Annotated in this window: 63 protein-coding genes, 1 tRNA gene and 1 pseudogene (2 of these 65 running past the window's edge); 26 read left to right on the top strand and 39 right to left on the bottom strand. The window is 65.0% G+C overall.

Annotation, left to right across the window (positions count from 1 at the left end):
* Positions 1 to 325: the 3' portion of an Lrp/AsnC family transcriptional regulator gene (locus IC232_RS16365; RefSeq protein WP_190846053.1), read on the top strand. The gene continues 170 nt to the left of window position 1, outside the view; 325 of the gene's 495 nt are visible here — the last part of the coding sequence; the start codon falls outside the window, past its left edge; it ends in the stop codon at positions 323 to 325.
* Between the two features lie 70 nt (positions 326 to 395).
* On the opposite strand, the gene IC232_RS16360 is transcribed toward IC232_RS16365, so the two are convergent.
* Positions 396 to 470 (bottom strand) — tRNA-Gly (locus IC232_RS16360).
* A 150-nt stretch (positions 471 to 620) separates the two neighbouring features.
* On the opposite strand from IC232_RS16360, the gene IC232_RS16355 reads away from it, so the two are divergent.
* Genes IC232_RS16355 through IC232_RS16340 form a run of 4 tightly spaced genes read left to right on the top strand, consistent with a single transcriptional unit; the run spans position 621 to position 3,021 of the window.
* Positions 621 to 1,148: a prolyl-tRNA synthetase associated domain-containing protein gene (locus IC232_RS16355; protein ID WP_190846052.1), complete on the top strand. Its 528-nt coding sequence runs from the start codon at positions 621 to 623 to the stop codon at positions 1,146 to 1,148.
* A 52-nt stretch (positions 1,149 to 1,200) separates the two neighbouring features.
* Positions 1,201 to 2,097 carry a thioredoxin gene (gene trxA, locus IC232_RS16350; protein ID WP_190846051.1) on the top strand — a complete coding sequence of 299 codons (897 nt, stop codon included), beginning with the start codon at positions 1,201 to 1,203 and terminating at the stop codon, positions 2,095 to 2,097.
* Positions 2,098 to 2,122: 25 nt separating this feature from the next.
* Positions 2,123 to 2,794 (top strand): LON peptidase substrate-binding domain-containing protein, encoded by a 672-nt coding sequence (locus IC232_RS16345; protein ID WP_190846050.1) that lies wholly within the window; start codon positions 2,123 to 2,125, stop codon positions 2,792 to 2,794.
* A gap of 11 nt (positions 2,795 to 2,805) precedes the next feature.
* Positions 2,806 to 3,021, top strand: a complete 216-nt coding sequence (locus tag IC232_RS16340; RefSeq protein ID WP_190846049.1) for a Trm112 family protein — start codon at positions 2,806 to 2,808, stop codon at positions 3,019 to 3,021.
* Between the two features lie 239 nt (positions 3,022 to 3,260).
* On the opposite strand, the gene IC232_RS16335 is transcribed toward IC232_RS16340, so the two are convergent.
* The gene (locus IC232_RS16335; RefSeq protein ID WP_190846048.1) at positions 3,261 to 4,142 is read right to left on the bottom strand and encodes an HpcH/HpaI aldolase/citrate lyase family protein; all 882 of its coding nucleotides are present in this window, start codon (positions 4,140 to 4,142) and stop codon (positions 3,261 to 3,263) included.
* A gap of 172 nt (positions 4,143 to 4,314) precedes the next feature.
* Between IC232_RS16335 and IC232_RS16330 the strand changes: the two genes are divergently transcribed.
* From IC232_RS16330 to IC232_RS16305, 6 genes are all read left to right on the top strand, one after another.
* The gene (locus tag IC232_RS16330; RefSeq protein ID WP_190846047.1) at positions 4,315 to 5,055 is read left to right on the top strand and encodes a DUF429 domain-containing protein; all 741 of its coding nucleotides are present in this window, start codon (positions 4,315 to 4,317) and stop codon (positions 5,053 to 5,055) included.
* Positions 5,052 to 5,990 (top strand): threonine/serine dehydratase, encoded by a 939-nt coding sequence (locus tag IC232_RS16325; RefSeq protein WP_190846046.1) that lies wholly within the window; start codon positions 5,052 to 5,054, stop codon positions 5,988 to 5,990. The genes IC232_RS16330 and IC232_RS16325 overlap by 4 nt, the downstream gene beginning before the upstream one ends.
* 54 nt (positions 5,991 to 6,044) lie before the next feature.
* A complete protein-coding gene (locus tag IC232_RS16320; RefSeq protein ID WP_312895181.1) occupies positions 6,045 to 7,025 on the top strand; it encodes a sodium-dependent bicarbonate transport family permease in 981 nt (326 codons plus the stop codon).
* Between the two features lie 22 nt (positions 7,026 to 7,047).
* Positions 7,048 to 7,359, top strand: a complete 312-nt coding sequence (locus tag IC232_RS16315; RefSeq protein WP_190846045.1) for a DUF190 domain-containing protein — start codon at positions 7,048 to 7,050, stop codon at positions 7,357 to 7,359.
* Between the two features lie 66 nt (positions 7,360 to 7,425).
* Positions 7,426 to 8,103, top strand: coding sequence for a carbonic anhydrase (locus IC232_RS16310; protein WP_190846044.1), 678 nt, complete (start codon positions 7,426 to 7,428; stop codon positions 8,101 to 8,103).
* A 57-nt stretch (positions 8,104 to 8,160) separates the two neighbouring features.
* Positions 8,161 to 9,768: a glycoside hydrolase family 43 protein gene (locus tag IC232_RS16305; protein ID WP_190846043.1), complete on the top strand. Its 1,608-nt coding sequence runs from the start codon at positions 8,161 to 8,163 to the stop codon at positions 9,766 to 9,768.
* A gap of 68 nt (positions 9,769 to 9,836) precedes the next feature.
* Here the strand turns inward: IC232_RS16305 and IC232_RS16300 are convergent, their stop codons facing one another.
* Positions 9,837 to 10,868: an aspartate-semialdehyde dehydrogenase gene (locus IC232_RS16300; RefSeq protein ID WP_190846042.1), complete on the bottom strand. Its 1,032-nt coding sequence runs from the start codon at positions 10,866 to 10,868 to the stop codon at positions 9,837 to 9,839.
* Positions 10,869 to 11,129: 261 nt separating this feature from the next.
* Positions 11,130 to 11,612, bottom strand: a complete 483-nt coding sequence (locus IC232_RS16295; protein ID WP_190846041.1) for a GNAT family N-acetyltransferase — start codon at positions 11,610 to 11,612, stop codon at positions 11,130 to 11,132.
* A 116-nt stretch (positions 11,613 to 11,728) separates the two neighbouring features.
* Between IC232_RS16295 and IC232_RS16290 the strand changes: the two genes are divergently transcribed.
* Entirely contained in the window at positions 11,729 to 12,523 is a 795-nt protein-coding gene (locus tag IC232_RS16290; protein ID WP_190846040.1) for a hypothetical protein, read from the top strand.
* Here IC232_RS16290 and IC232_RS16285 read toward each other — a convergent pair.
* Positions 12,501 to 13,625: a sulfite oxidase gene (locus IC232_RS16285; RefSeq protein WP_190846039.1), complete on the bottom strand. Its 1,125-nt coding sequence runs from the start codon at positions 13,623 to 13,625 to the stop codon at positions 12,501 to 12,503. The genes IC232_RS16290 and IC232_RS16285 overlap by 23 nt on opposite strands.
* A 140-nt stretch (positions 13,626 to 13,765) precedes the next feature.
* Here IC232_RS16285 and IC232_RS16280 point away from each other — a divergent pair, with 140 nt between their 5' ends.
* Complete coding sequence (locus IC232_RS16280) at positions 13,766 to 14,086, top strand: hypothetical protein (RefSeq protein ID WP_190846038.1); 321 nt, start codon at positions 13,766 to 13,768, stop codon at positions 14,084 to 14,086.
* Between the two features lie 46 nt (positions 14,087 to 14,132).
* Here the strand turns inward: IC232_RS16280 and leuB are convergent, their stop codons facing one another.
* The 10 genes from leuB to IC232_RS16230 all read right to left on the bottom strand — a co-directional run bounded on the left by leuB (position 14,133) and on the right by IC232_RS16230 (position 21,928).
* Positions 14,133 to 15,239: a 3-isopropylmalate dehydrogenase gene (gene leuB, locus IC232_RS16275; protein WP_190846037.1), complete on the bottom strand. Its 1,107-nt coding sequence runs from the start codon at positions 15,237 to 15,239 to the stop codon at positions 14,133 to 14,135.
* Positions 15,240 to 15,325: 86 nt separating this feature from the next.
* The gene (locus IC232_RS16270) at positions 15,326 to 15,715 is read right to left on the bottom strand and encodes a RidA family protein (RefSeq protein ID WP_190846036.1); all 390 of its coding nucleotides are present in this window, start codon (positions 15,713 to 15,715) and stop codon (positions 15,326 to 15,328) included.
* 87 nt (positions 15,716 to 15,802) lie between these two features.
* Positions 15,803 to 17,212: a serine/threonine protein kinase gene (locus IC232_RS16265; RefSeq protein ID WP_190846035.1), complete on the bottom strand. Its 1,410-nt coding sequence runs from the start codon at positions 17,210 to 17,212 to the stop codon at positions 15,803 to 15,805.
* Between the two features lie 3 nt (positions 17,213 to 17,215).
* Positions 17,216 to 17,956 carry a metallophosphoesterase family protein gene (locus tag IC232_RS16260; protein WP_190846034.1) on the bottom strand — a complete coding sequence of 247 codons (741 nt, stop codon included), beginning with the start codon at positions 17,954 to 17,956 and terminating at the stop codon, positions 17,216 to 17,218.
* A gap of 58 nt (positions 17,957 to 18,014) precedes the next feature.
* Positions 18,015 to 19,205 (bottom strand): lytic murein transglycosylase, encoded by a 1,191-nt coding sequence (locus IC232_RS16255; protein ID WP_190846033.1) that lies wholly within the window; start codon positions 19,203 to 19,205, stop codon positions 18,015 to 18,017.
* An 81-nt stretch (positions 19,206 to 19,286) separates the two neighbouring features.
* A complete protein-coding gene (locus tag IC232_RS16250) occupies positions 19,287 to 19,667 on the bottom strand; it encodes a cupin domain-containing protein (protein ID WP_190846032.1) in 381 nt (126 codons plus the stop codon).
* 30 nt (positions 19,668 to 19,697) lie between these two features.
* The gene (gene leuD / locus IC232_RS16245; protein WP_190846031.1) at positions 19,698 to 20,300 is read right to left on the bottom strand and encodes a 3-isopropylmalate dehydratase small subunit; all 603 of its coding nucleotides are present in this window, start codon (positions 20,298 to 20,300) and stop codon (positions 19,698 to 19,700) included.
* A gap of 97 nt (positions 20,301 to 20,397) precedes the next feature.
* Entirely contained in the window at positions 20,398 to 21,210 is an 813-nt protein-coding gene (locus IC232_RS16240; protein ID WP_190846030.1) for a YdcF family protein, read from the bottom strand.
* Positions 21,211 to 21,246: 36 nt separating this feature from the next.
* Positions 21,247 to 21,654, bottom strand: coding sequence for a metallopeptidase family protein (locus IC232_RS16235; RefSeq protein ID WP_190846029.1), 408 nt, complete (start codon positions 21,652 to 21,654; stop codon positions 21,247 to 21,249).
* 4 nt (positions 21,655 to 21,658) lie between these two features.
* Positions 21,659 to 21,928: a hypothetical protein gene (locus tag IC232_RS16230; RefSeq protein WP_190846028.1), complete on the bottom strand. Its 270-nt coding sequence runs from the start codon at positions 21,926 to 21,928 to the stop codon at positions 21,659 to 21,661.
* Between the two features lie 120 nt (positions 21,929 to 22,048).
* Between IC232_RS16230 and IC232_RS16225 the strand changes: the two genes are divergently transcribed.
* A complete protein-coding gene (locus IC232_RS16225; protein WP_190846027.1) occupies positions 22,049 to 22,342 on the top strand; it encodes a hypothetical protein in 294 nt (97 codons plus the stop codon).
* A 76-nt stretch (positions 22,343 to 22,418) separates the two neighbouring features.
* Here IC232_RS16225 and leuC read toward each other — a convergent pair whose 3' ends face one another.
* The 3 genes from leuC to IC232_RS16210 form a co-directional block, all read right to left on the bottom strand.
* Positions 22,419 to 23,825 carry a 3-isopropylmalate dehydratase large subunit gene (leuC, locus tag IC232_RS16220; RefSeq protein WP_190846026.1) on the bottom strand — a complete coding sequence of 469 codons (1,407 nt, stop codon included), beginning with the start codon at positions 23,823 to 23,825 and terminating at the stop codon, positions 22,419 to 22,421.
* Between the two features lie 229 nt (positions 23,826 to 24,054).
* Positions 24,055 to 24,432, bottom strand: coding sequence for a 50S ribosomal protein L19 (gene rplS / locus IC232_RS16215; RefSeq protein ID WP_190846025.1), 378 nt, complete (start codon positions 24,430 to 24,432; stop codon positions 24,055 to 24,057).
* Positions 24,433 to 24,788: 356 nt separating this feature from the next.
* The gene (locus IC232_RS16210) at positions 24,789 to 25,460 is read right to left on the bottom strand and encodes a winged helix-turn-helix transcriptional regulator (RefSeq protein WP_190846024.1); all 672 of its coding nucleotides are present in this window, start codon (positions 25,458 to 25,460) and stop codon (positions 24,789 to 24,791) included.
* Positions 25,461 to 25,564: 104 nt separating this feature from the next.
* On the opposite strand from IC232_RS16210, the gene IC232_RS16205 reads away from it, so the two are divergent.
* Entirely contained in the window at positions 25,565 to 26,518 is a 954-nt protein-coding gene (locus IC232_RS16205) for a PLP-dependent cysteine synthase family protein (RefSeq protein ID WP_190846023.1), read from the top strand.
* 13 nt (positions 26,519 to 26,531) lie between these two features.
* Here the strand turns inward: IC232_RS16205 and IC232_RS16200 are convergent, their stop codons facing one another.
* Positions 26,532 to 27,008, bottom strand: a complete 477-nt coding sequence (locus tag IC232_RS16200) for an Lrp/AsnC family transcriptional regulator (RefSeq protein ID WP_190846022.1) — start codon at positions 27,006 to 27,008, stop codon at positions 26,532 to 26,534.
* 97 nt (positions 27,009 to 27,105) lie between these two features.
* On the opposite strand from IC232_RS16200, the gene IC232_RS16195 reads away from it, so the two are divergent.
* Positions 27,106 to 28,026 carry a DMT family transporter gene (locus IC232_RS16195; protein ID WP_190846021.1) on the top strand — a complete coding sequence of 307 codons (921 nt, stop codon included), beginning with the start codon at positions 27,106 to 27,108 and terminating at the stop codon, positions 28,024 to 28,026.
* A gap of 80 nt (positions 28,027 to 28,106) precedes the next feature.
* Here IC232_RS16195 and IC232_RS16190 read toward each other — a convergent pair whose 3' ends face one another.
* From IC232_RS16190 to IC232_RS16160, 7 genes are all read right to left on the bottom strand, one after another.
* On the bottom strand, positions 28,107 to 28,451 hold the full coding sequence (locus IC232_RS16190; RefSeq protein WP_190846020.1) for a hypothetical protein: 345 nt from the start codon (positions 28,449 to 28,451) through the stop codon (positions 28,107 to 28,109).
* 75 nt (positions 28,452 to 28,526) lie between these two features.
* Entirely contained in the window at positions 28,527 to 29,210 is a 684-nt protein-coding gene (trmD, locus tag IC232_RS16185) for a tRNA (guanosine(37)-N1)-methyltransferase TrmD (protein WP_190846019.1), read from the bottom strand.
* Positions 29,207 to 29,935 (bottom strand): ribosome maturation factor RimM, encoded by a 729-nt coding sequence (gene rimM / locus IC232_RS16180; RefSeq protein ID WP_409564934.1) that lies wholly within the window; start codon positions 29,933 to 29,935, stop codon positions 29,207 to 29,209. The genes trmD and rimM overlap by 4 nt, the downstream gene beginning before the upstream one ends.
* Positions 29,936 to 29,943: 8 nt before the next feature.
* Positions 29,944 to 30,309 (bottom strand): 30S ribosomal protein S16, encoded by a 366-nt coding sequence (rpsP, locus tag IC232_RS16175; RefSeq protein WP_190846017.1) that lies wholly within the window; start codon positions 30,307 to 30,309, stop codon positions 29,944 to 29,946.
* Between the two features lies 1 nt (position 30,310).
* Complete coding sequence (locus IC232_RS16170) at positions 30,311 to 30,649, bottom strand: chorismate mutase (protein ID WP_190846083.1); 339 nt, start codon at positions 30,647 to 30,649, stop codon at positions 30,311 to 30,313.
* A gap of 6 nt (positions 30,650 to 30,655) precedes the next feature.
* On the bottom strand, positions 30,656 to 32,212 hold the full coding sequence (ffh, locus tag IC232_RS16165) for a signal recognition particle protein (RefSeq protein WP_190846082.1): 1,557 nt from the start codon (positions 32,210 to 32,212) through the stop codon (positions 30,656 to 30,658).
* 2 nt (positions 32,213 to 32,214) lie between these two features.
* Positions 32,215 to 32,430, bottom strand: coding sequence for a glutathione S-transferase (locus tag IC232_RS16160; protein ID WP_190846016.1), 216 nt, complete (start codon positions 32,428 to 32,430; stop codon positions 32,215 to 32,217).
* Positions 32,431 to 33,090: 660 nt separating this feature from the next.
* On the opposite strand from IC232_RS16160, the gene IC232_RS16155 reads away from it, so the two are divergent.
* Positions 33,091 to 34,155, top strand: a complete 1,065-nt coding sequence (locus tag IC232_RS16155; RefSeq protein ID WP_190846015.1) for an MBL fold metallo-hydrolase — start codon at positions 33,091 to 33,093, stop codon at positions 34,153 to 34,155.
* Here the strand turns inward: IC232_RS16155 and IC232_RS16150 are convergent.
* The 4 genes from IC232_RS16150 to IC232_RS16135 all read right to left on the bottom strand — a co-directional run bounded on the left by IC232_RS16150 (position 34,112) and on the right by IC232_RS16135 (position 37,311).
* Entirely contained in the window at positions 34,112 to 34,555 is a 444-nt protein-coding gene (locus tag IC232_RS16150) for an HAD hydrolase-like protein (RefSeq protein WP_190846081.1), read from the bottom strand. The two genes, IC232_RS16155 and IC232_RS16150, sit on opposite strands and share 44 nt — an antisense overlap.
* 292 nt (positions 34,556 to 34,847) lie before the next feature.
* Positions 34,848 to 36,191: a hypothetical protein gene (locus tag IC232_RS16145; RefSeq protein ID WP_190846014.1), complete on the bottom strand. Its 1,344-nt coding sequence runs from the start codon at positions 36,189 to 36,191 to the stop codon at positions 34,848 to 34,850.
* A gap of 110 nt (positions 36,192 to 36,301) precedes the next feature.
* The gene (locus IC232_RS16140; RefSeq protein WP_190846013.1) at positions 36,302 to 36,562 is read right to left on the bottom strand and encodes an HAD hydrolase-like protein; all 261 of its coding nucleotides are present in this window, start codon (positions 36,560 to 36,562) and stop codon (positions 36,302 to 36,304) included.
* The gene (locus IC232_RS16135) at positions 36,559 to 37,311 is read right to left on the bottom strand and encodes a GyrI-like domain-containing protein (protein WP_190846012.1); all 753 of its coding nucleotides are present in this window, start codon (positions 37,309 to 37,311) and stop codon (positions 36,559 to 36,561) included. Before IC232_RS16135 ends, IC232_RS16140 begins: the two co-directional genes overlap by 4 nt.
* Positions 37,312 to 37,526: 215 nt before the next feature.
* On the opposite strand from IC232_RS16135, the gene IC232_RS16130 reads away from it, so the two are divergent.
* The 3 genes from IC232_RS16130 (at position 37,527) to mtaB (ending at position 40,472) form a co-directional block, all read left to right on the top strand.
* Positions 37,527 to 38,267 (top strand): sulfite exporter TauE/SafE family protein, encoded by a 741-nt coding sequence (locus IC232_RS16130; protein WP_190846011.1) that lies wholly within the window; start codon positions 37,527 to 37,529, stop codon positions 38,265 to 38,267.
* A 67-nt stretch (positions 38,268 to 38,334) separates the two neighbouring features.
* Entirely contained in the window at positions 38,335 to 39,219 is an 885-nt protein-coding gene (gene dapF / locus IC232_RS16125) for a diaminopimelate epimerase (protein ID WP_190846010.1), read from the top strand.
* The gene (gene mtaB, locus IC232_RS16120) at positions 39,219 to 40,472 is read left to right on the top strand and encodes a tRNA (N(6)-L-threonylcarbamoyladenosine(37)-C(2))-methylthiotransferase MtaB (protein WP_190846009.1); all 1,254 of its coding nucleotides are present in this window, start codon (positions 39,219 to 39,221) and stop codon (positions 40,470 to 40,472) included. Before dapF ends, mtaB begins: the two co-directional genes overlap by 1 nt.
* Positions 40,473 to 40,659: 187 nt before the next feature.
* On the opposite strand, the gene IC232_RS16115 is transcribed toward mtaB, so the two are convergent.
* The gene (locus tag IC232_RS16115) at positions 40,660 to 41,544 is read right to left on the bottom strand and encodes an RNA pseudouridine synthase (protein WP_312895180.1); all 885 of its coding nucleotides are present in this window, start codon (positions 41,542 to 41,544) and stop codon (positions 40,660 to 40,662) included.
* Between the two features lie 93 nt (positions 41,545 to 41,637).
* Between IC232_RS16115 and ftsY the strand changes: the two genes are divergently transcribed.
* Positions 41,638 to 42,969 (top strand): signal recognition particle-docking protein FtsY, encoded by a 1,332-nt coding sequence (ftsY, locus tag IC232_RS16110; RefSeq protein WP_190846007.1) that lies wholly within the window; start codon positions 41,638 to 41,640, stop codon positions 42,967 to 42,969.
* A 41-nt stretch (positions 42,970 to 43,010) separates the two neighbouring features.
* Entirely contained in the window at positions 43,011 to 43,607 is a 597-nt protein-coding gene (locus IC232_RS16105; RefSeq protein ID WP_190846006.1) for a septation protein A, read from the top strand.
* Positions 43,608 to 43,777: 170 nt separating this feature from the next.
* On the opposite strand, the gene IC232_RS33090 is transcribed toward IC232_RS16105, so the two are convergent.
* On the bottom strand, positions 43,778 to 45,121 hold the full coding sequence (locus tag IC232_RS33090) for an adenylate/guanylate cyclase domain-containing protein (RefSeq protein WP_190846005.1): 1,344 nt from the start codon (positions 45,119 to 45,121) through the stop codon (positions 43,778 to 43,780).
* A 138-nt stretch (positions 45,122 to 45,259) separates the two neighbouring features.
* On the opposite strand from IC232_RS33090, the gene IC232_RS16095 reads away from it, so the two are divergent.
* Complete coding sequence (locus tag IC232_RS16095) at positions 45,260 to 45,739, top strand: YaiI/YqxD family protein (protein ID WP_190846004.1); 480 nt, start codon at positions 45,260 to 45,262, stop codon at positions 45,737 to 45,739.
* Between the two features lie 591 nt (positions 45,740 to 46,330).
* Here IC232_RS16095 and IC232_RS16090 read toward each other — a convergent pair.
* The 3 genes from IC232_RS16090 to IC232_RS16080 are packed head-to-tail and all read right to left on the bottom strand — an operon-like array spanning position 46,331 to position 47,803.
* Positions 46,331 to 46,909, bottom strand: coding sequence for a DsbE family thiol:disulfide interchange protein (locus tag IC232_RS16090; RefSeq protein WP_190846003.1), 579 nt, complete (start codon positions 46,907 to 46,909; stop codon positions 46,331 to 46,333).
* Positions 46,902 to 47,057, bottom strand: a complete 156-nt coding sequence (ccmD, locus tag IC232_RS16085; RefSeq protein WP_190846002.1) for a heme exporter protein CcmD — start codon at positions 47,055 to 47,057, stop codon at positions 46,902 to 46,904. Before ccmD ends, IC232_RS16090 begins: the two co-directional genes overlap by 8 nt.
* A gap of 5 nt (positions 47,058 to 47,062) precedes the next feature.
* Entirely contained in the window at positions 47,063 to 47,803 is a 741-nt protein-coding gene (locus tag IC232_RS16080) for a heme ABC transporter permease (RefSeq protein ID WP_190846001.1), read from the bottom strand.
* A 435-nt stretch (positions 47,804 to 48,238) separates the two neighbouring features.
* Here IC232_RS16080 and IC232_RS16075 point away from each other — a divergent pair, with 435 nt between their 5' ends.
* Positions 48,239 to 49,228, top strand: coding sequence for a M23 family metallopeptidase (locus tag IC232_RS16075; protein ID WP_190846000.1), 990 nt, complete (start codon positions 48,239 to 48,241; stop codon positions 49,226 to 49,228).
* Here IC232_RS16075 and IC232_RS16070 read toward each other — a convergent pair.
* A complete protein-coding gene (locus IC232_RS16070) occupies positions 49,212 to 49,577 on the bottom strand; it encodes an antibiotic biosynthesis monooxygenase family protein (RefSeq protein ID WP_190845999.1) in 366 nt (121 codons plus the stop codon). The two genes, IC232_RS16075 and IC232_RS16070, sit on opposite strands and share 17 nt — an antisense overlap.
* Positions 49,574 to 49,903 (bottom strand): NIPSNAP family protein, encoded by a 330-nt coding sequence (locus IC232_RS16065; protein ID WP_190845998.1) that lies wholly within the window; start codon positions 49,901 to 49,903, stop codon positions 49,574 to 49,576. The genes IC232_RS16070 and IC232_RS16065 overlap by 4 nt, the downstream gene beginning before the upstream one ends.
* A gap of 76 nt (positions 49,904 to 49,979) precedes the next feature.
* On the opposite strand from IC232_RS16065, the gene IC232_RS16060 reads away from it, so the two are divergent.
* Positions 49,980 to 50,681 carry an ArsR/SmtB family transcription factor gene (locus tag IC232_RS16060; RefSeq protein WP_190845997.1) on the top strand — a complete coding sequence of 234 codons (702 nt, stop codon included), beginning with the start codon at positions 49,980 to 49,982 and terminating at the stop codon, positions 50,679 to 50,681.
* Between the two features lie 13 nt (positions 50,682 to 50,694).
* Here IC232_RS16060 and ccmB read toward each other — a convergent pair whose 3' ends face one another.
* Positions 50,695 to 51,363: a heme exporter protein CcmB gene (gene ccmB, locus IC232_RS16055; RefSeq protein ID WP_190845996.1), complete on the bottom strand. Its 669-nt coding sequence runs from the start codon at positions 51,361 to 51,363 to the stop codon at positions 50,695 to 50,697.
* A 203-nt stretch (positions 51,364 to 51,566) separates the two neighbouring features.
* A pseudogene (ccmA, locus tag IC232_RS16050) lies at positions 51,567 to 52,172 on the bottom strand (heme ABC exporter ATP-binding protein CcmA); the annotation flags it as partial.
* 219 nt (positions 52,173 to 52,391) lie between these two features.
* Here ccmA and acnA point away from each other — a divergent pair.
* Positions 52,392 to 52,697, top strand: the 5' end (the start) of a protein-coding gene (gene acnA, locus IC232_RS16045; RefSeq protein WP_190845995.1) for an aconitate hydratase AcnA. 2,400 nt of this gene lie beyond the right edge of the window; 306 of the gene's 2,706 nt are visible here — the first part of the coding sequence; its start codon is at positions 52,392 to 52,394; its stop codon lies beyond the right edge, outside the window.

Here is a 52,697-nt window from a genome sequence, read left to right as displayed (position 1 = left end):
GGTGATCGACCAAGCCAAGGTCGGGCTGCCGATCAGCGTCTTCGCCTCGGTGAAGCTGGAGCGGCAACGGGAGGACGATCTCGACCGCTTCTCGCAGGCGGTTGCCCGCTGGCCCGAGGTGGTCGATTGCTACCTGATGACCGGGCAGCGGGATTATCTGCTGCGGATCGTGGTGAGCGATCTCGAATCCTACGAGCGCTTTCTCAAGGACAAGCTGACGCGCCTGGACGGCGTGGCGTCGATCGAATCGAGCTTCGCCCTGGGTCAGGTGAAGCGGTCCCATGCGCTGCCGATTTCTCTGCCCCTGTCGAAACGGACGGATTGAGCAAGTCTCGATCAGGCAACAAAAAACCGCCCGAAGGCGGTTCTTGTGGTTCCGGTGGGTTTCCGGAAATTGGAGCGGGCGAAGGGATTCGAACCCTCGACCCCAACCTTGGCAAGGTTGTGCTCTACCCCTGAGCTACACCCGCGCTCCGCGATGCGTGAGGCATCGTTGCGAGGCCGTTGATGTGCCCCAAAACGAGGCGCATTGCAAGAGGGTCTTGGCGATCTTTTCGGACGAGCCCTTGAGCCTGCTTCATCCGGTCGCTAGAAGCGCAGCAGGTTTTCGGAGAACTGCCTTGGTCCATCTCTCCCCGCAAGAACTCTTGGAGCGCCTTCAGGAACTCGGCATCCAGGCCGAGACGACGGAGCATGAGCCCGTGTTCACGGTGGCCGAGTCGGCTTCCGTCAAGGAACGCATTCCGGGAGCCCACTCCAAGAACCTGTTCGTGAAGGACAAGAAGGGGCGGTTCTTCCTGATCTCCGCCAAGCACGACACGGCCATCGACCTCAAGCGCACCCACGAGGTTCTCGGCGCCTCCGGCCGCCTGTCCTTCGGCTCCGCCGAGCAGCTGCGCGCTCTGCTCGGGGTGGAGCCCGGCTCCGTCACGGCCTTCGCGGTGGTGAACGACACAGACGGCAAGGTCACCATGGTGCTCGACGCCAACCTCATGGAGCACGAGCGGGTGAACTTCCATCCGCTCATCAATTCCATGACCACCGGGGTGTCGCGGGAGGATCTGGTCGCGTTCCTGCGCGCCACGGGACATGACCCCCTCATTCTCCGCCTGCCGGAGCCGCCGGCGGAATTGCCAGACAACGCTTAAGCTCCCATCTAAGGCCATCTAAGGGAAGTTCTTCTCTCGATTCGAGGATCGCATGCTCTCCGACAACCCCGCCCCCTCCGATGATCTGGTGAAGGACACCACCACGGCGGCATTCCGCCAGGACGTGCTAGCCGAGTCCATGCAGCAGCCGGTGCTGGTGGATTTCTGGGCGCCCTGGTGCGGCCCCTGCAAGCAGCTGACGCCGATCCTGGAAAAGGCCGTGCGCGCCGCCGGCGGCAAAGTGAAGCTCGTGAAGATGAACATCGACGAGCATCCGCAGATCGCCGGCCAGCTCGGCGTGCAATCGATTCCCGCGGTCTTCGCCTTCCAGCGCGGCCAGCCGGTGGACGGCTTCATGGGCGCCCTGCCGGAAAGCCAGATCAAGGGCTTCATCGAGCGCCTGGTGGGCCCGCTCGGCCCCAGCGCCGTTGAGGAGATCCTGGCCGAGGCCGACCAGCTGGCGGCCGCCGGCGACATGGGTGGAGCCGCCGAGCTCTACGCTGCCGTGCTCTCGCAGGATCCCGAGAATGTCGCGGCGCTCGCCGCCCTCGTGAAGCTTCATGTGGAGGTGGGCGATCTCGAAGGCGCCAAGCGCTTCCTCGCCATGGCGCCTCAGGCGAAGGCGGGCGACCCGGCCATCGCCGGCGCCCGCGCGGCCATCGAACTCGCCGAGCAGGCAGGCTCGCTCGGCGATCTCGCGGATCTCCAGCGCCAAGTCGAGACCGATCCCAGCGACCATCAGGCGCGGTTCGATCTCGCCATCGGGTTGAACGGCCGCGGGCGGCGTGGAGAAGCTGTCGATCACCTCCTTGAAATCGTCCGGCGCGACCGCAATTGGAACGAGGACGGCGCGCGCAAGCAGCTCGTTCAGTTCTTCGAGGCCTGGGGCCCGATGGACGAGATGACGCTGGCAGGGCGGCGGAGGCTCTCCTCGCTCCTGTTCTCCTGACGCGCCCAAGTTTGGGGAGATCGGAATGGGAATGAACGCGGTATACCGAGGGCCGGAGGATTGCCCGTCGGTCATCCCGGTCTTTCCCCTTCCCGGCGCGCTTCTTCTTCCGCGCGGGCAGATGCCGCTCAACATCTTCGAGCCGCGCTATCTCGCGATGGTGGATGAGGCGCTGAAAACCGATCGCATCATCGGCATGGTCCAGCCCGACGCGGACAATGACCCCAACGCGACGGCGCCGAAGCTCTACAAGGTCGGCTGCGCCGGCCGCATCACCCAATTCGCTGAGACCGGCGACGGACGCTATCTGATCACGCTGATCGGCGTCGCGCGCTTCCGCATCGAGGAGGAGCTGCCGCCGATCGATCTCTTCCGCCGCTGCCGCGTGAGTTTCGAGCCCTTCACGCCCGACTTCACGGCCCGTGCCGGCGAGACCGAGGTCGACCGCGCCGGCGTGGTGAAGGCTCTGCGCGACTTCGTCGACGCCGTGCATGTGAAGGTCGATTGGCGCGGCATCGAGGAGGCGCCCAACGAGGCTCTCGTGAACGCGCTGTGCATGATGAGCCCGTTCGGGATCCGCGAGAAGCAGGCGCTGCTGGAAGCGCCCGATCTCAAGTCACGGGCGGAGGTGCTCATCGCCCTCACCGAGATCGAGCTGGCCCGCAGCAGCGCCGGCTCCGACTCGACCCTGCAATAGGAATTTCGACGATGGTTCCCGATACACCCGAGACGCCCCAGGCCGTGGAGGCGACGCGGATCGACCCCAAGCTCCTGGAGCTGCTCGTCTGCCCGCTCACCAAGGAAACGCTGGAATACGATGCGGCCCGCCAGGAGCTGATCAGCCGCCGCGCCAAGCTCGCCTACCCGATCCGCGACGGCATCCCGATCATGCTGCCGGAAGAGGCGCGGCCGCTGGGGGATTAGTCTCTTCATGAAGTGTCATCCCGGACGGCGTAGCCGATCCGGGATCGGGTGCAGGATAGAGCGCGTATTTTCCCTCCCCCTTGTGGGGAGGGCCAAGGTGGGGGTGTGAGCGCCAAGATGTCAGAACGTGGCGCCGGCACCCCCACCTCCAACTCCTCCCCAAAAGGGGGAGGAGGGCTAGTAGTGCCACACTCGTCCAACGATCCCGGATCTACGCTGCGCTTCGTCCGGGATGACGCTTAAGTGCGTTCCGCTATCACCTGCGCCAATGCCAGCACGCGCCGCGCCATCTCCGCATGCAGCCGCTCGACCATGCGACCGTTGAGATTGATTGCGCCCTTGCCTGCATTCTCCGGCTGGTCGAAGGCCGCCACGATGGCGCGGGCGCTCTCCACCTCCTCCGTTGACGGCGCGAAAATCTCGTTGGCGGCGGCGATCTGATCCGGGTGGATCAGCGTCTTGCCGTCGAAGCCGCCATCGCGGCCCTGCTCGCACTCGGTGCGGAAGCCCTCCGCATCGGAGAGATTGTTGTAGACCCCGTCGAGAATGTCGATGCCATGGGCGCGTGCGGCGGCAAGCGCCGTCATGAGCCAGGGCAGCATCGCGGCCCGTCCCGGCAGCAGCCGTGTGCGGGTGTCCTTGGCGAGATCGTTCGTGCCCATCACAAGGCAGTCGAGCCGCGTGTCCACATCGCGGGCTGCACTGGCAATCGATTCCGCATTCAGGATCGCAAGCGGCGTCTCGATCATGGCCCAGACCCGGGTGCGCTCCGCGCCACCTAAGCGGCGCAGGCGCAGGCCCACAGCCGCGAGCGTCTCCGCCGCCGACACCTTCGGCACAAGGATCGCGTCGGGCGCCGCCGCCACGGCCGCCGCGAGATCCGCCTCGCCCCAGGGTGTCTCAAGGGCGTTGATGCGAATCACCAGCTCGCGTCTCCCGTAGCCGCCGGCCTGCACCGCCGCGCAGACCTGCTCGCGCGCTACAGCCTTCACGTCCGGCGCCACCGCGTCCTCGAGGTCGAAGATCACAACATCCGTGGGCAGCGTCTTCGCCTTCTCGATGGCTCTGGCGTTGGAGCCCGGCATGTAGAGCGCGCTGCGGCGCGGGCGGATGGCGGTCATGGCTTTTCCTTAAAACGGCAGACTGGTTTTAATCGTGGCCGAGGTTGAAGAACAGTGTCATTCCCGGCCGGAGCGTCAGCGGAGGGGAAGGGAATCCGTAGCGCTAAGCGTGCGGGTGGATCCCCTTCCCTCGCCTGCGGCTCGCCGGGGATGACAGGTGGAGGAGACACGAATGTGGGTTGCAGGAGTCGATGGCTGCCGGGCCGGGTGGATCGCGGTGCTGATGCGTGTGGACGATCCGCACACCCACCGCATCATGACGGCTCCGGCGTTTGCCGCCATCGCGGATGCCCCGGAGCAGCCCGCCGTCATCGCCGTCGACATGCCCATCGGCCTGCCCGAGACAACCCAAGGCTCGGGGCGGTTGCCGGAGCAGCTGATCCGTCCGCTCCTCGGGCAGCGGCAATCCTCCGTCTTCGCCATTCCCTCGCGCCGCGCCGTGGAGGCAGAGGATTATGGGGACGCCTGCGCAATCGCAGCCGCCACCTCCGAGCCGCCCCGGAAAGTCTCGCGCCAGGGCTTTGCGATCTTTCCCAAGATCCGCGAGATCGACGCCCTGCTGCGCGCCCGGCCCGACCTGACGACGCGCGTCTACGAAGTGCATCCGGAACTCGCGTTCTGGGCGCTGAACGGCCGTCAGGCTCTCGAACAGCCGAAGAAGGTCAAGGGCACGCCCTATGGGCCGGGGATGGCCCTGCGGCGCGGGCTTCTCAGCCGGTCCGGTCTCCTGCCCGAGGGCTTGATCCACGCATCGCCGCCGCGCGGAGCGGCGCAGGACGATCTGCTCGATGCGCTCGCGGGGTTGACCGTGGCGCTGGATATCGCGAGAGGTGGAGGACAACCCTTTCCCGACCCGCTCGGCCGCGACGCCCAAGGCCTGCCGGTCGCCATCTGGACGCTGCGCAGCTCATGACCATCACCCGCGCCGAGATCGAAACCGCCCATGCCCGCATCGCCCCGTACGTGCGCCGCACCCCGGTCCTGCACTTGGGAAATGCCTTCGGCCATGACGGGCCGGTGAGCCTGAAGCTCGAGTTCCTGCAGCACGCCGGCTCGTTTAAGACGCGCGGCGCCTTCAACGCTCTCCTGTCGCAGGAGGTGCCGTCCGCCGGCGTGGCGGCAGCCTCCGGCGGAAACCATGGAGCCGCTGTGGCCTATGCGGCGAGCCGGCTCGGCGTGAAGGCCCGCATCTTCGTGCCGGAGATCTCGAGCCCCGCGAAGATCGCGGTCATCCGCTCGCACGGCGCCGAGGTGGTGATCGGCGGCGCACGCTACGCCGACGCCCAGGAAGCCTGCGACCGCTTCGTTGCGGAATCGGGCGCCCTGCGCATCCATCCTTTTGCTGCGGAAAGCACCATGATCGGCCAGGGCACGGCGGCGCTGGAATGGGAGCAGGACGGCCCTGCCCTCGACACGGTGCTCATCGCGGTGGGCGGCGGCGGCCTCATCAGCGGTGTCGCGAGCTGGTGGGCCGGCCGCGTGAAGGTGGTGGGCGTGGAGCCGGAAGGCTCGCGGGCGCTCCATGCAGCGCTTGAAGCCGGCGGCCCGGTCGACGTGGAGATCGATTCGGTGGCGGCCGATTCGCTCGGCGCCAAGAACACCGGCGATCTGGTCTACGAGGTCTGCCGTGAGAGCGTCGATCACGTGGCGCTGGTCACCGATGCGGCCATCCGCGACGCGCAAAGGCTGCTCTGGCGCGACTACCGCATCGCGTCCGAGCCCGGCGGCGCGGCGGCGCTGGCCGCGCTGATGTCAGGTGCCTACACGCCCCAGCCGGGTGAGCGCGTCGGCGTGCTGCTCTGCGGGGCCAATGTGGAGCTCGTGCGCCTGGCGGAACTGACGGCATGATGCCAGAGGCTTCTCTGTCCTAATCCCTCTCTCCGCACATACGGGTTTGTTGCCGTGAGTCTTGTCAACCTCGCCGCCCAAAATCTGCTGTCGCCCATGGTGCTGTTCTTCGCCCTGGGATTGGCCGCAGCGCTCGCACGCTCGGACCTCACGGTGCCCGAGGCGGTGGCCAAGACGCTCGCGCTCTACCTGATGCTCTCCATCGGCTTCAAGGGCGGGGTGGAGGTGGCGGCCAACGGCATCACCCTTCGCATGATCGGCGTGATGGGAGTGGGAATCGCCCTGTCCTTCGCCCTGCCGGTCATCGGCTTCATGATCCTGCGTGCGGTCTCCGGCCTCTCCACGATGGATGCGGCCGCGGTGGCGGCCCATTACGGCTCGATCTCCATCGTCACCTTCATTGCCGCGACCGAGATCGTGCGCGGGCAGAACCTGCCCTTCGAGGGCTACATCGTCGCCGTGGCGGCCGTGATGGAAACACCCGCCATTCTCTCCGCGCTGCTGCTCGCCCGCAGTAGACAGCCGACGAGGAACGGAAACGAGGGGCTTGGGCCTCTTCTGCATGAGGTCGGCCTCAACGGCTCGGTGGTGATGCTGGTGGGCTCATTCCTCATCGGCTGGGCCACCGGTCCCAAGGGCCTAGGGATGATTGCACCCTTCATCGTCGATCCGTTCCGCGGCGTGCTGTGCCTGTTCCTGCTCGACATGGGCCTCGTGGCGGGGCGCGGCATGCGCGAGGGCGCGCGCCATCTCTCGGCGCCGGTGCTGGGCTTCGGCATCGTCATGCCGCTGATCAGCGCAGCGCTCGCCACCCTCGCCATCTGGCCGCTGGGGCTCTCCTTAGGGGGAGCTGCCCTGTTCGTGACGCTCGCAGCTTCGGCTTCCTACATCGCAGTTCCGGCCGCCATGCGTCTCGCCTTGCCGGAGGCGAAGCCCGCCATCTATCTCACCCTCTCGCTCGGGGTGACTTTTCCGTTCAATCTGTCCCTTGGGATCCCCCTCTATCTGGCCCTGGCCGGTCTCGTGGCAGAGTAGCGCTCTCGCGGAGGAAACGATCATGCAGACCCATCCGAAGAAGCGCATCGAGATCGTCGTCGAATATCCGGCTCTCCGGCGGCTCCTGGATCGTCTCGACCGCGCCCAGGTGACGGGCTACACGGTGGTGCCCGCCCTCGCCGGCCGCGGCCATGACGGCCTCTGGAGCAGCGAAGGGCTCGCGGGCGATGCGGGCCGCATGATGATGGTGATCTGCATCACCGACCCGGCCCGGCTCGATCCCGTTCTCGACGAGGTCTATGCGGTGGTGGCCCGTCATATCGGCATCGTCACCATCTCCGACGTGCAGGTCATCCGCTCCGACCACTTTTGACCGCCTCGACCCCGTTGAGGCTTGCGGACCGGCGACCTATAAGTCCCTGACGATAGGAGTGACCCCATGTTCCCAGTTCGCCTGACCGACGGCTATCGCGCGTTTCTCGACGAGCGCTTCCCGCGCGAGAAGAACCGCTTCGAGGCGCTTGCGGAAAAAGGCCAGTCGCCGGAGGTGATGGTGATCGGCTGCTGCGACAGCCGCGTGTCGCCCGAAGTCATCTTCGACGCGAGCCCCGGCGAGCTGTTCGTGGTGCGCAACGTGGCGAACCTCGTGCCGCCCTACGAGACCGGCGGCGATTATCACGGCACCTCCGCGGCCCTCGAATTCGCCGTGCAGGCGCTGCGCGTGAAGCACATCGTGGTGCTGGGCCATGCCCGCTGCGGCGGCGTGCGCGCCTTTGCCGACGAGACCGCCCCGCTCTCCCCGGGCGATTTCATCGGCCGCTGGATGAACCTGATCAAGCCCGCCGGCGAGCGGCTGGGGCCCCATGACGGCAACCTGGAAGAATATCTGCCGCGGCTGGAGCTCGCCGCCATCGAGAACAGCCTGAAAAACCTGATGACGTTCCCGTGCGTGCGTATCCTGGTGGAGCGCGGCAAGCTGCAGCTCCACGGCGCTTATTTCGGCGTCGCCAGCGGCGTGCTGATGGTGCGCGATCCCGAGACCGGCGAGTTCAGGCCAGCCGTGGAAGACATGCCGGAACGCGTGTCGATGTTTTCCGCCCGCGAGGTCAAAGGCTAGGATCTCTCGGCCGCTCACACGGTTTCTCGCCCTTCCGTTGGTTCCCCGGAAAGATCCATGGCCATCATTCGCAACCCCATCCTGCCGGGCTTCAACCCGGACCCGGCCTTCTGCCGGGTCGGCGACGATTACTACATCGCAACCTCGACCTTCGAATGGTATCCGGGCGTGCAGATCCACCACTCGCGCGATCTGGTGAACTGGCGACTGGCTGGCCGTCCGCTGAACCGCCAATCCCAGCTCGACATGCGGGGCAACCCGGACAGCTGCGGCGTCTGGGCGCCGGCGCTCACCTATGCGGATGGCCTGTTCTGGCTGATCTACACCGACGTGAAGCGGCGCCTCGGCAACTTCAAGGACACGCACAATTATCTGGTCACCGCACCGTCCATCGAGGGTCCGTGGTCCGACCCCAGCTATATGAATTCCTCGGGCTTCGACCCGTCGCTGTTCCACGACGATGACGGCCGCAAGTGGTTCGTCAATATGGTGTGGGATCATCGCCGCCGCCGCAGCTCCTTCGACGGCATCCTGCTGCAGGAGTACTCGCCGACGGAGCAGCGCCTCGTCGGCCCGATCAAGAACATCTTCAAGGGCTCTCCGCTCGGTCTCGTCGAAGGGCCGCATCTCTGGAAGCGCAACGGCTGGTATTACCTGACCGTGGCCGAAGGCGGCACCGCCTACAACCATGCGGTCACGATGGCGCGCTCAAAAACCATCGACGGACCTTACGAGCTTCACCCCAACACCCATCTCATCACCAGCAAGGACGCGCCGGACGCGCCGCTCCAGCGCGCAGGCCACGGCTTCTATGTGGAGACGTCCACCGGGGAGGTGTTCCACACCCATCTGTGCAGCCGCCCCCTGCTGGGAACTCGGCGCTCGCCTCTGGGCCGCGAGACGGCCATCCAGCGGGTGGTCTGGGGCGAGGACGGCTGGCTCCACCTAGCCCATGGCGGGCAGGTGCCCGCGCTCCAGATCGAAGGGCCGGATCTTCCGCCGCATCCGTTCCCGCCGGAGCCCGAGCGCCACGATTTCGACGAGGCCGAACTGCCCTCCCCGTTCCAGTGGCTGCGGACGCCGGAGCCGGGGCGGATCTTCTCGCTCTCGGCGCGCCCGGGCTTTTTGCGCCTCTATGGACGCGAGTCGATCGGCAGCTGGTTCGAGCAGGCCCTGGTGGCCCGCCGCCAGACCTCCTGGGTCTACTCGGCCGAAACATCGCTGGAGTTCCAGCCTGAAACCTACCAGCAGCTGGCAGGCCTGATCTGCTACTACGACCGCGCCCGCTTCCATTACCTGGCAGTGTCCGCCGATGACGACGGACGGCGCGTGCTGCAGGTCATCTCATGCCTCGGGGATCATCCCGACGCGTTGATGACCTATGCCCTGGAGAGCGACCTGCTCCTGCCGGAGGGTCCGATTCATCTCGGCGTCGATGTGCGCCTGGCGGAGCTGCAATTCCGCTGGTCCAAGGACGGCGTAACCTGGAATCCGGTCGGCCCGGTTCTCGATGCCAGCATCCTGTCCGACGAGGCGGGACCAGGCGCCCACGGTTCCTTCACGGGAGCCTTCGTGGGCATGGCCGCGCACGACATGACCGGGCGCGCATTCCCGGCGGATTTCGACTTCTTCAGCTATCGCGAAGCCTTGTCCGGGACCGCTTGACCGCCATCTGATGCTGGAAGCAAAAAGGCCGCCCGGAGGCGGCCTTTTCATTGTGATGAGTGAGCTGCTTACGCCGCCTGCTTCTTCGGCTTCAGCAGGCCACGATTGACCATGGACTCTGCAATCTGAATCGCGTTGAGCGCCGCGCCCTTGCGTAGGTTGTCGGACACGCACCAGAACGACAGGCCGTTCTCCACCGTAATGTCCTCGCGGATGCGGGAGATGTAGGTGGCGTCTTCGCCGGCGGCCTCGTGCGGGGTGATGTAGCCGCCGGGCTCGCGCTTATCGACAACCATGACACCGGGCGACGACCGCAGGATGTCGCGGGCCTCGTCGGCGGAGATCGGGTTCTCGAACTCCACGTTCACGGCTTCCGAGTGGCTGATGAAGACCGGCACGCGCACGCAGGTGGCGGTGAGCTTGATTTTCGGGTCGAGAATCTTCTTTGTCTCGACCATCATCTTCCACTCTTCCTTCGTGTACCCGTCCTCCATGAACGTGTCGATGTGCGGGATCAGGTTGAAGGCGATGCGCTTGGGGAACTTCTTCTCCTGCACGTCCTGCAGCGAATAGAGCGCCTTGGTCTGGCGGTCGAGCTCGTCCATGCCGTCCTTGCCGGCGCCGGAAACGGACTGGTAGGTAGCCACCACCACGCGCTTGATGGTGGCGCGGTCATGGAGCGGCTTGAGGGCCACCACGAGCTGCGCCGTCGAGCAGTTCGGGTTGGCGATGATGCCCTTCTTCATGTCGCGCAGGGCCTCGGCATTCACCTCGGGCACCACGAGCGGCACGTCCTGGTCGTAACGCCACGCGGAGGAGTTGTCGATCACGACGGCGCCCTGGGCTGCGATCTTCGGCGACCATTCCTTGGAGACCTCGCCGCCGGCGGACATGAGGCAGATATCGACGTCGGAGAAGTCATAGGTGTCGAGGGTCTTTGTCTTGAGCGTCCGGTCGCCGAAGGAGACTTCCGACCCCTGGCTGCGGCGGGAGGCCAGCGCCACCACCTCATCGGCCGGGAAGGCCCGCTCGGCAAGGATGCTCAGCATCTCGCGGCCCACATTGCCGGTCGCACCGACGACGGCGATCTTGAAACCCATATGACTTCTCCTATTGTGGCTCTCCCCGGAGATCTTGAAAACCCTGCTCGGGTGCTGCCTCTCGCCCCGTGGGAGAGAGGACCGGGGACGACGAGGCTTATTCGGCTGTTTTCACAGCCGTCGTGGCGGTTTTCGTTTTGCTCGTCGTGTGGGTGAGCAGCGCCATTGCCATCGTCCATCCAAAGCCTGGTTGCGGCTTTGATCCCGCCACAAACACACCAAAGACACGCTTTCGTCAAGCGTTTCCTTGGGCTCGCGCGGTCAATCGCCCGTCAGCACATCGGTCGAGAGATTGAAGCGGTAGAAGACCTTGTTCATTCGCTCGGCCCCGAGGCGCTCGTAGAACGCCTGAGCGCCCGTGTTGGTGCCATCCGTGGTGAGGTCGATGCGGGTGAGGCCCTGCGCCCGGGCATGATCCGCCAGCCAGCGCATCAGCACCAGCCCCACCGCCTGGCCCCGGACCTCCCTCTCGACGAAGAGTTCCTTGACGAAGAGAAGCCCCGACAGCTTGAAGCCGGGCCGCAGCACGGCGAAGCAGGCGAGGCCCACCGGGCGCCCATCCCGGTAGGCAAGGGCATAGCGGGTGCCCTCCTGTTCGCGCATCGAACGCTCGACCATGACCAGCGTAGGCTCAAGGGGCTGCGCGACCTCAGGGCCGACATAGTGCAGATCCAAGGCGCGGATCAGCGCCGCGATATCGGCCGCGTCTTCGAAATTGGCAAGGCGGACAGCAGTCTCGGGCATCGGAGCTCAGCGCTTCAAGCTTTGGTTTACCTTGCTTAGCAAAACCTTTCGAACCCTGGCCAGTGTCACGGTAGAACATGGTGATGACGTGATCCGTCGACGTGAGTGGTGGCGCGATGCCGAGGGCAGGCTATGCCGAATGGGACGAGGATGATCTCGCCGACTGGGTCGAGGAGCGCCCGGCCCGTCGCCTGAGGCGTAAGGGGCCATCCTGGCTGCGGGTGATCCTGATGTCCGTCTGCAGTATCGCAGGGCTTGCCTATCTGGCCCTGCAGCTGGAGCCGGCCCGCCGCCCGACCGAGCGCGAGAAGACGGTGCCCTCTTCCGTCCTGGTCGCGCCCGCACCGGCCTGGAAACCGGTCCCGGCCGCCCCGGCTCCCTATGCTCTTACGGGCGCTCCGGGTCCCGTCACCACGGAGGCGCGCCAGCACACGAACGGCGCGCGGGAGGATACCCTCGTCCTCGGTCGCTTCGGCGACTTCCGTTACGCCCAGGTCTCCCTCGTGCAGGGTGCGCCTGAGACGGCGGGCAGCTTCTACATCGACATCGTGCGCCGGGCCGCCCGTGCGGGCCTGGCCGTGGCGCATCAGGGCCAGGGCCGGTCGGTGGCGACGAAGTTCGGCACCCTCGAGGCCGCTCCCCTGACTCTTGCGGCCAAGGGCGAGCAGGCCTGTCAGGCCTTCCGGTTTGCGGATGCGGAGACAGAATTCAGCTTCCAGGGCTGGCTCTGCGGATCTTCCACGCCCGACGATGCGCAGCTGGCGTGCTTCATCGACGGGATGACACTGGCCGGCGGCTCAAGCCCATCCCTCAAGGCGGTCTTCGCCAAGGCCGAACGCAGCCGGACCGAGGCTTGCGGCCCTGTTGCCCGCACGGCCTCCGTCTCCGTCAAACCTCCGGCCCGACCGTAACCGCCACCCGGTGCATGACGTTGCAGCCATAGCCGTTCGGATTCCAGTTCGCGGCGCGGAAGGGCTGCGCCCGCCCTGTCGAGTCTGTGGCACGGGCAAAGATCTCGTAAAATCCATCCTCAGGCAGGGCGAGTGACACCTGCCAGCGTGTCCAGTCGTAGCGGTTGCGCGGCGGCGTCATCGCGGCCTCGGTCCAGGTCGCGCCGCCGTCGAGGGTCACCTCGACCCGCGCCACCGCGTCGTCTCCCGCCCAGGCCGCGCCGCGAATGGCGAGACTGCGTGTGCCCGCCGGATAACGGCTGCCATCGGCCGGTGCCGTGACGATGCTGCGCACCGGCATCGATTCGATGATGCGGTTCTCCACGTCCCTGCCGTCCGAGCCCGGCGCCAGGGGGCGGACCGGCAGGCGATAGGACAAGCCTGTCATACCCGGCCCGTCATGCTCCCGGTCGCGAACCCAGATGCGCTTGAGCCATTTCTGGCTCAACGATCCGGGCCACCCCGGCACGACGAGGCGCAAGGGACCGCCATGGATGAAGGGCAGCGGCTCGCCGTTCATGCCCCAGACCAGAAGCGTGTGCTCCTCCAGGGCCTTGGCGATGGGCACGCCGCGGGACATGGCCTGATGCTCGCGGCTACCATGCTTGTCGGGATCGGCACCGAAATGGCCGGTGAAGAGTGCGCTCTCCTTCAGACCCGCCTCGCGCAGCACGTCGGCCAGGGACACGCCCGTCCATTCCGCGCAGCCGACGCCGCCGTTGGTCCAGGGATTGCCTTCGGCCTTCGGCTCGAAGAACGAGCGGCCATTGCCGCCGCATTCGAGCACCATGCGGAAGGTTTTGTGCGGGAAGCGGCTCTTGAGATCCGCGAGCGACAGACTCAGCGGGTGCTCCACCTCGCCGTCAACCGTGAAGGTCCAGCCGTCCGCATCCATCACCGGCTCCGGCAGCAGGCCGTTGTTGCGCACGAAGAAACGCGCGATCGGCGTCGTCTCATCATCGAGAAGCTCCTCGGGCGTCTCGGCCACGAGGGGCACATCGCCCAGCAGGCTTAAGCCGTCCTTGCCTTCAAGGCCTTCCCGCTCTTCGCGCTTGTGCTCCATCGCACGCTGTCCTTCTCACCTTGCAGTGAACACCATGACCTCACGGAACCATTTAAGCGAGGCTGGCTTGTTCTGACAGTCTTCACACGTATCGACGGCGCCCGGCCCATCAAGCCGGCGTCACCCCTGGAGGTTTACCCATGCGCCGCTTCGCCCTTCTGGGTCTGGCTTCCCTGGCTGCGCTCACGACCGTCTCGATGGTGGCGGACGCGCAGGCTCAGGACCGTCCCCTCGTTCTTCGCGTGCAGCCCCGCAGCTTCCTCGATCCCGGTCCCGTGGCCCAGCCGGGCACGCTCAACCGCTACGTCACGGCGCCGATGATCTCGTCCGTGGCGAACCCGCCCTGGAGCCATCAGCGCGACCGCTTCGGCGAGGGCTCCCTGCCCGATCCGATCGGCGGGCCATTCGTGGGCGCGCGCAACCCGTTCTCGGACATCGATTCGACCGGGTCGATTCGCTAAGGCCTCTGAGTAAAAAAGCCCCGGAGCAATCCGGGCTTTTGTCATTTTACGCGAGAGCTTCCAGTTCCTTGACGATGGCATCGCCCACATCCTGCGTGCCCACTGCGTTCATGCCGGGGCCGGCGATGTCCTTGGTGCGGGTGCCGGAGGCCAGCACGTTGGCGATGGCCTTGTCGAGACGATCCGCCTCGTCGAGAAGACCGAAGGAATAGCGCAGCGCCATGCCGAAGGAGCCGATCATCGCGATCGGATTAGCCAATCCCTTGCCGGCGATATCCGGCGCCGAGCCGTGGACCGGTTCGTAAAGCGCCTTGCGCTGGCCGGTGGCCGGATCCTCGGCACCGAGCGATGCGGAGGGCAGCATGCCGAGCGAGCCGGTGAGCATCGCCGCAATATCCGACAGGATATCGCCAAAGAGGTTGTCGGTGACGATCACGTCGAACTGCTTGGGATAGCGCACGAGCTGCATGGCGCAGTTGTCGGCGAGCACATGCTCGAGTTCGACGTCGGAGAACTCCGCCTTGTGGACGCGCGTGACCACCTGGCGCCAGAACACGCCGGTCTTCATCACATTGAATTTTTCCGCCGACGAGACCTTGTTGCGGCGCTTCTTGGCAAGATCGAAGGCGACACGCGTGATGCGCTCCACCTCATGGGTGTGATAGATCTGGGTGTCGACGGCACGCTGGGAGCCGTCCTCCAGGGTCACGATCTCCTTCGGCTCGCCGAAATAGACGCCGCCGGTGAGCTCGCGCACGATCATGATGTCGAGGCCTTCCACCACCTCGCGCTTGAGCGAGGAGGCATCGGCCAGCGCCGGGTAGCAGATCGCCGGGCGAAGATTCGCGAACAGGCCGAGATCCTTGCGCAGGCGCAGCAGGCCCGCCTCGGGGCGCACCGCGTAAGGCACGCTGTCCCATTTCGCGCCGCCGACCGCGCCGAAAAGCACCGCATCGGCCGCTTGAGCCAGCTTCATGGCATCTTCCGAGATCGCCGCTCCATGAGCGTCATAGGCCGAGCCGCCGACGAGATCGGTCTCGGTCTCGAACCCCACGCCGCGCTTGCGGAACCAGCCTACAATCTTCTCGACCTCGCGCATGACCTCCGGGCCGATGCCGTCGCCGGGGAGAAGGAGAAGCTTGTGCGTTGCCATGGGAAGACCCCTGTTCTGCTGTGATCGGATGCAGGGTTCTTAAAATGCCGAACAGGCCGCTTGGCAAGCTTTCATCGCGTTGATCGTTAGGCGGAGCCCTTCAAAGCCGTGACCTCGATCTCGATTTTCATCTCGGGGAGGAAAAGCGATTTGACGACCAGGAAGGACGTTGCCGGACGGATATCGCGCAGGACCTCCCCGCAGATTGCGAGAATGGCCTCGGCATCGTCCGTCTCGGTCGCATAATAGGTCACGCGAACGATATCCTTGAGGCTGGACCCTGCCTCCTTGAGGAAGCGCTCGATCGTCCGCCAGCAGTTGCGCGTCTGCTGCACCACGTCGTCCGGGATCTGCATGGTCTCATAGTCATACCCGGTCGTGCCTGCCATGAAGACCCAGGGATCCTGCACAACCGCGCGCGAATATCCGTAAGCCTTCTCCATGGGAGAACCGGAGGAAAGAAGCTGGCGCATCATGAAAGATCCCTTGATGTCGCCGCAAGCGTAGCAACGGATTTCCATGGCCTGCAAGCCTCCGCCGCCCCGAGCGGACAGAAAAGCCGGTCAGCCGTTCTGCGCGCGCCGGTCCTTGGGTGTCCGCACCACCGTCACCGAGCACGGCGCCTCCGCGACCACCTGGGACGAGACGCTCCCGAGGTAGCGCCGGAGCGCCGAGGACGCTCGCGCGCCGATCACGATGTGGTCCACATTGTTGTGGCGGGCGTAATCCACGAGCGCCGCCGCCGGATCGGGGGCCTCCAGCACGCTGTAGGAGATCCGCTCCTCCGGAACTCCCAAGGACGAGCCCCAGTGCTTGAGCTGCACGAGGCGCTGAACGTGGAGGCTGTTGCCCTCCGCATCCTCCAGGATGTCGACGGCGATGCGCGAGGTCTTCAGGATGTTGACGCAGGCGATGCGCGCCTCGGTCTCGAGCGACAGGATGCGCTGGACCATCAGGCGTAAGGCTTCGGCCAGATCCTCGCTGCCGGGGGAGAGATCGACGGCGGCAAGCACGATGGGCGCTCGGGAGAGCTGCCCGACGATGTTCGGCGTCTCGAGCGGCTGCGCTTTCCTTGCCTTGAGCCAGCGTCGGAAGGTCTTCATCCCGCTGTCCCGGGCCAGCCGATCGGCTCGCTCGGTGAGCTTCACCTGGTCGGGGTTGTCCAGGTCCAGCGCCAGCTGGGCAGCCGTCGCATAACGGTCCTGCGGGTGAACCTCCAGGCAGCGCAGGATGATCTCCTGCAGCCAGGGCGGGCAATCGGGGTTGAGCGCCCGCGGCGGCACCGGATCGCGCCACAGGCGCTTGCGAATCTGTCCGCCGCGCGGGTTGCCGAAGGGGCGCTCGCCGGTGACGAAAAAATACAGCATCACGCCGAGCGCGAAGAGGTCGCTGCGCGGATCGGCTCGGTCCTGCAGCACCTGCTCGGGGGCCATGTAGGGCGTGGTGCCGAAGGGCTCACGGAACTCCTCGGCCAGAAGATCGGGCAATTGCTCGTGCCGGGCGAACCCGTAATCGATGAGCACGATCTCGCCCGTCTCGCGGATCATCACGTTGCTTGGCTTGATGTCGAGATGGATGACCTTCTGCAGATGCAGGTCGTGCAGTGCCTTGGCCACCTTCGCGCCGATCGCCACCACCTCAGCCCAGGGCAAAGGCACCTCGTCGAGGCGGCTTTTGAGGGACTCGCCCGGAATCCGCTCCATGACGATATAGGGCATGGGATCGAGGGGCCCGGCCGCCACGAAACGCGGCACATGCGGCCCGGTGAGGCGCGGCATGATCATCTGCTCGGTCTCGAAACAGACGATGGGGAGAGGATCGTCGCTGTCGAGGAGCAGCGGGATCTTCATGATCAGTGGTGTCGCATCATCCTCGCGGGTCACCGTCCAGACCAGCGCCATGCCGCCGGTGCTGATGTGCTCCTGCAGCGTGAAACCATTGATCACCATGCCGGGCTCAAGACGCCAACGCATGCGTCAGCGGCCCTGTTCGAGACGAACCGCGAGCTTTTCAGGCAAGCCCGCCTCCCGCACCTTGCGGGCGGCCGTCGCCGTGTCATAGGGCACGCGCAGATAGCGCAGGGTCTGGCGGGCCGTGTCGAAGACCGCGTAGTTCGCCGCCGCCACCCCGTCCCGCGGCTGCCCGACGGCGCCGATGACGGCAAGCCATGTGCGGGTCGGCAGCAGCGGGATGTCGTTGTCGGCCACCGGCGAGAAGCTGCCCACCTTCGCGGTGGTGCTCATGTGGTAGAGCATGGGCACATGCACATGGCCGCAGAAGGTGATGTGCGCCTCGACCCGGGAGAAGTGGCGGATGGCCTCCATGGGTCCGTCCATGTAGTCCCAGTTGCGCGGGGCATAGCCGTTGGCATGGACGTAGAGGACGTTGCCGTCCTCATGGATGAGCGGAAGATCGGCCAGGAACCGGCGCTGCTCGGGCCCGAGCTGGCCGCGGGTCCACTGGATCGCCTGCCGGGCCGTGCTGTTCATGTCCTCGTCAGGGCCATCGATGGCCGCATCGTGGTTGCCCAGCAGCGCGACGGCGCCTTGGTCCACCATGGTCCTGATCGTATCCACGACCCAGGCCGGATCGGCCCCATAGCCCACATAATCGCCGAGGAAGACGAAGCGGTCGACCTTGAGCAGGCGCGCGTGGGCGAGGCAGGCGGAGAGCGCTTCGCGGTTGCCGTGGATGTCGGTGAGGATGGCGATGAGCATGGGAGCAGTTCAACTCCAAACGCATCGCCACCGCAACCAGCGAATGGCTGGCAGAGCCTTAGCCTCTCAAGGCCTGCAGCACCTTGCCGCCGGGCCGGCCGCGCGGCTCGAGGCCGATGCGGCGCTCCACGTCCTTGATGGCCTCGCGGGTCTTGGAGCCGATCTTGCCGTCCGGCTCGCCCACATCGTAGCCGCGGGCGGTGAGGAGGGTCTGCAGCTCGCGGCGCTGGGCGCGCGACAGCGGCGGATCGTCCGTGGGCCAGGCGGTCTGGATGCCGGGCAGGCCTTTCATGCGGTCGCCGAGCAGCGCGATGGCGAGCCCATAGGACTCGGCGGCGTTGTAGGAATAGACCGCATCAAAATTCTTGGTGACGATGAAGGCCGGGCCGTTCGCGCCCGCCGGGATGATGATGCCGGCAGCATAACCACCCTCGAGCGGACGCCCATCGACGCGGCGCACGCCCATGGCGGCCCAGGTGCTCAGCGGCTTCTTGTTCTTGCGTCCGGCAAGGCCAGCGTTGAAGTTTGCGGGCAGGCGTACCTCGTAGCCCCAGGGCAACCCATTCACCCAGCCGGCTTTTTTGAGGAAGTTGGCCGTGGAATGCACCGCATCCGGCACGGAGGCCATGATGTCGCGCCGCCCGTCGCCGTCGCCGTCGACGGCGAGGCGCTGGAACGTGGAGGGCATGAACTGGGTGTGGCCGAAGGCGCCGGCCCAGGAGCCGCGCAAGGCTGCCGGGTTGATGTCCCCGTCCTGCACGATCTTGAGCGTCGCCATCAGCTCGCCCTTGAAATAATCATTGCGGCGGGGCGCATAGCAGACCAGCGTCGAGAGCGACTGCACGAGCGGCCGGCCGCCGATATCCTTGCCGAAATTCGACTCCACGCCCCAGACGCCGGCAATCGCGTGGCGGTCGACGCCGAAGCGGGCCTCCGCCGAGGCCAGGGCCTGGCCCCATTGCCGCATGGCCGTGCGGCCGTCCTGCACCCGCTCTTCGTCGACGAGGGCCGCGAGGTAGTCCCAGATCGGCGTCTTGAACTCCGGCTGGTTGCTCATGAGGTCAAGGATGGTCAGATCCGGGGTGACGCCGCGGGTCGCGACATCGAAAGCCTGGCCGGAAATGCCCTTGGCGGCGGCCTGGGATCTCAGGCCGGCAAGGCATGAGCCGAAATCGGCCTGGGCCATGGCTGGGGTGGCAAGGCCAAGGCCTGCGAGAACGAACAGAGTGGGGGCAAGGAGATTCTTCATGCGCCGCACCTTGCAGGGAATTTGGTTAATCTTGTGAAAACGGAGCCGCACCTCACGCTTTCGTCATAAGGCATCCTCGGCTCAGCCGGCCTCGATCTCCGGATCGGGCAGATTGCACTGGATCCAGCGGTCGCTCACATGAACGTCGGTGGTCTCCAGCCGCCCTGGGCCGAGGTTGACGAACTTATGCGGAACATGGGCCGGGCCGAAAACCACCTGACCCTTTTCGCATTCGAAGCGCTCGTCGCCCACGGTGAAAAGCGCCCGCCCCTCACGGATGATGAAGATCTCGTCGTAGGGATGGACGTGCCATTTGGGCCCGCCGCCGACTTCTTCCGTGGAATAGAAGAGCACGGTCGCGCCGGTGCCGAGGGCGTGGCCCTCGACATGGCCTTTCCAGAAAAGGTCGGGGTGAGTCGCCCAATCGGCACGGCTGAGGACCTTAGGCTTGGCTTTCGTCATCGGTCATCCCCTGTCACTGAGGATGATATCTTAAGCCCAGGCGCGTTCCGAGAGCTTCTTCTCGAAGGTGTCGATGGCGGAGGCCTTTTCCATAGTCAGGCCGATGCCGTCGAGGCCGTTGAGCATGCAGTGCTTCTTGAACGGGTCGATGTCGAAGGTGATGGAGCCGCCGTCAGGGCCGCGGATTTCCTGCTTTTCCAGGTCGACGGTGAGCGTCGCGTTGGCCCCGCGGCTGGCATCGTCGAAGAGCTTCTCCAGGTCTTCCGGCGACACCTTGATCGGCAGGATGCCGTTCTGGAAGCAGTTGTTGTAGAAAATGTCGGCGAAGCTCGTGGAGATCACGCAGCGGATGCCGAAATCGAGCAGCGCCCAGGGAGCATGCTCGCGGGACGAGCCGCAGCCGAAATTGTCGCCCGCCACCAGGATCTTGGCATTGCGGTAGGCCGGCTGGTTGAGGACGAAATCCGGGTTCTCCGAGCCGTCCTCGCGGTAGCGCATTTCCGAGAACAGGCCGGTGCCGAGCCCCGTGCGCTTGATCGTCTTCAGGTACTGCTTGGGGATGATCATATCGGTGTCGATATTGATGATCCGCAGCGGCGCCGCGACGCTTTCCAGCACGGTGAACTTGTCCATGGTCCTCAATCCTTCAGGCGGCGCCTGAGCCGCTTTTCAGGTGCCTCATACCAAAGGGTTCCTAGATCGGCTAGGGCAACGATAGCCGCATGATGACTTAGTGTCTTACAGAATGGCTGGCCAAGCTGTTCTCCAATTGCGCATAGGCTGCTTCGATGGGTTCAGGAATGTCCACATGCGCAATGAAGCCCTTGCCTTTGGGGCCATAGCCGTGAGGGGCGTCGCGCAAACGGGGGATCTCTCCCATGACGAGGGCCAGGAAGCGGTCCATCGACCACAATCCGGCAATCCCATTCAGGTCGAATTGAAGCTCCTCTTTGGCCAGGCGAACGCGAGGGGTGAATGTCGGCCAGTTGAGGACCGTCAGGTCAGCGCGATTGCTCCAGACGTGACGGAATGTGGCATCGGCCCGCCTTTGCATGGTCGGGTCCTGGATGAGCAGGATCGTTCTCACCGGCAGGCCGGCATTCTCCAGAACCTTAAGCGAGAGCCGGGCGTTCTCGCCGCTGTTGGTGGAATCCGGCTCGATGAGAATGCTTGAGCGGTCAATGCTCCAGAACCGCTCGGCGATGTCTGCAAGAATGTGAGCCTCAGTTCGTGCCTCCGTGACCACGGCTCGATAGGCCGGATGCCTTGCAACCTTCCGGCGCAGAACCTCCGTTGCGTGACCGATGCCGCCCGTGATCAAGAGTTTGGGGCTGACACCGCCCTTCATGGCACGAAACGCACCCTCGGCTGTCTCGAGAACGCAATTGCCTGCCAGGATGACGCAATCGACGGATCCAGGTGCCATATTCTCCGGCAAACCGTCAGATCCCTTGGGACCGAAATCGTCCAAAGCCAGGAATGCAGCCACTTCGTTGAGGGCCGCTACACTCTGCGGAGTGAGCCGAACGGCGTTCTGATCCATGCGTGAGCTTCACAGGTAGGAGGTTGCGGCAGGGGATTAGCCAGCCGCCGCCTCGATGGCTTCCATGTCCTCGTCGGAGAGGCCGAAATGGTGGCCGATCTCGTGGACCAGCACGTGGGTGACGATGGATCCTAAGGTTTCTTCGTGCTCGGCCCAGTAATCGAGGATCGGGCGGCGGTAGAGCCAGACCATGTTTGGAAATTGCCCCGTCTGCATCATGGCGCCGCCCTGAGCGAGGCCGATGCCGCGAAAGAGGCCTAAAAGATCGAAGGGCGTTTCGCAGCCCATCTCACGCATGGTCTCGTCATCGGGAAAATCCTCGACCCGGATCACCACGCCCTCGCACAGGGCGCGAAACGCCTCCGGCAGGCGGGCATAGGCGTCCTGCGCCAGGGCTTCCATGTCGTCGAGGGAGGGGGCCTGAAGGGCGGCGAGATCGGTCATGGTCTTACAGAATGTCGAGCTGAACGAGGAGCCAGAAGCCGAGGACCACGACGCCGATCAGGGACAGGATGCGCCCGATGCGCCGGCCCCAGAGCTCGATCGGGTCCGTGCCGCCCTCCGGATCCATGGCGTCCTTGGCGCCGAAATGATCGCCCGCCCGCCGGCCCATGCGGGCAAGCGCCGAGGAGCCCAGGGTTTCCGTATCCCGCTGTACGCGCTCCAGCGCCTCACGGGCCTCGGAGGCTTCGCGATTCTCGCGCTCCCGGTCGTTCATTGGTCCCCTCCCGGCTTAACATTGGCTTCACCATGGCGTCTGGTGAATGGCTTCGCAACGGAACGCCTCCGAGGCTCAGCCGTTAACTGCCCCGGATAACCAATTCTTGAAGAGGCAACAATGCGTACGATTCTCGGTGTCCTGGCTGTGGCCGGGCTGACTTTCCTCGGCACCGGCACGGCGTCCGCCCAGGGCGTTGACGTGCGGATCGGTCCGAACGGCGTTCGCCTGGAGCAGAACCGCCCGGCCTATCGCGAGCGCATCATCGAGCGCCGCGTGGTGCGTCCCGCCCGCACCCGCACGGTGTGCCGCACGGTGGTCGAGGAGCGCGTCCGCCGGAACGGCGTCGTCGTCCGTCGTCCCGTCGAGCGCTGCCGCCAGGTGGTGGCCGGCCGCCGGGTTTATGTCGACTAGGCTCTAAAGCTTCCTTTGTAAAAAAGGCCGTGGCTCACCCGAGCCACGGCCTTTTCTTTTGTTTTGACGCTGTGGATCAGCCGAAGGTACGGATGTCCACGAAGCGGCCCGCGATCGCCGCCGCCGCCGCCATGGCGGGCGAGACGAGGTGGGTGCGGCCCTTGAAGCCTTGACGGCCTTCGAAGTTGCGGTTCGAGGTCGAGGCGCAGCGCTCGCCCGGAGCGAGGCGATCCGCGTTCATGGCCAGGCACATGGAGCAGCCGGGCTCACGCCAGTCGAAGCCGGCGGCCTTGAAGATCTTGTCCAGACCTTCGGCCTCGGCCTGCATCTTCACGATGCCGGAGCCGGGCACGATCATGGCGCTGACGGTCTCGGCCACGCGCTTGCCTTCGACCACCTTGGCCACCTCCCGCAGGTCCTCGATGCGCCCGTTGGTGCAGGAGCCGATGAACACGCGGTCGAGCGCGATGTCGGTGATCTTCGTGCCGGGGGTGAGGCCCATATATTCCAGGGCGCGCCACTTGGAGCGACGCTTGTTCTCGTCCTGGATGTCGTCCGGGTTCGGCACCACGCCGGCCACCGAGATCACGTCCTCAGGAGACGTGCCCCAGGTGACGATGGGCGGCAGGCTTGCGGCATCGAGGCGGATCTCGGAGTCGAAGAACGCGCCCTCGTCGGTGCGAAGGCTGTCCCAATAGCGTACGGCCGCATCCCAGGCCTCGCCCTTGGGAGCCTTGGGGCGGTCTTTCAGATAGGCATAGGTCTTCTCGTCGGGCGCCACCATGCCGGCACGGGCGCCGCCCTCGATGGCCATGTTGCAGACCGTCATGCGGCCTTCCATCGACAGGGACCGGATGGCCTCGCCCGCATATTCGATCACGTGGCCGGTGCCGCCGGCGGTGCCGATCTCGCCGATGATGGCCAGGATGATGTCCTTGGCGGTGACGCCGGCGGGCAGCTGCCCGTCCACGGTCACGCGCATGTTCTTGGCCTTCTTCTGGATCAGTGTCTGCGTGGCGAGCACGTGCTCCACCTCGGACGTGCCGATGCCGTGGGCGAGCGAGCCGAAGGCACCGTGGGTCGAGGTGTGGCTGTCGCCGCACACGATGGTCATGCCCGGCAGCGTGAAGCCCTGCTCGGGGCCGACCACGTGGACGATGCCCTGGCGGGTGTCGAGCTCATTAAAGTACTCGACGCCGAAATCCTTGGCGTTCTGGGCCAGAGCCGCCACCTGGGTGGCGGCTTCGGGATCCTCGATGCCGTGCGAGCGGTCGGAGGTCGGCACGTTGTGATCGACCACAGCGAGCGTCTTGTGCGGCTGGCGCACCTGACGGCCGGTCAGGCGCAGGCCCTCGAAGGCCTGGGGGCTGGTCACCTCATGGACGAGGTGGCGGTCGATGTAGAGAAGGCACGTCCCGTCATCCTGCTGATCGACGACGTGATCGTCCCAGATCTTGTCATAGAGGGTGCGGGCTTTGGCCATGGTTCTCTTCCAACGGTCTCAACAATGGTGATTTCAGCGTGTTTAACGGGTTCGCACTCTCGGGAGAAGATGCTCTGAGCGCACACCGCCTTGAAACGATCGCATAGCAGAGATGATAAAACGCGCAATTATATTTTTGTCGCGCCGGCTTTGCGCAAAGCTTCGTCCATCAGCAAAAAAGCGCGGTTTGCACCGCGCTTTTGCAAAACTTTGCCGGAAAAGGCGTGCCTTACTCGGCTGCAGCCTGGGGCTTCTTCTCGACGCGCTCGGTGATACGGGCCGACTTACCGCGACGGTCACGCAGGTAGTACAGCTTGGCGCGGCGAACGGCACCGCGGCGCACGACCTTGATCGAGTCGACGTTGGGCGAATAGATCGGGAACACGCGCTCGACGCCTTCGCCGTAGGAGATCTTGCGAACCGTGAAGCTCTCCTGGAGGCCGCCACCCGAACGGGCGATGCAGACGCCCTCGTAGGCCTGGATACGCGAGCGCTCGCCTTCCTTCACCTTCACGTTGACGATGACGGTGTCGCCGGGCTGGAAATCGGGAATGGTCTTGGCGAGCTTGGCGATCTGCTCTTGCTCGAGCTGCTGAATGAGGTTCATGGTCTTAACTCCTGCCGTTGCGTGGCCTCAGGGCAAGCCCCGGACCCGCTGGATTTCGGCGTCCTGTTTTAAGTTGAGGCCGCGCCTATACAGGAGTTCAGGGGGGTTGTCGAGCCTATCCACCTCCCGTCATCCCGGACGAAGCGCAGCGTAGATCCGGGATCGCGTGTAGGATTGGCCTCTGATCTCCCTCTCCCTGAGGGAGAGGGTTGGGGTGAGGGGTTACTGTCCTGTCCGGATAAACCTGTAACCCCTCACCCAGACCTGTGGTCCGACCTCTCCCACCGGGAGAGGTGAAAGGAGCCACACTCGTCTTGCGATCCCGGATCGGCTGCGCCGTCCGGGATGACCGGCCTTTAAGTCTTCGCCGCAGGCCCGACCTCCGCAAACAGATACCGCTCGAACCAGTCCGGAAACGCCTTTGCGAAATCTCGCGGCCCTTCCACCGTCAGCCCCATCCTTTGCGCCTCGGCAAAGCTCACTTCGCCGCGCCACCAGGCGACCAGCGCCGGCAGGCGGGCGCGGACGCGGAGCGGCTCAGGAAAGCCGGGGTTCTGGGTGCAGAGCGAGACCTCAGCCTCCTTCAGCAGCAGGAAGCGTGGCTGGCGCTGCCCCTCGATTTCGAAGCGGACGACAAGCGGCTCCTTTGGCAGGGCCTCCACGCGCACCCGCCGCTGCATGTCGACCAAAACAGGCTCAAGATCGAGGTCTTCGTCCTCAGCATTGCGCGGCATCCAGCGCTGGCCCCAGGTGCCGAGCGCGCCGACGATGCCCATCAACTCCTGGCCGGCTTCCGTGAGCGCATATTCGGGGCCATGCTCGCCCTCGATGCGCAGCACGACGCCTGTCTGCACCAGCGCCTGCAGGCGCTCGGACAGCATGGTGCGGGAGATGCGCGGGATGCCGCGGCGGATGTCGTTGAAGCGGCGGCTGCCGCAGAGAAGCTCGCGCACCACGAGAAGGGTCCAGCGCCCGCCGATGGCTTCATGAGCGCGGGCCACGGAACAGAACTGACCGTAATCTGCCATGGGCCAAGCGCTACCATGGCGGCCAAGGGCCGGGAAGTCCGGATTCCGGACCTGACAGGCCAGCGGCCTCGGCTTAACGAAGTCAGAGTTCTTGGAGCGAAGCCATGACCGCACAGCCCCGCAGCATTCTCGACCGCATCGGCAGCACCTCTCTGATCGCCCTGCGCCACATCGTACCGAGCAACGGCGCGTGCATTCTGCTGAAACTCGAGAACGAGAACCCCACCGGCAGCATGAAGGACCGCATGGCGCTCGCCATGATCGAGGCGGCAGAAGCGGATGGAGGCCTCAAACCCGGCGGCTCGGTCGTGGAATATACCGGCGGCAGCACCGGGGTGTCGCTGGCGCTTGTCTGCGCCGTGAAGGGATATCCGCTCGACGTGGTGACGTCGGACGCGTTCGCTCAGGAAAAGCTCGATCACATGCGGCTGCTCGGGGCGACGCTCCATATCGTGGAGAGCGACGGCGGGCGCATGACGGAAAAGCTCACCAAGGACATGATCGAGCAGGCCCGCATCATCGCGGAGGCGAAAGGCTCGTTCTGGACCGACCAGATGAAGAACCGGGACCAGCTCGCCGCCTACCATCGGATGGCGGACGAGATCTGGGAGCAGACGGGCGGTCGCATCGACGGCTTCGTGCAGAGCGTCGGCACCGCGGCTTCGTTGCGCGGCATTGCCGAGGGGTTGCGCGGCCGTCGCGACGACATTCGGATCGTCGCCGTGGAGCCTGCCGAGTCGGCGGTCCTCTCCGGCGGCCTATCCGGCGCGCACAAGATCGACGGCATCGGGGCAGGCTACGTGGTGCCGCTCTGGCAGCCAGCGATGACCGATGCAATTGAACGCGTTTCGACCGAGGAAGCCATGGCGATGGCGTTCCGCCTCGCCCGCGAGGAAGGCCTGTTCGCCGGCACGTCCACGGGCGCCAACGTCGTCGCAGCCCTGCGGCTCGCCGAACGGCTGGGGCCGGAAGCCACTGTCGTGACGGTCATGTGCGACACGGGCATGAAATACCTGAAGACCTTCGGGGCAAGGCTGGCAGCCAACGCCCACCCCTGACGCCGAAGCCGCGTCAAGGAACGGGCGGCAGCCGGCGCTTGACCGGGGAAGCCTTGACGATGGAGGTGCTGGTCTGGGCGCGTTGCGCAATGCGCTCCAGGATCGGGTCGAGCTCGTCGATGGAGCGCAGGAGATAGCGCGCCACGAAGCAATCGTCCCCGGTCACCTTATCGCACTCGATGACCTCGGGACTCTCGATCAGGAGTTTCTCCACGTGGTGCAGCTGTCCCGGCAGGGGCCTGATGCGCACGATGGCCGTGAGGGTGTAGCCCAGGGCCTTCGGGTCGAGTTCGACGGTATAGGCACTGACCACGCCGTCCTCCTCTAGCCGCCGCAGCCGTTCCGCGACGCTCGGAGGCGACAGGCCGACGCTGCGGGCGAGCTCCGCGTGGGAGAGCCTGGCATTGTCGCTCAGGAGCGCGATCAGCGCTTGATCGATCTCGTCCAGAACCGAGTTTCTGCTTTTAAGGTTCCTTGCGGAAACTGCCATTGCTTCGAAGGCCGATCGTTCAAGCTGCTTTCGATCCTGAAAGTACGCCGATCCCGGCAAAAGATAAAGTTCTGCCCTCATGACAGGAGGCGCAGCCATGAGATCGCAAGTTAGGTTGTCGGGACGGCTTGAGATGATCGCCGCGATGGCGCTCTCGGGCACCATTGGGTACTTCGTCGTCGAATCGGGCCAGAGCGTCTGGAACGTGGTGTTCTTCCGCTGCCTGTTCGGGGCCTTGAGCCTGTTTGCTTATTGCTGGGCGAAGGGGCTTCTCGCGCCTTGGCCGTTCTCCGCCCGGACGCTGATGCTCGCCATTGTGAGCGGTGCGGCCATCGTGCTCAACTGGGTGCTGCTGTTCTCGTCCTACGGGCATGCGTCGATCTCGGTTGCGACGGCCGTCTACAACACGCAGCCCTTCTTCCTGATCCTGCTCGGGATGATCCTGTTCGGCGAGCGGCCGACCGGAGACGCGCTCGGTTTCATTGCGCTTGCCTTCGTGGGCCTTCTGATGGTCACCCAGGTCGAGGCCGGCGGCCTCTCCTGGAGCAGCGGCTATGGAATCGGGCTTCTGCAGGCGCTGGGCGCTGCCTTCCTCTATGCGGTGGCGTCCGTCATTGTGAAACAGCTCAAAGGAATCCCGCCGCATGTGATCGCCCTCATGCAAGCCATGCTCGGCACCGTGATGCTCCTGCCGTTGGCCAACTTCTCCAACCTGCCGACAAATTTCCTGCCATGGGGATATCTGGCAGTGCTCGGCGTGGTGCACACCGGCATCATGTACATCCTGCTCTATGCGGCGCTCCAGAAGCTGCCGACGCCGATCATCGCCGTGCTCTCGTTCACCTATCCGGCCGTCGCCATTCTCGTGGACTACGTCGCCTATGGCCGCGACCTGACGCTCGGCCAATGGAGCGGCATCGGGCTGATCCTGCTCGGCAGCGCCGGGGTGAATCTCAAGTGGCGCCTGAGTATGAACCGCTCCGGCATGGGGCAGCATGCACGGCCCGCCAAGACGTGAGGGCGTTCGAAGCCGACAGTCCGCGATGCTGCCATGCCTCACCGGTTCACGGCAGCATCGATGACGAGTAAACCTGCTGCTTACTTGATAGCTGGCGGCGCCAGGGCCTGAGCCCTGCCGGCCATGTCCATGCACTCGGCTTCCTTGCCCTGCTGGTCGAGCTGCTTCGCCTGCTGGATCATCTGCATGGCCTGGTTGTGGCCCTGGTTCTGAGCCGTGACATTCACACCTTGGCCTGACGCAGAGGGCGAGCTCGGATTTGCAGAGCCTGTGGTCGCGGGCGCATCGATCGCAGGGCCGGCTCCCTCCTGCCGCGCAGAGATGGATTTCTCCAGTTCAGCGAGCCGTTGCGTGCAGGGTCCGGCCAAGCCGGGGCTGACGGAAATGAGAGTGAGGATTGTCCCAAGGATGATGCGGCTGACCATGTCGATCTCCCATGATCGGGTGCCCCGCCTCATTAATCCACGGACCGCATGCGACGTTCCGCAGGCAGAGCCGCTTCACCTCTCCAGCAAGTCCGGCCGCCGCTCACGCGTGATGCGCTCGGATTCCTCATGGCGCCAGCGCTCGATCATGGCGTGGTTGCCGGAGAGCAGCACGTCGGGAATGGGCCGCCCCTCCCACTCGCGGGGGCGCGTGTAATGCGGGTATTCGAGGCGGTTCGACTCGAAGCTCTCCTCCGTGCCCGAGGCTTCCTTGCCCATGACGCCGGGCAGAAGCCGCACGCATGAGTCGAGCACGATCATGGCGGCCATCTCGCCGCCGGAGAGCACATAGTCGCCGATGGACACCTCTTGCAGGCCGCGCGCCTCGATCACGCGCTCGTCCACGCCCTCGAACCGGCCGCACACGATGACCACACCGGGACCGGCGGCCAGCTCGCGCACGTAGCCTTGCGTGAGCGGTTTTCCGCGCGGGCTCATGAGGAGCTTCGGGCGCGGATCGTCGGCTGCTACATTCGCATCGATGGCAGAGGCTAGCACGTCGCAGCGGATCACCATGCCGGGACCGCCGCCCGCCGGCGTGTCGTCGACGGTGCGGTGACGGCCGAGGCCGTGGTCGCGGATGTTCTTCGCTTCCAACGACCACACGCCGCGCGCCAGCGCATCGCCGGAGAGCGACATCCCGAGCGGGCCTGGGAACATGTCCGGATAAAGGGTGAGGATGGTGGCGGAAAAGCTCACGCCTCGTCCTCGGGCTGAGGCTTGGCCGGCTCGAACAGATCGTCGGGTGCTGCTGCCACGATGCGCTTTGCCGCGATGTCGACCACCGGCACGAAGGCTTTGGTAAACGGCAGGAGCGCCGTGGGCCCCTTTTGCACGGGGGCAATTTCAAGAAGGTCGCCGCCGCCGTAATTGGGCACCGCCACAACAGTGCCGATGATGTCGCCGGCTTCCGTCTGAACGGATAAGCCGATCAGGTCGGCCAACAGAAATTCGTCGTCCTCGTCGGGCGGCGGGAGCTTGTCGCGCTCGACGTGGAGCTGCACGCGGTTGAGGGCTTCCGCAGCCTCGCGCGTGGTGACGCCGTCGACGATGGCGATGAGCAGATCAGGTGCGTCGCCGGGAGCGGCCCGCACGCTCTTGAGGGAATAGATTTTGCCGTTGCTGGCAATCAGCGGCCGATAATCGGCAATCGCTCGCGGATCGCCCGTATGGGATTTCAGCCGCACTTCACCTTTCAGGCCATGGGCACGACCGAACTCGCCGACAAGGACGAGCTCGTCTCGGAGAGCCGCCGCACCCCCTCCCCCCTGTGCGGGGGAGGGGGGCGAGCGGAGCGAGCCGGGAGAGGGGGCGTTCTTCACCTGAGTACGGCCCCTCTCCCGACCCTCGCTGACGCGAGGGCCACCCTCTCCCGCTGCGGGGAGAGGGCGAAGGTCCTGCTTGTTCGAACGCCCCCGCTTCATCGGGATGCTTACGCAGCCTCGCCTTCACCGGCAGGAGCGGCAGCCGCGGCGGCCTTGGCGTCGGCGCGCTCCTGGGACTTCTTGCCCGGGACGGCCTTCTCAGGGTTGTTGCGGGCCGGGCGCTTCATGAGGCCGGCGGCATCGAGGAAGCGCAGGACGCGGTCGGTCGGCTGGGCGCCCTTGGCGAGCCAGGCCTGGATCTTCTCGGTCTCGAGAACGACGCGGCCGGCATCATCCTTCGGCTTCATCGGGTCGTAGGTGCCGACCTTCTCGATGAAGCGGCCATCGCGCGGGGAGCGCGAGTCGGCGACGACGATGCGGTAGTAGGGACGCTTCTTCGCACCACCACGGGTGAGACGGATTTTCAGGGACATTCTATTCTCCTAGTGCTTCAGTTTTTAAACCGCCAACCGTGCCAGTGGCCTCATGATGGCGGATGACTTCCTTGACGATGAAGGCCAAGAACTTTTCAGCGAAGTCGGGATCGAGCTTCGCGGTTTCAGCGAGGGAGCGCAGTCGTTTGATCTGGGCTTCCTCACGGATCGGATCAGCGGGAGGCAGGCTGTAGCGAGCCTTATACTCTCCCACCTTCTGTGTGCACTTGAAGCGCTCAGCCAACGTGTGAACGAGCACCGCATCGAGATTGTCGATGGAGTCACGCAGGCGCTGCAGCTCAGCGCCCGCTTCACTCTTCTGGTGCGTCACAGCCGACATCATCGCTTACTTCTTCTTCCCGAACGGGAAGCCGCCGATGCCGGGAAGACCCGGGATCTTGCCGCTGCCCAAACCTGGGAGACCAGGCACACCCTTCGGCATCGACGGAAGACCGCCGGCGCCAGCGGGGAAGTCGGGCAGCTTGCCGCCCATCTGCTTCTGCAGGGCCTCCATCTGTTCCGGCGTCGGCTGGGGCATGCCGCCCATGCCGCCCCCGCCGATGCCGAACATCTTGCCGAGCTGGCCGGCCATGCCTTTGCCCTTGCCGCCGCCCATCATCTTCATCATGTCGGCCATCTGGCGGTGCATCTTGAGGAGCTTGTTGATGTCCTCGACCTTCATGCCGGCACCGGCCGCGATGCGCTTCTTCCGCGAGGCCTTGAGGATGTCGGGGTTGCGGCGCTCGGCTGGCGTCATGGAATCGATGATGGCGCGCTGGCGCTTGATGACCTTGTCGTCGAGATTGGCGTTCTCGAGCTGCGACTTCATCTTGGCGATGCCGGGCAGCATGCCGAGCATCCCGCCGATGCCGCCGATCTTCTCCATCTGGGCGAGCTGGTCGCGCAGGTCGTCCAGGTCGAACTTGCCCTTGCGCATCTTGTCGGCCATGCGCTGGGCTTTTTCGGCGTCGAAATTCTCGGCGGCCTTTTCCACGAGCGAGACGATGTCGCCCATGCCGAGGATGCGATTGGCGACGCGCGACGGATGAAACTCCTCAAGCGCATCCACCTTCTCGCCCGTGCCGATGAGTTTGATCGGCTTACCGGTCACGGCGCGCATCGACAGGGCCGCACCGCCGCGGGCGTCACCGTCCATTCGCGTCAGCACGATGCCGGTGACGCCGAGGCGCTGATCGAAGGCGCGCGCGGTGTTGACCGCGTCCTGGCCGGTGAGCGCATCGGCGACGAGCAGAACCTCGTGCGGGCCGGTGGCGGTGCGCACTTCGGCCGCCTCCACCATCAGGGCCTCGTCCACGGTGACGCGGCCGGCGGTGTCGAGCATGACCACGTCGTAGCCGCCAAGACGAGCGGCTTCCATGGCACGCCGGGCGATCTGCACCGCCGACTGGCCGGCGACGATCGGCAACGTGTCGACGCCCACCTGCTTGCCCAGCACCGCGAGCTGCTCCATCGCGGCGGGGCGGCGGGTGTCGAGGGAGGCCATGAGCACCTTGCGGCTCTCGCGATCCTTCAGGCGCCGGGCGATCTTGGCCGTGGTCGTCGTCTTGCCCGAGCCCTGGAGACCGACCATGAGGATGCCCACGGGGGGCACCGCGTTGAGGCTGATGACCTCCGCGTCCGCGCCCAGCATCTCCACGAGCTGGTCGTGGACGATTTTGACCACCTGCTGGCCGGGCGAGACGGACTTCACCACCTCGGCGCCGACCGCACGGGCGCGCACCTTGTCGGTGAACGAGCGCACCACCTCCAGCGCCACGTCCGCCTCGAGCAGGGCGCGGCGGACCTCACGCAGGGCCGCGTTGACGTCTTCCTCGGTGAGCGCGCCGCGGCGCGTCAGCCCGTTGAGGATACTGGAAAGCTTATCGGACAGGCCTTCGAACATGATCACTCAATTCCTCTTGCGATGAGAGGTACATCGCGATCCTCAAGGGCTTTTTCAAAGTGGCTTATGGCCGCCTCGAACTTGTCGCGGCAGCCGGGATTGCAGAAGCCGACCACTTCGCCGCGATAGAGGGTGAGCGAATCCGCCGCGATCGGTTGTCCCGACCACGGGCAGGTCTCGTTGATCGCGTCCTCGATACGCAAGGCCTTGTCCGACATCCGTTCATCCCTTGGCACCTTCGCAGCCTCATCCTGAGGAGGATTGCGTGGGCAATCCGTCTCGAAGGACGAGGCGTCTCCAGCGCCCGCTGGACCCTCCTTCGAGACGCCTGCTCCGCAGGCTCCTCAGGACGAGGGTCTGTGTTGTGGAGAAACCCAAATGAAAGCGCGCCCGAGGGCGCATCGCGCTGTCGGACGTTGACCTCCAGCCTCTCGGGCTGGTCGGCGGCTCAAAAGGGCTCGCTCTACAGATTTGCGGCCAGCAATTAAGGGCAAACGGCACGAGAGTCAAGGAAAAGCCCGACGATGGAAAGTATTGGAGCTTTCAACCCCAGTCATCCCGGACGAAGCGCAGCGCAGATCCGGGATCGTGCAAACCAGCCTAGTACTGTCATCCCGGGGCCGCGCAGCGGAGCCCGGGATCCATAACCGGCAACGATGCAGAATGAAGCGTGACGCTGTTCGCTCTGTTCTGAAACGTCGTGGTTATGGATCCCCGCCTGCGGGGGGATGACAGTGTCGAGGTTCACAGCCACATCCTGCACGCGATCCCAGATTGGTTTCACCGTCCGAGATGACGCCAAGGTGATGTCAGCTGAACCCTTGCCGATCCGCTCCCGCATCCCCACGCTTAAAGCTTCGCCGAGGATCCCTGCTCCGATGAACCGCCGCACCCTGCTCAAAGCGCTAGGCCTTCCCGTCATCGCCGCCACCGGGGCGCTGGGCTGGGTGACCGCCGCGCGCTCGAAGAACCGCTACTATGACGGCCCGGTCAGCGATCATTTCGATGGGGTGCGGTTCTTCACGCCCGGGCAGCCGCAGGACAAGGGTCTGCTCGAATTGGCACGCTGGCGCCTTGGCGGCGGGCGCAAGGACTGGCCGGAGAGCTTTCCGAGCCCCTTCCGGGACAAGCCCCCGGCCCAAGTGCCGGGCCTGCGCTCGGCGCTCATCGGTCACGCGTCGTTCCTGATCCAGGTGGCGGGCCTCAACATCCTCACCGATCCGGTCTTTTCCGAGCGGGCGAGCCCGGTCTCCTTTGCCGGCCCCACGCGGGTCAATCCGCCCGGCATCGCCTTCGAGGACCTGCCGCCCATCCACGTGGTGCTGATCACCCACAACCACTACGACCATCTCGACACCGACACCTTGGGCCGTCTGTGGCAGCGAAACCGCCCGAAATTCGTGGCGCCGCTCGGGAACGATGCGGTGATCCGGGCCGAGCATCCGGAGATCCCGGTCGAAACACGCGACTGGGGCGGCGCCATTGACTTGGGCAACGGCGTCACGGCCCATTTCGAGCCCGCCTATCACTGGTCGGCGCGGGGCATCAACGACCGGCGCATGGCGCTGTGGTGCGCCTATGTGCTCACGACCCCGGCGGGTACGATCTACCACATCGGCGACACGGGCTTCGGCGACGGCAGGATCTTCCATGCGGTGCGCGAGCGTTTCGGCAAGCCTCGCCTCGCGCACCTGCCCATCGGTGCTTATGAGCCGCGCTGGTTCATGCAGCCGCAGCACATGAACCCGGACGATGCCGTGAAGGTGCTGCGCATCGTCGAGGCCGAGCAGGCCCTCGGCCACCATTGGGGCACCTTCCGGCTCACGGATGAGGGCGTTGAGGAACCGCTGCAGGAGCTGGCCGTCGCTTTGCAGACGGCCGAGATTCCGGGGGAACGTTTCAGGGCGTTGCGGCCCGGCGAGGCATGGTCGCCGTCCGTGTGACGACCGGCTCCACGAGATCCTTCGGAGCGTCCACGAGGCAGGAGACGCCGGCATCCAGCAACTCCTGCCGCGAACCGTAGCCCCAGGTTACGCCGATGGACGAAAGTTCATTGGCCTTCGCCCCGATAACGTCATGCTTCCGGTCGCCGATCATGACGGCTGCTGACGGGTCGAAGCGCTCCTGCTCGAGGATATGCCGGATGAGATCGCGCTTGTCCGCGTTCCGGTTGTCGAGCTCCGAGCCATAGATATCGATGAAGAATCGTGACAGCTCGAAATGATCGAGGATCCGGCGCGCGAAGACCTGGAGCTTCGATGTCGCCACATAGAGGCGGACACCCTTCTCCTGCAGATGCTGAAGCAGGGCCGGAATGCCCGCATAGACTTCGTTTTCGAACAGGCCGGTGCGACTTTCTTGTTAGACGGAAAATCACGAAAGCGTTTACTGTGGTCGCATGAGGTCAGCCGTTCTGCGCCTGTTGCTTCGCGAGGCGTGCGACCTGCGTCGCGGCAGTTGGTCAGCAAGGAAGAAGCGATTGCCGCCCACGAAAACGACATAGAGGGCGTTGAGGAAGAAATCGCGCAGCTTCAGGCCGAGCTCAAGGAGAGAGGGAATTGCTCTGGATCGCCCGCTAAAGAAAAAGGCGGGCCGAGAAGCCCGCCTTTTCATGATTGTTCACCTGCGGATGGCTTCAGGCCAGCACATCAACGACCATCTTGGTGCTAGCAAGGTACTTGCCATTGTCCTTGTCGAAGGCTTGCAGTTCGAAATCGAACTGGCCTGCGCCGTAGTTGTAAGCCTGAATGCCGTCCGTGGTCGGGTCGATGTCGATCTGGTTCTTGATCGCCGCGAATCCATAGTTGAGTGAAAGCTGGCCGTTGGCAACGAAGGTCGGATACTCGACCATCTTCGTTCCAGCCGTGGCGTCCACATCGATCAGTAACTTGAACGTGAACGCGTCGTCCTCACCGGCTGCAAGGATCGTAGCGGCCACGTCCACGCTCCAGTCAGCGCGATCCGCGTTGTCCGGGGAAGCGCCAGCGCTTACGGCGTAATGAGCCACGCCATCCACAAAGGTCGGAGCATTCAGCGTGTCGCCGCCATTCGGGCCGAACTCCTTGGCCTTGATAGCAAGCTCAATGCCTGCCCCTTCATGGCGTGTGATCACCATCTTGGCAGCGCTGTTGCCGGTGCCGATGATCAGATCGTCCGTGCCAGCCTTCTGAGCCCGCTCGTCAGCCATGCCGAAGTAGCTGTCGGTCCAGTCGGGACGTTCCCAGCCCTGATCGTAGTCGTAGGCGCGCACCTTGTCGTGCGACGCGCCGCCCACATCTCCGCTGTTGCCGCTGAACACGCCGCGCTGGAAGATGCCGCTGTTGCCCGTGGCTTCGATGCGGGCGAGCAGGTCCGCGCGTTCCTGTGTGCCCACAGGGAATCGGCTGTCGAAATCAACCGGATTGAAGTTGCCGAGAAGGTTGTCGTGAATCGACTGATCACGGGTTGCGTTCGACTTGCCAGTGAACTCCGTCAGGGGCTCACCACCGGCCTTCAGGTACTCCAGATATTCGACACCAAGCTTGATGAAGGCGACGTTGATCTGCGTGTTGTAATAGGAGCCGGTCGAATAGACTTCGTCATAGGCGTCCCACATCAGCTTGAAGTAGTCAGCCTTGGAGCCGTTGACAGTGTCGAGCACGCCGCCGAAGTTGATGCCGTCGAGGTTGACGTTCTGGCTTACCCCCGTGCCCGGTACAGCCTCGGAGATCGTAACACCGGTCACGTTAAGATCGCCAGCACCCTTGAAGACATAGGACTTGCCGTCGAGGTACGACGCCGCCATCGTCACGTTGGCGCCAGCATCCTTGATATCGAAAGTGGTGACGGAAGCCCACTCGTCCTTGGTCAGGACACTGGTTGCCCCATCCACGAAGTAGATTTTAACCCTGCCGTTAGCGAGGGTTTCGAAGCTGTAGTCACCGCTGTTGTTGAAGGTCAGAACGCCGTTTGCCAGCGTCACTGGCTTAATGCTCGCCATTTATGTCCCCTTATGTCGTCGTTCGACGTGTGAGGTTTATAAGGCAAGAATTGGAGGAAGTATCTAATCCATAGGTGTTGAGGAAATCCATTCGAAGAGGGCCTTAGTGGCTATCGCACATTTAACGAATCATGATCGAACAGGCGGATAGTGCCATAGCGTTCGCGATAAAGGCGCACGGCGTCCCGCACCTCGTCCGATTCGCCCAGAAGTTCTGTAAAGCCTGCGAATATCGGCGGCCCTATCATCCAGGTGAGTTCATCTGGTTCCCGAGCAGGACGTCCCAGTTTGTCCAGGGCGTATTGGACCGAGCGGGTGATGCCTGTTTTCGGATTGGTCAGGGTCCCGTCGAGGTCGAAGAGCGCGATCATTCTTTGGGCTGAACGTAGATGTTAACCTCGAAGTTGGTGTCCTGCGCATCCGTGAAGTCGCTTACGTATTCCTCGATGAACGCGTCCTTGGCCACGATCTCCTTGATGTCGAGATAGGCCGTGATCGTCTCGTAGGTGCCGTCGATCTCGTCATAGGCATCCTTGTGCACGAAGCGGAAGGACTTGCCCTCCGGCGTGCGGCCGAACTTGATCTCAGGCGTCAGTTCCGTCTTGCCCTCCGGCACCTTGGCGACCGGCACCATGGCCTCGTACTTGAAGCCGTTGTCGTCGGTGTCGACGAAGATCGTGAGCGGCCGGCCCGCGGGCGCGATCCCGGCCTTTTTCATCTCGCCGTCGATCTTGGCGAAAGCGTTTTTTAGGTTGTCGTAAGCCTCATCCCAGGTACTGGTGCCGGCGAGCATCACCGTATCCTTGGACACGAGTACGCCCTCCTCCACCCCGGTCGGATCGCTCGGGTTCGGGAACAGGGTCGCGCGAGCCGCCTCCTGCACCGGGGCCGGGCTGGCGGGAGGCGGGGACGTCGGGGTGGCGGGCGCAGGCTGAGCCGTCGCGGGAGCCTGGGGCTGGGCTGTTGGTGCCTGCGGGGGTGTGACCGGCGGTGCCGCAGGAGCGGGCGCAGGCGTCTCGATTGCGGCCGGCGGCGGGCTCGCCGGCGGGGGTGTCTGCGCCAGCGCCACGCCGGAGCAGAGGGCCAGGATCAGGACAGGAAGAGAGAAGCGCAGCCGCATGAGAAGAACGCCTTACCCGCGAATCAAGAAGGGATACCTTGCTGCACCATAAGGGGCTTTGAACAAGGCTGCGAGAGGATCACCAAGCCGCTGTGGAGAGACGGATTGCAGCAGGGCTGCACAACAATTGGTCTGATTGACAGCATGATGCTCTCCCACAAGCCGGAACCGATGCCATATGCTCGTGCTTCGTGTCCTTACCCATGGGCTCACCCATGACGGAAGAGTTTCTGATCTTTGCGCTGATCGGCTTCGGGGCCCAGCTCGTCGACGGGGCGCTCGGCATGGCGTTCGGGGTGCTTTCCACCACGAGCCTGCTCGCCTTCGGGGTGCCGCCGGCGACCGCCAGCGCCGTCACCCACGTGACCGAGATCTTCACCACGGCCGCCTCGGGCACGTCCCATGTGGTCCACCGCAACGTGAACTGGCGCCTCGTCGCCCGGCTGGCGCCGGCCGGCATGATCGGCGGCGGAGTCGGGGCCTTCATCCTGGCCAATATCGACGCCAAGACCATCCAGCCGGTGGTATCGGCCTATCTCCTGGCGATCGGCCTCTACATCCTGTTCAAGGCCTTCCAGCCCCTCTGGCCCAGGGAGGTGCGCGACTGGATGGTGCCCTGGATTGGGGCGGGCGGCGGTCTGCTCGACGCCATGGGGGGCGGCGGATGGGGCCCCATCGTCACCAGCTCCCTGATCGGCCGGGGCCATGCGCCCCGGCAGGTGATCGGCTCGACGAACCTCACCGAGTTCCTGGTCACCACCGTGATCTCCGCCACCTTCATCGTGACGCTGGGCTGGTCGGAGCTGCGTTCGGCCGCGGGCCTCATCGTCGGCGGCGTCTTGGCCGCACCGCTCGGCGGCTTCCTGGTCAGCCGCCTGCCGACCCGCCCCCTGATGGTCGCCGTCGGCCTCATCATCATCGCCACCAGCATTCCGCGGATCCTCGCGGCTTTTTAAACGATATTGCCGCAGGGCTTTTCGACCCCTCTCGCGATTTCCGGGATTTTAAGCCATATACGGCCGCATGAATGCTCTTTCGAACAGCCGCTTCCTGAAAATGAACGGTCTCGGCAACGAGATCACCGTGCTGGACCTGCGCGGCTCAAGCCATCGGGTGAGCCCGGGGGAGGCGCGTGCCATTGCGGCGGACCCGCGCTCGCGCTTCGACCAGCTGATGGTGCTGCACGATCCCGCGACGCCGGGCACGGACGCCTTCATGCGGATCTACAACACGGACGGCTCGGAATCCGGCGCCTGCGGCAACGGCACCCGCTGCGTCGCCTGGGCGATGACCGCCGATCCCATCATGAGCCGACCGATGGACCACGACCTCGTGCTCGAGACCAGGGCCGGACTCCTGCCCGTCGAGCGCGTCTCGGATCGGGTTTTCACGGTCGATATGGGCCCGCCGCGGCTCGCCTGGAACGAGATCCCCCTGCGCGATCCCTATCCGGACACCCGCACCATCGCGCTCGACACCCGGCTCCCCGACGCTCCCGAGCTGCAGGGGCCGTCAGCGGTGAGCATGGGCAATCCGCATGTGATCTTCTGGGTCGAAGATGCGCTCGCCTATGATCTCGCGGCCATAGGCCCGGTCTTCGAGCACGATCCGGCCCTGCCGGAGCGCGCCAACATCTCGTTGGCCCAGGTGACCGGCCCCGAGCACATCATCCTACGGGTCTGGGAGCGCGGCGCCGGAGCCACCCGCGCGTGCGGTTCGGCCGCCTGCGCCACTCTCGTGGCCGCCGCCCGCAAGGGGCTCACCGGCCGGAAAGCGCTCGTGGCCCTGCCCGGCGGCGATCTCGTCATTGAATGGCGCGAGACCGACGACCACGTGCTCATGACCGGCCCGACCGAGCTGGAGCACGAGGGCACCCTCCCGGCTGCCCTCTTCACCGAGGTGGCCTGATGGCCGTCGAGGTCGTCACCTTCGGCTGCCGGCTCAACATCTACGAGTCGGAGACCATGCAGCGCCACGCGGAAGGCGCGGGTCTCGGCGAGGTGGTGATCGTCAACACCTGCGCCGTGACGGGCGAGGCGACGCGCCAAGCCCGCCAGACGATCCGCAGGATCGCCCGCGAGAAGCCCGGTGCCCGCATCATCGTGACGGGCTGCGCGGCTCAAGTGGAGCCGGAAACGTTTGCCGCCATGCCGGAGGTGTCTCAAATTCTCGGCAACCACGAAAAGATGAAGGCCGAGACCTGGGCCGGCATGCGCGATTTCGGCATCGGCGCATCAGAGAGGATCCTCGTCAACGACATCATGGCGGTGAGGGAAACCGCCATGCACCTCATCGACGGCCTACGCGGGCACACCCGTGCCTTCGTGCAGGTGCAGAACGGCTGCGACCACCGCTGCACCTTCTGCATCATCCCTTACGGCCGCGGCAACTCCCGCTCCGTGCCCATGGGCGCGGTGGTGGATCAGGTGCGCACCCTCGTGGAGCACGGCTCCCGCGAGGTGGTGCTCACCGGCGTCGACATCACGAGCTACGGCCGGGACCTGCCGGGCGAGCCCAAGCTCGGCACCCTGGTGAAGGGCATCCTCCGGCACGTGCCGGAATTGGAGCGACTGCGCATCTCGTCCATCGATTCGGTCGAAGCCGACGACGACCTTTTGGACGTAATCGCCAATGAGCACCGCCTCATGCCGCACTTGCACCTCTCGTTGCAGGCCGGCGACGACATGATCCTCAAGCGCATGAAGCGCCGACACCTGCGGGAAGATGCCATCGCGTTCTGCGAGCAGGTGAAGCGGCTTCGCCCCAACATGATTTTTGGCGCCGACATCATCGCAGGCTTCCCAACGGAAACGGAAGAGATGTTCGCCCGCTCCCTCGACATCGTCGAGGAATGCGAGCTGACGCATCTCCACGTCTTCCCCTTCTCGCCCCGTCCCGGCACCCCGGCTGCGAAGATGCCCCAGGTGGCGCGCGACATCGTGAAGGACCGGGCGCGCAGGCTTCGCGAAAAGGGGCAAACCGCTTTGCTCAAGCATCTCACCGCAGAGGTCGGCACGCGCCGCAACGTGCTGATTGAGTTGAACCAGCTCGGCCGCACGGAAGGGTTTACGCCGGTGCGGTTCACCAGACCGGTGACGCGGGGCGAGATCATGTCGGTCACCATCGACGGGCACGACGGCAACGAGTTGCTGGCAGCATAACCGCATCGTCATCCCAGACGGAGCGTCAGCGGAGATCCGGGATCGGGTGCAGGAAATCGCGATTGAACCTCAACGTTGTCATTCCCGCGCAGGCGGGAATCCATAACCGCTGACGGCGCCGAACTGATCTCAAGTCGTGGTTATGGCTTCCGGGCTCGGGCCATGGCTGCCCCGGAATGACAGTGTCCTATTCTACCGACGATCCCGGATCGGCGGTGCCGTCCGGGATGACGCCGCATATCCTCACCCGCTCGTGCATATGCGCCGGCACCGGAGCCTCGACCGTGATTGGCGGCTTCTTCGGATATAGCGGCACCGTAACGCTGCGGGCGTGGAGATGCAGGCCCGGCCCCCCGAAGCGTGGCGCCGTGCCGTAGATCGGATCGCCGAGGATCGGAAATCCCGAGGCCTGGCAATGGACGCGCAGCTGATGGGTGCGGCCGGTGATGGGGCGCAGTTCGAGCAGGGTGAGACCCTTTCCATCCTCCCCTCGGATCTCGGGTGTTCCCGAGATGCGTTCTTGCCTGCCCAAGTCGGAAACATCCGACTTGGGTGGGGGAGGGTCGGAGCGCGTCAGTGCTCCGGGGTGGGGTGGCAGCGCGACATTCGCAGATGTGGAGTTTCCCACCCCCTCCCGCGCCTCCGGCGCGACCTCCCCCCTCAAGGGGGAGGTGTGCGTGCGCCCCAGCACACGCCACTGCGTCAGCGACGGCTGGCCCTTCGGGTCCACCTTCATCCACCAGCCGCGATCCGGCGATTTCGGCGCAAGGGCCAAATCGATTTGGCCCTCGTCGGCCTCGGGGCCGCCCTCGACCACGGCCCAATAGACCTTGTCTATCTCGCCCTTCTTGAACATCTCGTTCATCCGGGCGATGGCCTTCGGGTGACGACCCAGGATGAGGCAGCCGGAGGTGTCCTTGTCCAGGCGATGTGCGGCCTCCGGCCGACGAGGCAGGCCGAAGCGCAAGGCGTCGAGATGATGAAACAGGGTCTCGCCGCCCTTGGGGCCCGGATGCACCGGCAAACCGGCGGGCTTGTCGATCACGAGCATCAGGGCATCGCGATACAGCAATCGGCTTACTATCTCTTCCGCATTCATAGCGCCTCGGCTATCGAGGCGAACGCGCTAAATCAAGCACAAGAATGAAAAGGCACAGCGAGACCCATGGCGGATACAAAGCCCGATAAGCCCGGATTCCTTTCCCGTCTGTTCGGGCGCAAGGCTGACACGCCTGCGGCTCCCGCACCGGCTCCGGGTACGCCACAGGCCGGCGGCGAGCCCGAGGCGATGCCCTCCCCGCCCACCACGGGCGCGGACGATCTCGCGGCCGCTCCCTCCACCGTGACCACCGCCTCCCCCGATACGCCTGCGGAGAACAAGACGCCGCCGGAGCTGGCCGGCGCCGATCTCCAGCCCATCGAGGGGCTGGACCCGGAGGGCACCAACCCGCAGGAGCCGCTGCCGCGCATCGTCACCGAGCACGGCCCCGAGCTGCGCCCGGACATCACGGCGGCGGACTTAGGAACTCCCGAGCCCGCTCCCGCCGAAGTCGTGCCTGAGCTCCAGCCTGCCGCGGCTCGCGGCTGGTGGCAGCGCCTGACGGACGGCATGCGCCGCACCTCCTCGTCGCTCTCCGACAGCGTCACCGGTCTCTTCACCAAGCGCCGGCTCGATGCGGCGACCCTCGAGGAGCTGGAGGACGCGCTGGTCCAGGCCGATCTCGGCGTACCCACCGCCATGCGGATCACCGAGGCGATTTCCGCCGGCCGCTACAACAAGGAGATCTCGCCCCAGGAGGTAAAGACCATTCTGGCCGGCGAGGTGGAGAAGACGCTGCAGCCCGTGGCCCAGCCACTCATCGTCGACCGTTCGCAAAAACCCTTCGTCATCCTGATGATCGGCGTGAACGGCGCCGGCAAGACCACCACCGTCGGCAAGCTCTCCCAGAAATTCCGCAGCCAAGGTCTGAAAGTCATGCTCGCGGCCGGCGACACCTTCCGGGCCGCCGCCATCGAGCAGCTCAAAGTCTGGGGCGAGCGCGTCGGCGCGCCGGTGCTCTCCCGCGAGCAAGGGGCGGATGCGGCGGGTCTTGCCTTCGATGCGCTCCAGGAGGCCAAGGCCAACGGCAGCGACGTGCTGCTCATCGACACGGCGGGCCGCCTGCAGAACAAGGCCGGACTCATGGCCGAGCTCGAAAAGATCGTGCGCGTGGTCAAGAAGTTCGACCCGTCGGCACCCCACGCCACCCTCCTCGTGCTCGACGCGACAGTCGGCCAGAACGCCATGAGCCAGGTGGAGCTGTTCCAGAAGGCGGCGGGCGTGACGGGCCTCGTGATGACCAAGCTCGACGGCACGGCCCGGGGCGGCATCCTGGTGGCGCTGGCGGAGAAATTCCGCATCCCTGTGCATTTCATCGGCGTCGGCGAAGGGGTGGAGGACCTGGAGCCTTTCACCGCACGGGATTTCGCCAAAGCCATCGCCGGAATCGAGGGATGACACCGGTGTTCCTTCGCATGAAAATCCACTAGAAGAACCTCATGACCGACGAAAAACGCCTCCCTCCCCTCCTCAAGCTCGCCCTCGAACTCGGGCCGCTGGCCCTGTTCTTCATCGGCAATGCCTATGGCGACCGCTTCGGCTTCGCGGAAGACCAGCGCATCTTCGCCGCCACGGGAGTCTTCATCGTGGCGACGGTGATCGCCCTCGGCATCAGCTACGGGCTCACCCGCAAGCTGCCGATCATGCCGGTGGTGTCGGCCATCGTCGTGGTGGTGTTCGGCGGGCTGACGCTCTTCCTGCAGGACGATTTTTTCATCAAGCTCAAGCCCACCATCGTGAACACCCTGTTCGGGCTCGTGCTGCTGGGCGGCCTCTATTTCCGCAAGCCGCTGCTCCAGATCGTGCTCGACAGCGTGTTCGACCTGACCGAGGAGGGCTGGCGCAAGCTCACCTTGCGCTGGGCGCTGTTCTTCTTCGCGCTCGCGGCGATCAATGAGATCGTCTGGCGCACGCAGACCACGGATTTCTGGGTGAGCTTCAAGGTCTTCGGCATCATGCCGCTCACCATTGCCTTTGCATTGGCCCAGACACCGCTGCTGCTCAAGCACGAGATCAAGAAGGCGGAAGAGGTTTAAAACAACCTCGACACTGTCATTCCGGGGCGGCTCATAGAGCTGAGCCCGGAATCCATAATCGCTGACAGTCCAAGGCAAAGCGCACGGATAGGTGTTCCATCCTGAGATGCTGGTGTTTATGGATTCCGGGCCCCGCTACGCGGCCCCGGAATGACAGCGAAGCGAAACCCTCACCCCACCGGCTTCATCAGGACCATCCTGCGCGTGACGCCCGGCAGCGGATCGCACTCCACCTCCGTCCAGAGATCCTCCTCGCCCGCCGCCACGATGGTTTCCTGCGAGGCGAGAAGCTCGCAATCCGTGGCTTTCGTCGCCTGCTCGATCCGCGACGCGATGTTGACGGTCTCGCCCACAACGGTGAATTCGAGCCGGCTCTCGTCGCCCACCACGCCGCAGAACACGTCGCCCGTATGAATCCCGATGCCGAGGCGCACCGGCGGGGTAAAGCCCCGCTTGGCGTTCCAGCGTTCGATCAGGGTGAGCAGGGTGCGTCCGCACGCAAGCGCGCGCCTCGCGTCGCCGTCCTGCGCGCCCGGAACCCCGAAGAGGATGAGCGCTCCGTCGCCGGTGAACTTGTCGATGACGCCGCCGTGCCGGGAGGCTGCGCGCAGCACGCGCCGGCGGAAGGACGTGATGAACACCGCGAGCTGCGCCGGCTCCATGGTCTCGCCGAAGGTGGTCGAGGCGCGGATGTCCACGAACATCACCGTCACCGGAATGCGCCGTCCCTGGCGCAACGAGGCAAATGCCTGGTCGGTGAGGATGGGTGCGAGCTCGCGCGGCAGGTAGCGGGTGAGATTGGCCCGCAGCGTCGTCTCCCGCACGGCCCGTTCCAGCATCAGCCGCCCCTGGCGCGCCACGAGGATCAGGATCAGGCCGGCGGCAAAGACCATCACGATGCGAACCATGTTGGTCTGCATCGAGAACAGGCCCGCGATCGCAGCGAGATCCTGCTGTCGCTCCTCAAGGCTCATGAACCCGCCGCTGAAGGCGATGAGCGTGAGGCCGACCACATAGATGGCGGCCACGAAAGCCTGGAGCCGCGGCTGATAGTGAATCGCCGCCGCCGCCATGGTGATCGGCACCACCCAGGACACCGGAAACGCCGCGAAGAGGCTGCCGGGAATGCCTAAGCCCCAGTGGCTGTAGGCGAGGTTGCCGAGAACCAGGAGGGCATCGGTCACGGCCGTGATCACCGGCAGTTGCGCAATGGCGATCCGCTTCGAGGCGAGCCAGGCGCCGAACCACCCCGAGGCCCCGAACAGGACGAGGGTGAGTTCCGCCGCGCTGATCTGCTTGCGCGCCATGGGAGTGTCGAGTTCGACCCCGGCCGTGGCGAACACAACGGCCAGCAGCAGAAGCCCCCCTGTGACCATGCGGGCCATGCCGGCCCGCTGCAGCGCTCCGGTATCGGCCTCGCGAATCAGCAGATGGGTGGCATCGCTCAAGACCGGCGTCGTTCTCAGCGAGTTGATGAGGCCCAGGGCGGCACGGGTGCGGGATCGTGGGGTCACGGGCTTCCTTTTGCTCGCCGGCAGGTTCATGCACTATGTCACTGGACTGCCCCAGTGCCCATTACGGATCCGTTACGCCACCATGAAGGGCCGTTTAACCTTGGCAGCACCCCCGCACCTCACAGGAATATATGGTTCATGAGCGAAGCCAGCCAAGCGATCACGGTCTATGTGGATGCGGATGCCTGCCCGGTGAAGGCCGAGATCTACAAGGTCGCCGGGCGCCACCGGGTGAAGGTGTTCGTGGTGTCGAATTCCTTCCTGCAGGTGCCACCCGATCCGCTGATCGAGCGCGTGGTGGTGAGTTCAGGGTTCGACGCGGCTGACGACTGGATCGCCGAACGTGCCCGGCGCGGCGCCATCGTGATCACCGCCGACATCCCGCTCGCCCATCGCTGCGTGACGGCGGGCGCCGACGTGATCGGGCCGACGGGCAAGCCCTTCACGCAAGCCTCCATCGGCATGGCGCTCGCCACCCGCAACCTGATGGAGGACCTGCGCGCCATGGGCGACGTGACCGGCGGGCCGAAGCCGTTTTCGGCCAAGGACCGCTCGGCCTTCCTGTCGGCGCTGGATGTCGCGATCAACCGGCTCAAGCGCGCGGGATTTGACATTTAAGAAATGGAGGAATGCTGCTCGATAGTAAGGTCTGGACGGTAATATCGGACGACACTCAGCACCTCCTCCCTTTCACCACTAAAAAACTTCGAGTCAAATTCGATCAAAATGCCTTTTCGCCGGGAGCCAGACGCTCTTTGGCCTCCAAACACAATTTTCTTCTCCTGAACCCTTACAAGTTGAAGCTCAGTCCAAGATATCGTTCGAAACCGAAAGAGCACATTTCTGCTGATACCATCAGGCCCAATCGTAAAGTCGGGCTTCCTATCGATGGAATGAAACAGAATTCCTAAGGAGATCGATAGTAGAATTAGCGCTAAACTCGCAATGATTGCTATACGTCCCCATGGTGGCAGAGAAAATAGAAACTCACTGAAAAGTTTGTTTCGCGCCCGTTTGCTCGTGGGGTACCAGTTGGGATCAGAAAGATCATACGCCATAAAGAGAAACAGAAACGCAAGGGCGATCCCAAGAGTGGCAAAGCCTAGTGCCTTAAATCTGCGAAAGAAGTACCGCCGGTTGGGACTTCCAGAATACTTTAGCTCAGCCGACATCCTAAAACTCTCTGACACACCTGCCAGAGATATAATATTATTTCGACGTCACCACTCGCAACTTCTGCTTAAACCCTGAAATATTCTGCGGGGTCAGGGGCCCGATATGCTTGTGGCGGATGGTGCCGTCGGGGCCGACGATGAAGGTCTCGGGCACGCCGTAGACGCCCCAGTCAATGGAGGCGCGCCCGTTGGAGTCGACACCGACGGCGGCATAGGGATTGCCGAGCGCGCCGAGGAAGCGGCGGGCGTTGTCCGGGTTGTCGCGCTGGTTGATGCCCACCACGCGGATCGACGGGTCCCGGGCGAGATCGACGAGCAGCGGATGCTCCTGGCGGCAGGGGCCGCACCAGGAGGCCCACACATTCACCACCGTGACACGGCCCTTCAGGTCCTCGTTGGAGAAGCCCGGCACGGGCTTGCCGGCAGCTGTGAGGCCTTCGAGCGGCGCAAGGCTGAAGGTGGGAACGGGCTTGTTGATGAGAACCGAGGGCAGCTCGGCCGGGTTGCGGCCGGAGAACAGCTGCACGGCGAAAAGCCCCACCAGAGCCACAAAGACGAGGCCCGGCAGGATGAAGATCAGGCGCGACCGGGAGCGCTCGACAGCCTCAGCCACGGCGGGACCTCCGGCCGATGCCGCGGGATTCGAGGTCGGCCAGCGCGCGCAGCTGGATGCGGTGGTCGATCACGGCGCGCAGGATCAGGCCCGCGACCACCAGGGCGGTCACGATGTAGGAAAACGCGATGAAGAACGTGTGCGACATGGGCGTCAGGCCGCCTGTGCGTCGAGGCGCTCGGCCTCGAGGATCGTGAGGGTGCGCACCCGGCGGCGCAGGATCTCGGTGCGCATGCCGGACAGGTGCAGCGCGACGCCGAGAAGCGAGAAGGCGACGGCCATGATCAGGAGCGGCACGAGCATGGAGGGATGGATCGTCGGCCCGTCGATGCGGAACACGGAGGCCGGCTGGTGCAGGGTATTCCACCAGTCGACGGAGAACTTCACGATCGGCACGTTCACCGCGCCGACAAGCGTGAGGATCGACACGGCCCTGGCGGCGCGGTTCGGCTCCTCGATGGCGCGCCAGAGCGCGAGGATGCCGAGATAGATCAGCAGCATCACCAGCATGGAGGTGAGCCTGGCATCCCACTGCCAATAGGTGCCCCACATCGGCTTGCCCCAGAGTGATCCGGTGAAGAGGCAGATCAGCGTGAACGCCGCGCCGATGGGAGCGGCCGCCTTCTGCGACACGTCCGCGAGAGGGTGGCGCCAGACAAGGGTGCCGAGCGCCGAGGTGGCCATGATCATGTAGAAGAACAGGGACAGCCAGGCCGCCGGCACGTGGAGATACATGATCCTGACCGTCTCGCCCTGCTGGTAATCGGCGGGCGATGCAAACCAGACCAGGTAGAGGCCGACACCCATCAGGATCGCGCTCAGCCCCCCCACCCACGGCAGCAGCGTGCCGCTGAGGCTCATGAAGCGGGTCGGGTTGGCAAGCTCTCGGATCATGGGTTCGATGTAGCGGTCTTGGGGTGTGCCTGCAACGTGGAGATCGCCGCACGCCGCATAACGTTTTCGCCAGAGATGGGGTTTGTATGGGGTTCAGACGCTGTTGGGCATTCCGGGAATGTGCGTAGGATCTTGGCTTTATTTTTCGCCGACTGGTCCCCACGTCATCACCGGCCTTGTGCCGGTGCTCCCGATCCGAAAAGCGCCGCACCTTTCAAATCGAGATGGCCGGGACGATCCCGGCCATGACGTGGCGGGTGTCGTTCCCGGCGAGCGCAGCGAGGGAAGGGAATCCACGATCGCGCTCAGTGCTATGGATTCCCTTCCCCTCCGCTGCGCGTCCTTCCGGGAATGACACGAGGCCCCTGAAACCTCCCGCCTTTCATTCGCCATCCGGACCGGCCTATAGTTTCGCATCTCTGTTGCGGAGCGATCATGCGCCTTGGATTGTACAGCCTGTTCGGCCTCACCCTGCTGGCGCTTCCAGCTTTTGCGCAGGACATCAGCTTACGCCTGCCGGTCGCCTGCGAGATTGGGCGCACCTGCTTCATCCAAAATTATCTGGACCGTGACCCCTCCCCGGCGGTGAGCGATCACCAATGCGGCACCCTGACCTACGAGGATCACGACGGCACCGACATCCGCATCCCGAACATGCTGGCGCAGCAGGCCGGCGTGGATGTGGTTGCCGCTGCCGATGGCAAAGTCGCGAGCACGCGCGAAGGCGTTCCTGACACTGCCGTCACCGAGCAGACGCGCGAAAAGATCAGCCAGATCGGCTGCGGCAATGCCGTGGTGATCGATCACGGCCAGGGCTGGCGCACGGCTTATTGCCATATGGCGAAGGGCAGCGTCGCCGTGCGGTCCGGCCGCGAGGTGAAGGCTGGCGAGAAGATAGGCCAGATCGGATTGTCGGGCCTGACCGAATACCCCCATCTGCACTTCACCGTGATCAAGGATGGCAAGCCTGTCGATCCCTTCGCCTATGGGGCGCCGGAAAAATCCTGCGGCGGCGGCAAGTCCCTGTGGGAGGCATCCTTGCAGCGGGCGCTCGCCTATCAGGCGGGCGCCGTGCTCAACAAGGGTTTTGCGAGCGGCCCCGTCACCATGGAGGCTATCGAATCGGGCGCGGCCGAGCGGGAGACGCCGACCACGAAGTCTCCTGCCCTCGTGGCTTTCGTGCGCGCCATCGGCCTCAAAGGCGGCGATGTGCAGACCCTCACTCTGTTCGATCCGGACGGCAAGCCGCTCGCCCAGAACAAGGCGCCGCCGCTTGATCGCGCCAAGGCGCAGTGGATGGCCTTTTCCGGCGTCAAACAGCCAGAGGGCGGCTTCCGTCCCGGCCTTTACCGGGCGATCTACCGGGTCGAGCGGAACGGGAGGCCTGCCATCGAGCAGGCCTTCGGCATCAGCCTTCGCCCGTGATGCCCTCATGCGCCGTGCGGCTGTCCGCCGGCGCCTCATCGCGTTCGTTCAGCCCGTAGTCGCGGATCACGCTCGCCACGCGCAGGCGGTAATCGCGAAACACGCCGTCACGGCCCGCTCCTTGCGTGGTGCGGTGGGAGGGCAGGTTGCGCCAGGCCCGCACCGCCTCCTCGTCGCGCCAGAACGATAGGGACAAGAGTTTTCCAGGCTCGGAGAGGCTCTGGAAACGCTCGACGGAGATGAATCCGTCCATCGCCATGAGGTCGGAGCGGAGCGCCGCCGCGAGACCGAGATAATCCCGCTTGCCGGCATCCCCGTCCGGCCAGACCTCGAAGATCACCGCGATCATGGCTTGATCAACTCCCCATGAGGACCTGAGGCGAGGCGCAGGAAGACCCGGTCCTCCCGGCGGATGAACTGCTCCCGCTTGGCGAACTCGTAATTGGCGCGGCCCTGCGGGTCGTTGCGCAGGCGCTCGCGATACGCTTCGTATTCGGACAGGTTTTTGATGTTGTACACGCCGTAAGCAACCGTGCTGGAGCCCTCGTGGGGAGCATAATAGCCGATCAAGTCGGCGCCGCAGCGGGGAATCGCCTGGCCCCAGGTGCGGGCATATTCGGTGAAGGCGTCCACCTTGAAGGGATCGATCTCGTAGCGGATGAAGCAGGTGATCATAGGTAAGCATCCTTTGACTAAGACAGTTCGGTCTTAGCCGATGGATCGGCGCTGATGCTTCGGCTATGATCGAACTATGAAAGAAGGTCCCGTCATCGCATCCGTTGCCGCGCTCCTGGGCGATCCGGCCCGCGCCAACATCCTCACCGCCCTCATGGACGGGCGGGCGCTCACAGTGAGCGAACTCGCCGAGGCTGCGGGCGTCACGCTCCAGACGGCGAGCGGGCACTTGGCCAAACTCGACGCAGCGAACCTGCTGACGGCCGAAAAGCAGGGCCGCCACCGCTATTTCCGGCTCTCAGGTCCCGACGTGGCCCAGGTGCTGGAGGCCCTGATGGGCCTTGCCCAGCGCACCGGCGCCACCCGGGTGCGCACCGGCCCGAAGGATGCGGCGCTTAGATCCGCCCGTATCTGCTACGACCATCTTGCCGGCGAGCGGGGTGTCGCGTTGCTCAAAGGCGCGCAGCGGCAGGGCCTCATCAAGGGTGAGAAGGACATGATCCTCACGGAAAAGGGCCGCGCCTTCTTCGCCGGTTTTGGCATCGATCTCGCTCAGCTGGAGAAAGGTCGTCGCCCCGTCTGCCGCGCCTGCCTTGACTGGAGCGAGCGCCACAGCCATCTCGGGGGCGGCTTAGGCGCCGCTCTCCTGTCCCGCATGATGGACCGAGGCTGGGTCCGACGCGAGGCCGGCCGCGTGTTGGCCTTTACCTGCGAAGGCACAGAGGGTTTTGAGGCCGCGTTCATGCTGCCGGCGGTGAAGGGCTCGCAGGCCGCCTGAGGCGAAGGACGCGCTACTCCCCCGACCTAAGGGCGGCAGCGGCCCCCACTGTGCCGACCACCGCGGCGATCAGCGACAGGGCCATGAGCACGAGGAAGGGGGTCATGAAGGGAATGGTCCCGCCCACAGCCGCGTTGGCGGCCGAAACCCCGAAGATCAGGGTCGGGATCATGAAGGGCAGGACCAGGATCGCCAGGATCAGGCCGCCGCGCCGCAGCGACGATGTCAGCGCAGCACCCACCGCGCCGATGAAGGTGAGCGCCGGCGTTCCCACCAGAAGGGTCGCCACCATGGCGAGCATGGCCTCGGGCGAGAGCGCCACGAGGAAGCCCAGGAAGGGCGCCGCAAGGGCCAGCGGCAGGCCCGTCACGAGCCAGTAGGCAATCACCTTGGCCAGAACCACGATCTCCATCGGCGCGTGCGACAGGCGCAGGAGATCGAGCGATCCGTCCTCCTGGTCGGCCTGGAACAGCCGGTCGAGGCCGATGAGCGTGGCGAGCAGGGCCGCGATCCAGAGGATCGCCGGGCCGATGCGCGCGAGCAGGTTCAGGTCGGGACCGAGCGCGAAAGGAATGAGCGTCACGATCATCAGGAAGAAGATGAGCCCCATAACCCCCGAGCCGCCGACGCGGGCGGCGAGCTTCAGGTCGCGGACGAGGAGGGCGTTGAAGGAGCGGATCATGAGACCTCTCCAGTTTTTCCCTCTCCCCCATCAGGATCGGGTGTTCCCGATCCTGACTTCCTTGATGTCCAAGTCGGGAACACCCGACTTGAATTGGGGAGAGGGTGGCCCTCGCGTGAGCGAGGGTCGGGAGAGGGGCCGTGCTCAATCGAACTCGCCCCCTCTCCCGGCTCACTCCGTTCGCCACCCTCCCCCGCGGAGGGGGGAGGGACAAGACGCTCGATCCTGATCTCCTTGGCGTCCTTCAGGAACAAGGGAGAGTGGGTCGAGGCCGCGATCATGCCGCCGCTGTCCCGGTGGCCTTCGAGAATCAACCGCAGGGTTTCCTGGGAGGCGGTGTCGAGGGCGGAGGTCGGCTCATCCAGAAGCCAGAGCGGTCGGTGCGCCACCAAGAGCCGGGCGAGCGCCACCCGACGGCGCTGGCCGGCCGAGAGGTAGGCGACCGGCAGGCGGGCGGCGTGAGCCAGCCCCACCGCATCGAGCGCCTCGCGAGGTTTCAGGGCCGGATTGCCGAGGAAGTCGCGGGCGAAGGTGAGGTTTTCCTCGGCGGTCAGCGCCGCCTTGAGGGCATCGCGATGGCCCACATAGTGCAGGCACTCGGACAGGGTGCGCTCGCCGGCATCGTCGAGGAGAATCGCCCCGCCTGCCGGGTGCAGGCGTCCGGCCAGGATGTCCAGCAGGGAGGACTTGCCGGCCCCGTTGCGGCCGGTGATCACCAGGGCCTCACCGGGCTTCAGCGTGAAGGAGACGCCCTCGAAGATCCGCCGCTCCCCCCGCTCGCAGGCCAAATTGTTAACGCTCAGACGCAAACCCTGCACCCCTGCCCTCTTTGCACCCCAGAACCGTTCTAAACCGTGTAGCGGGATGGTTGGAAATGATCTATAGCACCCGTGGCTGCGCCGCGCGCCAAGGCGTCCAATCCGCCTCGCGCGCTTCTCCCCTGTCCGGGCACCCCCGGAGCGGCGCGCGCATATCGCGCTTTCGGCCGAACACAATGTTCGTAACCCAAATGCACGCGAGGATTCGCCGTGACGCTCAACAATAGCTTCAATGCCCGCCAGACCCTCCAAGTCGGCGACAAATCCTACACCTACTACTCCCTCGTCGAGGCCGAGAAGAACGGCCTCAAGGGCGCCTCGAAGCTGCCCTTCTCCATGAAGGTGCTGCTCGAGAACCTGCTGCGCTACGAGGATGGCCGCACGGTCACCAAGGCCGATATCGAGGCCGTGGCCGCCTGGCTCGACAACAAGGGCAAGGCAGAGAAGGAAATCGCCTACCGGCCCGCCCGCGTCCTGATGCAGGACTTCACCGGCGTTCCGGCCGTGGTGGATCTG

The sequence above is a fragment of the Microvirga sp. genome, from assembly GCF_014699075.1.
GTDB lineage: Bacteria > Pseudomonadota > Alphaproteobacteria > Rhizobiales > Beijerinckiaceae > Microvirga.
The sequence above is the reverse complement of the archived record's forward strand: the minus strand, read 5'-3'. Positions and strand labels throughout refer to the sequence as shown.

Coding starts and splice junctions, on each gene's coding strand:
- IC232_RS16070 (WP_190845999.1), bottom strand. CDS start 49,577: ATGATCGCGGTGATCTTCGAGGTCTGGCCGGACGGGGATGCCGGCAAG.
- IC232_RS16315 (WP_190846045.1), top strand. CDS start 7,048: ATGCAGACCCATCCGAAGAAGCGCATCGAGATCGTCGTCGAATATCCG.
- IC232_RS16300 (WP_190846042.1), bottom strand. CDS start 10,868: ATGGGTTTCAAGATCGCCGTCGTCGGTGCGACCGGCAATGTGGGCCGC.
- rimM (WP_409564934.1), bottom strand. CDS start 29,935: ATGAAGCGGGGGCGTTCGAACAAGCAGGACCTTCGCCCTCTCCCCGCA.
- IC232_RS16160 (WP_190846016.1), bottom strand. CDS start 32,430: ATGTCGGACAAGGCCTTGCGTATCGAGGACGCGATCAACGAGACCTGC.
- leuC (WP_190846026.1), bottom strand. CDS start 23,825: ATGGCCAAAGCCCGCACCCTCTATGACAAGATCTGGGACGATCACGTC.
- IC232_RS16240 (WP_190846030.1), bottom strand. CDS start 21,210: ATGGATCAGAACGCCGTTCGGCTCACTCCGCAGAGTGTAGCGGCCCTC.
- IC232_RS16075 (WP_190846000.1), top strand. CDS start 48,239: ATGCGCCTTGGATTGTACAGCCTGTTCGGCCTCACCCTGCTGGCGCTT.
- leuB (WP_190846037.1), bottom strand. CDS start 15,239: ATGGCAACGCACAAGCTTCTCCTTCTCCCCGGCGACGGCATCGGCCCG.
- ffh (WP_190846082.1), bottom strand. CDS start 32,212: ATGTTCGAAGGCCTGTCCGATAAGCTTTCCAGTATCCTCAACGGGCTG.
- IC232_RS16065 (WP_190845998.1), bottom strand. CDS start 49,903: ATGATCACCTGCTTCATCCGCTACGAGATCGATCCCTTCAAGGTGGAC.
- IC232_RS16280 (WP_190846038.1), top strand. CDS start 13,766: ATGCGCCGCTTCGCCCTTCTGGGTCTGGCTTCCCTGGCTGCGCTCACG.
- IC232_RS16295 (WP_190846041.1), bottom strand. CDS start 11,612: ATGCCCGAGACTGCTGTCCGCCTTGCCAATTTCGAAGACGCGGCCGAT.
- IC232_RS16250 (WP_190846032.1), bottom strand. CDS start 19,667: ATGACGAAAGCCAAGCCTAAGGTCCTCAGCCGTGCCGATTGGGCGACT.
- IC232_RS16255 (WP_190846033.1), bottom strand. CDS start 19,205: ATGAAGAATCTCCTTGCCCCCACTCTGTTCGTTCTCGCAGGCCTTGGC.
- IC232_RS16225 (WP_190846027.1), top strand. CDS start 22,049: ATGCGTACGATTCTCGGTGTCCTGGCTGTGGCCGGGCTGACTTTCCTC.
- IC232_RS16135 (WP_190846012.1), bottom strand. CDS start 37,311: ATGCGGCTGCGCTTCTCTCTTCCTGTCCTGATCCTGGCCCTCTGCTCC.
- mtaB (WP_190846009.1), top strand. CDS start 39,219: ATGGCCGTCGAGGTCGTCACCTTCGGCTGCCGGCTCAACATCTACGAG.
- IC232_RS16340 (WP_190846049.1), top strand. CDS start 2,806: ATGGTTCCCGATACACCCGAGACGCCCCAGGCCGTGGAGGCGACGCGG.
- IC232_RS16105 (WP_190846006.1), top strand. CDS start 43,011: ATGACCGACGAAAAACGCCTCCCTCCCCTCCTCAAGCTCGCCCTCGAA.
- IC232_RS16335 (WP_190846048.1), bottom strand. CDS start 4,142: ATGACCGCCATCCGCCCGCGCCGCAGCGCGCTCTACATGCCGGGCTCC.
- rpsP (WP_190846017.1), bottom strand. CDS start 30,309: ATGTCCCTGAAAATCCGTCTCACCCGTGGTGGTGCGAAGAAGCGTCCC.
- IC232_RS16130 (WP_190846011.1), top strand. CDS start 37,527: ATGACGGAAGAGTTTCTGATCTTTGCGCTGATCGGCTTCGGGGCCCAG.
- rplS (WP_190846025.1), bottom strand. CDS start 24,432: ATGAACCTCATTCAGCAGCTCGAGCAAGAGCAGATCGCCAAGCTCGCC.
- IC232_RS16060 (WP_190845997.1), top strand. CDS start 49,980: ATGAAAGAAGGTCCCGTCATCGCATCCGTTGCCGCGCTCCTGGGCGAT.
- IC232_RS16230 (WP_190846028.1), bottom strand. CDS start 21,928: ATGAACGACCGGGAGCGCGAGAATCGCGAAGCCTCCGAGGCCCGTGAG.
- IC232_RS16145 (WP_190846014.1), bottom strand. CDS start 36,191: ATGGCGAGCATTAAGCCAGTGACGCTGGCAAACGGCGTTCTGACCTTC.
- IC232_RS16285 (WP_190846039.1), bottom strand. CDS start 13,625: ATGGAGCACAAGCGCGAAGAGCGGGAAGGCCTTGAAGGCAAGGACGGC.
- IC232_RS16080 (WP_190846001.1), bottom strand. CDS start 47,803: ATGATCCGAGAGCTTGCCAACCCGACCCGCTTCATGAGCCTCAGCGGC.
- IC232_RS16325 (WP_190846046.1), top strand. CDS start 5,052: ATGACCATCACCCGCGCCGAGATCGAAACCGCCCATGCCCGCATCGCC.
- IC232_RS16200 (WP_190846022.1), bottom strand. CDS start 27,008: ATGGCAGTTTCCGCAAGGAACCTTAAAAGCAGAAACTCGGTTCTGGAC.
- IC232_RS16210 (WP_190846024.1), bottom strand. CDS start 25,460: ATGGCAGATTACGGTCAGTTCTGTTCCGTGGCCCGCGCTCATGAAGCC.
- IC232_RS16265 (WP_190846035.1), bottom strand. CDS start 17,212: ATGCGTTGGCGTCTTGAGCCCGGCATGGTGATCAATGGTTTCACGCTG.
- ccmD (WP_190846002.1), bottom strand. CDS start 47,057: ATGTCGCACACGTTCTTCATCGCGTTTTCCTACATCGTGACCGCCCTG.
- IC232_RS16235 (WP_190846029.1), bottom strand. CDS start 21,654: ATGACCGATCTCGCCGCCCTTCAGGCCCCCTCCCTCGACGACATGGAA.
- IC232_RS16305 (WP_190846043.1), top strand. CDS start 8,161: ATGGCCATCATTCGCAACCCCATCCTGCCGGGCTTCAACCCGGACCCG.
- IC232_RS16330 (WP_190846047.1), top strand. CDS start 4,315: ATGTGGGTTGCAGGAGTCGATGGCTGCCGGGCCGGGTGGATCGCGGTG.
- IC232_RS16155 (WP_190846015.1), top strand. CDS start 33,091: ATGAACCGCCGCACCCTGCTCAAAGCGCTAGGCCTTCCCGTCATCGCC.
- dapF (WP_190846010.1), top strand. CDS start 38,335: ATGAATGCTCTTTCGAACAGCCGCTTCCTGAAAATGAACGGTCTCGGC.
- IC232_RS16170 (WP_190846083.1), bottom strand. CDS start 30,649: ATGTCGGCTGTGACGCACCAGAAGAGTGAAGCGGGCGCTGAGCTGCAG.
- IC232_RS16205 (WP_190846023.1), top strand. CDS start 25,565: ATGACCGCACAGCCCCGCAGCATTCTCGACCGCATCGGCAGCACCTCT.
- IC232_RS16310 (WP_190846044.1), top strand. CDS start 7,426: ATGTTCCCAGTTCGCCTGACCGACGGCTATCGCGCGTTTCTCGACGAG.
- IC232_RS16095 (WP_190846004.1), top strand. CDS start 45,260: ATGAGCGAAGCCAGCCAAGCGATCACGGTCTATGTGGATGCGGATGCC.
- ftsY (WP_190846007.1), top strand. CDS start 41,638: ATGGCGGATACAAAGCCCGATAAGCCCGGATTCCTTTCCCGTCTGTTC.
- IC232_RS16290 (WP_190846040.1), top strand. CDS start 11,729: ATGCCGAGGGCAGGCTATGCCGAATGGGACGAGGATGATCTCGCCGAC.
- IC232_RS16190 (WP_190846020.1), bottom strand. CDS start 28,451: ATGGTCAGCCGCATCATCCTTGGGACAATCCTCACTCTCATTTCCGTC.
- IC232_RS16270 (WP_190846036.1), bottom strand. CDS start 15,715: ATGATGCGCCAGCTTCTTTCCTCCGGTTCTCCCATGGAGAAGGCTTAC.
- IC232_RS16260 (WP_190846034.1), bottom strand. CDS start 17,956: ATGCTCATCGCCATCCTCACCGACATCCACGGCAACCGCGAAGCGCTC.
- ccmB (WP_190845996.1), bottom strand. CDS start 51,363: ATGATCCGCTCCTTCAACGCCCTCCTCGTCCGCGACCTGAAGCTCGCC.
- IC232_RS16195 (WP_190846021.1), top strand. CDS start 27,106: ATGAGATCGCAAGTTAGGTTGTCGGGACGGCTTGAGATGATCGCCGCG.
- IC232_RS16345 (WP_190846050.1), top strand. CDS start 2,123: ATGGGAATGAACGCGGTATACCGAGGGCCGGAGGATTGCCCGTCGGTC.
- trxA (WP_190846051.1), top strand. CDS start 1,201: ATGCTCTCCGACAACCCCGCCCCCTCCGATGATCTGGTGAAGGACACC.
- leuD (WP_190846031.1), bottom strand. CDS start 20,300: ATGGACAAGTTCACCGTGCTGGAAAGCGTCGCGGCGCCGCTGCGGATC.
- IC232_RS16140 (WP_190846013.1), bottom strand. CDS start 36,562: ATGATCGCGCTCTTCGACCTCGACGGGACCCTGACCAATCCGAAAACA.